Genomic DNA, 54,738 nt, shown 5'->3' with positions numbered 1-54,738 from the left:
CAGCTCGGGGCAGCCTTTCCCATTCCACCGCTGGATCAGGCGCTGGATGAGGACAACACCGCCTTTACCTCGGCAATCGAAGCGCTAGGCGTCACCACCGCTATCCAGGACGACCGCAGCGTTAACTATGACATCTATGTCAGGCTTGCTCGGGAGAAAACGCCCTAATTTCAGCAATCTCACAAAACTTAATGCTGTCCGCCTGGTTCCGCCGTCTGATATCCTTTAAAACGGATGGCGGAGTATGTAAAAGCTCGCAAGATCAGCAGTTTGGAGGATTAGGGAATGTTGGAAACCACCCTCGGGTTGGAAATTATTGAGGTTGTCGAGCAGGCCGCGATCGCATCTGCCCGCTGGATGGGTAAAGGCGAAAAGGACATTGCCGACGAAGTCGCGGTGGAAGCGATGCGCGAGCGGATGAACGAAATCCACATGCGCGGCAAAATCGTGATTGGTGAAGGCGAGCGCGACGATGCGCCAATGCTCTATATCGGTGAAGAAGTCGGTATCTGTACCCGTGAAGACGCCGATGCGGTCTGCAATCCGAATGAGCTGATCGAGATTGACATTGCCGTTGACCCCTGCGAAGGGACGAACCTCTGTGCCTACGGTCAGCCCGGGGCAATGGCGGTACTGGCCATTTCAGAAAAGGGCGGCCTGTTTGCCGCACCGGATTTTTACATGCGCAAACTGGCGGCCCCAGCAGCGGCCAGGGGCAAGGTTGACATTCGTAAATCTGCGACCGAAAACCTGAAAATCCTGGCCGAATGCCTAGAACGCTCGATCGAAGAGCTAGTCGTCATCGTGATGAAGCGAGAGCGGCACAACGAGCTGATTCAGGAGATTCGCGATGCCGGAGCGCGGGTGCGGCTAATCAGCGACGGCGACGTGTCGGCAGCCCTATCTTGCGCTTTTTCGGGAACCAACGTGCATGCCCTGATGGGGATTGGGGCGGCACCAGAAGGCGTGATTTCAGCGGCGGCGATGCGCTGCCTGGGCGGCCACTTTCAAGGACAGCTAGTTTACGACCCGGCGGTGGTCAAGACCGGTCTGATCGGCGAAAGCAAGGAGTCTAACCTGGAGCGGCTCAAGTCTATGGGCATCACCGACCCCGACAAGGTCTACAACGCCGAAGAGCTGGCCAGCGGTGAGACGGTGCTATTTGCGGCCTGTGGCATTACCCCCGGCACGCTGATGGAAGGGGTGCGCTTTTTCGGCGGTGGCTACCGCACTCAAAGTTTGGTGATCTCCAGCCAGTCACGGACGGCTCGCTTTATCGACACTGTCCACATGAAAGATCGGCCAAAATACATCCAGCTCAAGTAAGATCGCAGTAGGTTCATCGTCAGCTTCGTTTAGATTTTGGGCACTCCTGCCTGCGGCTCGACCAGAGCCAGCAGGGGAGTGCTTCTCTATTAATAAACAGTTATCAAACATCTTTTGGGAGGAAGAATGAACATTGCCGTCATCGGACTCAGCCACCGCACCGCGCCGGTCGAAGTCCGCGAGAAGCTCAGCATTTCGACCCCACAGACCGCCGACGCGATCTCGCAGGTCACCAGCTGCCCCCACATCCAGGAAGTGTCGATCCTCAGCACCTGCAATCGACTCGAGATGCACCTGGTGATCACAGAAACTGAGGCCGGCCTTCGCGAAGCCCTCCAATTCCTCTCAGACTATGCGCAGCTACCGCTGTCTGAGCTGCGGCCGCACCTGTTTATGCTGCTTCAGCAAGATGCGATTATGCACCTGATGCGCGTGTCGGCCGGGTTAGATAGCCTAGTCCTCGGTGAGGGCCAAATTCTTTCTCAAGTCAAACATGCCCACAGTTTAGGCCAGCAGCATAAGGGCGTTGGGCGAGTACTCAATCGGCTGCTGAAGGACGCGATCACAGCCGGTAAGCGGGTCCGGACGGAAACCAGCATTGGCACCGGAGCCGTTTCGATTAGCTCAGCCGCCGCCGAGCTGGCTCAGACCAAGGTCCCCGACCTGACCAACTGCCACATTGCCATTCTGGGAGCGGGCAAGATGGCCCGCCTGCTGGTGCAGCACCTGATCTCCAAGCGGGCCAACCAGATCACAATTCTCAACCGAACCCTGCGCCGGGCCGATGAGCTAGCCGCTCAGTTTGGCGACGTCAGTATTCAAACCGCGACTCTGGAAACCCTGCTAGAGACGCTAGCGGCGGCTGACGTTATCTTTACCTGTACCGCTGCGACCGATCCGATCCTGCACCGCGAGAACCTGGCCCCAGCCTGTCGGGATAAAACGCTAATGCTTTTCGACATTGCCGTGCCGCGCAACGTCCACAGCAATGCCAACGAGCTAGACCATGTACAGGCATATAACGTCGATGACCTCAAGGCCGTGGTTGCCCAAAACCAGGAAAGCCGCCGCCAGATGGCGATGGAGGCCGAAACGCTGCTGGAAGAAGAAGTCGATGCGTTTATGGACTGGTGGCGATCGCTCGATACGGTGCCAACGATCAGCAGCCTGCGCAGCAAGGTGGAAACAATTCGCGAGCAGGAGCTAGAAAAAGCCATGTCTCGCCTGGGAAGCGAATTTTCTGAGAAGCATCGGGGCGTCGTCGAAGCCCTCACCCGCGGTATCGTCAACAAAATTCTCCACGACCCGATGGTGCAGCTGCGATCCCAGCGCGATCTCGAAGCCCGAGACCAGGCGATGCAAACCCTCCAGGTGCTGTTTAACCTGGAATCGACCAGCCAGAAATATTCGTAGGGGTTTAGCAATGCCCCTACCCACCCGGGAAACAATCCCAGATCAACCCTCAGGCCCAAACTTACATTAGGGCGTAGACTTGGCCATCAATCAGCAGGCGAGTGATGCCTTTGGCCTGGAGGTAGGGGCTAGTCTTGGTCAGCAGACGGCCGTCGGGCACTTTGATGACCCGCTGATTGCGATGGGAGAAGCGGCGGGCAACGCGGTGGTTCTCAAAGACCGGCAGCGTCTGGGAGGTTTCCTCATCGCTGGGAATTTGGCCCAGCTCAGAAAAGTCGCTCAGCGGTCGGGTAATTAGCTCCGACAAACGGTCGATCACGAGATAGCAGGGCTTGGGCATCGCGGCCTGGTCTAAGGGCATGATCTGGACTAGGCCCGAGCCCTGTCGCCGTGAGAAAGCTCGGTCGTCCTCCTCACTGCTATCAAAGTCGTCGTCGTCAAGGTCGTCGTCGAGGTCGTCGTCGAGGTCGTCGTCGTCGAGGTCGTCATCATCTAAATCGCTATAGTCGATGTCCAGCGCTTCGGTCTCGCGCGCCGGTTTTCGATCTTTTTTGAGGATCGGGGCCTGGGGCGATTTCTCAGCGACGCTGGCAGGCTCGGACTCGACTGTCTCGGGGGCTGTTTCGGTTAGGGAAAGCTGAGTAGAATCGTTAGCACTATCTGAGCGGCTCCGGGCAGCGCGCTGCGTCCCCTGGGCTGGATCTGCCGCTGCGGCGCGATCGGCGGCGGACTTAAGCTTGGGCGCGGCGGCGGGTTTTTTGGCGGCGGTAGGCTCGGGCTCAGGCGCTGGCTCGGGGCTGGCGGTCGGCTGGATCTGAGGGGCTGGCGCAGCGGCCTCGGACTTGGCCGACTGGCGCGATCGCCGGGACTTGGTCTGAGTCTGGGCCGTCTGAGCGTCGCTTCTATCCGCCCCGGCTAGCCGCTTCTGGGCAATCAGGGCACCGTACTCTGCTTCAGGCAGCGTACTTTTGAGAATCCGGCTGATCGTACTATTGCTGACATCGTACTGCTCAGCAATGGTCGATGTGGTTTCGTTCGGCTGTTTATACAACTCGATAATATCGCGTTTGTCTGTGTCAGACAGTTTTCGCGGAGCCATGCTGCTGGGTCATCCTAAATATCACTCCCAGTATGACAGCTTAAAGCCCGACTTATGCTTTTCTGCGACCGCCGCGGCGAGAACGACTGGAAATACCGTATTCAACCACCGCCCCCAAAGCAAAGAAGATCGCTGAGAAAATCCAGATACTTCCCAAAGCGCGCCTTCGACATAGGCATCGCGGCTGCCATCACCACCAGAATGCAGTCGCCAATCACGTACAGCAGGCCAATCACATTCTCTAGCGGGGCCATCATCTGATCGATCGCCTCAATCACTGCCGGAGCGCTGCTGCTAGCTTCATTGGTCATCGGCTCAGCCAGATCGGCCGCCGCCACAATCTCTATCTGTAAGTCACTCTGGGCCGTCACCTCGGCGTTGGCGACCATTCCCGCAATGCCAAACTTTGCCCTGCTGGTCGGTCAGCTCTCGCCACAGGGCATGGGCTTCATTTTCCTGGTCGGCCCCAAAGGCGCTGAGCAGCCGAAAGGTTTGCCCATAGTAGCCTAGGACAGGCAGCTTACGCGCTTTGGTCGGATGCTGGATGGTGGTGATGTCAACGTCGGAACGTTTTAGAATAAACATGGCGCTGCAGTAAACTCCTGTCGGGCTGGCAAAGCTACCAGAGCAAAGCGATTACTTTCAGGGTACCCAGTTGCCTCAGGTGAAAAATCATAGATACAATCTGTATTGCTCCGCCTAATGCCTTCAGCGGGGTCTGGTCGGGGGTCCTTAGCTCAGTGGATAGAGCAACCGCCTTCTAAGCGGTCGGCCACTGGTTCGAATCCAGTAGGACCCGTTATTTCTTAACTCCAGAATCAGCCTGGTCACTAACGTGGTTTAAGCAACTTCAGCAGCTGATTGCGCGACTGCCACATCCGAACAGTTCCTGACTTGTAGACCTTGGCAATGAAGGGCTGAGGATTGCCCAAGGCAAATCGCTGCATCCTGGACAGCGCAGATACAAAGATTTCAGCCATCTCCGAACCGGTCAGATTACCTGAGGAAAGAACGAAAACCCTTGCTTCTGAAGTCGCTACCGAAATTTGCTCTAGTAATCTACGACCAATCCCACCATCCTTAGTCAAAATTAACCATCCCCGCTGCCCAACAATCGGTAGCCACTCAACATCCAGAGCTTCTGGAGGAAAATGATCATCATGGATCTCGACGGTAGCACCAGCTTTACGGAGCCCTCCTGCGATGGCTTTCCGGCCTAAGGCCCGATCGATGAAAAAAGTGGGCTGATTCTCTTGATTCACGCGGTCTTAGACAAGGCTATTTCGTATCGCAAGACTTCCTCAATTTGCCGATGACTGAACCCGTAATCCTCAGCCAATTCCTTTAAATCTTCACCCGCCCTGAACCGATCGATAATTGCCTCGACGGGAATTCCAGTGTTGACAATCACAGGCCGACCAAAAGAAATGCGAGGGTCAATGACTAGTATCCGAGGGGCGTCGGCCCGCTGTAGCTGAACCAATGGAAATAGGCGCTGCGCTAGTCCCTCTTGATCCCACTCTATGCGCTCGAGCAGATGCCGCAAGGTTTTTTGCATAGCCAGCTGACCATGTCTAGAGGCATTGAGCAGCTGGCCTACCGACTCTAGAAACAAATCCATCCCGTCTGTCTGGAATTGGATTCGAGCTAAGGGATGAGGCAGTCTAAACTTTTGCTCCACATAATCCAAGGCAGTCCGAACCTTATCCAATCGAATCTGGTGATTTTGACGAATGACTCTTAAAACATGAGCCTCTACCAAGTTCGTAAATGAGAGCTGAGGATTATTGATATCAGGCAGAAGAATTAACGGCTCGGAATACCGGGTGCCATTTGTCGTCGGATATGAGCGCCCGTGTAGCCACGACCGCAATGTACCCGCTGGAATAGCTAAGTAGCGAGCCGCATCTGCAACTGGGTAAGTCGCTACGTTACGGATATCGAGCGAATCGTGAGTGGAGGCCATTTATCGCTGCTGAGTCATGGCGATCACAGACTCTACGGTGAGAGCTGAAAAATTGCCGAGGATAGATATTGTTTCACTACTAGCATAGATGATGGACAAGTCTTGGTAGCGAATTTCGATTAGCTAGTCGGGCGGGTCTGCCAGTGGGTCAGCTTCAGCTGAGATGCAATCGCGGGCAACCATGGCAATATTGGGCCGGCTCAGGAAGCCTCTAGCAGGCTGGTCGCTATAGGCGATTGCCTATTTTTTAGGAATAGGCGAGAAAGTAGGCCAATTACCACTACAATATCAGCAAATTTTAGGGTTCTACGGTGATGCTCAGCAGTTTGCCGAGCATCGCCGCCGAAATACGGCGACTGTTTCTCCCATGACATCTACCCCACCGCAGACTCAACCCATCGACTCGACCATTCATCAGCCGGGCCGCCGGTCGCGGCTGGCGGTGTGGGGCTGGCCGCTGCTGTGGCTAAGCATTCTGGTTGGCTCTAGCACAATTGCGCTATGGGCGGTGGTCTGGCTCACTCGCATTCCGCCCCTGCCGGACTGCCAGCAGATGTCGGGCTTCAGCACCGATAACGAGCGACTCTACTGCGCCAAAGCTGAGATTGAATCGGGTTCAACCGAAGAGCTGGTAGCGGCGATCAATCTGGTGACACCCTGGACCGAAACCCATCCACTCTATGAAGAATCGCAGGCGCTGATTAACCGCTGGTCCCAGGCCCTGCTCCAGGTTTTGGAGCAGCAGGTACAGCAGGGTAATCTCAGCCGAGCGCTGGAGCTAGCGCAGCAGATTCCCGAACGCGCGGCAGTTTATCCCGAAGTGGAAAGCGCGATCGCGGCCTGGCAGGATGAGTGGAAGGCCGGTAACGACATCGCTGAGAAAGTGGAGCGAGCCATCCAAAGCCGTGACTGGGACGGCGCCAAAAAGGCGCTTCAGGGTCTCAAAATTTTGGAGAGTGACTACTGGGTGCAGACCCGACACGACGAGCTCCAAGCCGAGCTCCAGCGGGAGCGAACGGCCCGCGCCCAGCTGGACCAGGCCCAGAAACTGGCTGAGACCGGCGATATTGCCCAGCTAGGACAGGCGATCTCGCTGGCTCAAACGGTCGATTTGCAGAGTCGGGCCTGGTCAGAAGCCAAAGAAAATATCGATAGCTGGGCTGAAACCGTCCTCCAGTACAGCTTTGAAAAATGGGAGGCAGAAGATATCGAGGCGGCCCTAGCGGCGGTGCAGGCGGTACCCGCCGATCTCGCCCTTACCCCCGAGGCCCAGGATCTGCTGCGCTATGGCCATGCCCAGCGACTAGCCGTCGATCCCTACGACCAGTGGATTCCGACCTACGGTCAGATGCTCAACCTAATCGAGGCGATTCAGGCGGTGCAGCAGGTTTCGCCATCCAGCCCGTTCTATGCAGACGCCCAGGCCAGCCTCATAGAATGGCAGCAAAAGCTAGAAGATACCTCCCGGCTCCAGTTTGCCAATGCGCTGGCTCAGTTTGGCCAGGAGCCGACCTACCGCCTGGCTATCGCCAAAGCCCAGACCATACCGCCAAACCGCCTCCAGCGGGTCCGGGCTCAAACGCTGGTTTCCCACTGGCGTAAAGAAATTGAGCGACTAGAAGACCGGCCAATCCTCACCGCAGCGACAAGGCTCGCGGCCAAAGACCGAATTCCTGACTTGCAAGCAGCGATTCAGAAAGCCAGCCAGATTGCCTTAGGACGGGCCATGCGGATCGACGCCCAGACTAAAATTGCAGCCTGGGCCAACCGGATCGAAGTGATCGAAGACCAGCCAATTTTAGACCAGGCGGTGAAGCTGGCCAGCGGTGGCAAACTGCGGCAGGCAATCGCCGCAGCGAAGAAGATTGAAAAGGGCCGCGCCCTGTACGACCAGGCCCAGGCGTCGGTTCGCGACTGGACTTACCAGGTGCAGGTGGCTGAAGATCGGCCGATCCTGCGGGAAGCCGAGGCCTTGGCCGCCGAGGGCAGCCTGACGGCAGCGATCAACCTGGCCGCTCAAATTGGGGCCGGACGCGCCCTCTACCGCGAAGCCCAGAACTCAATCGCGATCTGGGATGCCGACCGAGCGTATATTCGGTCGCTGCAAGCGCCCGTCTACGATGACTATTACGACGAAGCGCCTTACGAGCAGTACGATGAGGGTTACGAAGATGACTACTACGGAGAGTGGTAACCCCTAGCCCCGCATGAGCGATCGCCCCCTGCAACTCGTGCTGGTAGACGAAGATCCGGTTTTTCGGTTGGGTCTGCGCGTCTGGCTAGAGCAGCTCAACGAGTTTCAGGTGGTGGCTGAAGCCAGCACTGGGGCAGAGACGCTAGATATTCTGCGATCGCGCCGTCAGTCCTTCGAGCGCAGCCTTGACCAGCCTGAATTGCGAGCGGTTGCGGCCCAGCCGATTGACCTAGTTATTTTAGATCTGGGGCTGGGGGCGGGCGACCCCGAGGCGATGCCGGGGCTGCGACTCTGTCAGCAGATCAAGACGGAGTTTGTCCAGCTGCCGGTGCTGGTGCTGAGCGCTCAGCTAGAACCCGTATTGCAGGCTGCCGCTGCCCAGGTTGGGGCCGATGGCTACGGGGCTCGGGGGATGCCAGTGCGGCAGCTAGCGCAGCTGATTCGGCGGGTAGCAGCGGGGGAGCCGGGACGACTACCGCTGCCCGAGCGGCAGTCGAGGTGCGACTTTTCAGCCGAGCCGCCCGCCATTCCAGGCCCGCTGACCGCAATGCGGATCAGTCTGCGGCTTTCGGCCATGCAGCAAATCGACCAAACGCTAGCCGACCTAGAGACGATTGCCCAGCCGCGCTACTGGATTAATCGCGCCATCGTAGACGGTAAGCGCCGGGAGCTGCGGGCGGCGCGCTGGCTCGTGGGTCAGCTCTGGGCCACGCCGCGGTTCGACGATCTCACCCGCCGAACCGATACCCCGGATAGCGCTGCCTGGCTGCCCCGCTCTGAGTCTGAAAGCCAATCCCGCCAGACTGGCACAGCCCTGTTGCCACTCCCATCAGCCTTAGTCGCGGCGGCTCCAGGCCGGTTCCAGGCTGACCCGGCTGACGTACAGGCCACCGTTTTTGAAGGCGTCTTTCGGAAGCTTCAGCGCCGCTTAGAAAACGTCAGCGATGTGCCCCTGGAGATCGATATTCTGCGAGTCGAAAAAAAGCGAGAGCTGCTCTACATTGTGCTGCGTCAGCTGGAGGATCGGCTCGAGGACTTACGCCATTCCCAAGTGCAGCCGGGGCAGCTGCCCGAGCGGTCGCGGCCGGTGCTAGAAGACCTGTGGGATACCGTTGTCATCGAGTTTTTTGGCAAATACTATACCGTGCAAATCAGCGGTGTCGAGGAAGCCGTGGTGTCGCTGATTCAGCAGGAAAAACCCATCGTCAAAGCCGAAATCCTCGAGCCGATTCCCCTGGTCCCCAGCCTGCTGGGGCACTGGCTGTTTCAGGAACCGCTGCTGATCGACGGAGCGCCCTACCTAGCGACGACGCCGGAGGCCATCCGCCATAGCGAAATACTGCTAGAAAATCTAATCATCCAGGTGGGCAATGCGGTCATGCAGCCGCTGCTCAATCGCCTCTCCGACGTCGAACCCATTAAAAAGAGCCTCTACAGCCGTCGCCTGATGTCTTCACGAGAGATTGAGCGATTTCGCAACGAACTGGCCTGGCGCTATCGCTGGGACCAGTGGGTGGCCCAGCCTAAGGCCATTTTTGAAAGCCGCTACCGACTCTTTATCCTGACCGCCGCGGGAATTACTGAAACCTCAGTCTACGCCCCCCGGCGAGATGAGCTCAACCAGCTTTCTGGCCTACAGTGGGCGACAACGCTGGCGTTCGAAGCCCGCGATGCGCTGGCGCCCAGGGTGCGAGCCGCGATCGCCTTTGTCGGCAGCGGTCTGGTCTATGTGCTAACCGAGGTCGTCGGACGCGGCATTGGCCTGGTCGGACGCGGCATTCTCAAAGGCGTCGGCAGCGCCTGGCAGGACAGCCGCGGCCGTCCGCGCCGACCTAGAGACCGGGAACCAGAACGCAAATTTAACGAGTGGGAATGACCCAGGCCCATGATCTGCCCCCCCGTTTTGGTCCACCAGCTTAGACGGCGGTTAATTCGGGGCGACTTTGCTATCCTGAATAACGTCCTCAACTCCCTTCCCCATGACCCGCATCTGCATTTTGGGCGGCGGCTTCGGCGGCCTCTATACGGCCCTGAGCCTGAGCAAATTAGACTGGGACACCCATCAGCCCGAGATTGTGCTGGTGGACCAGCGAGATCGCTTTCTCTTTTCACCGCTGCTCTACGAACTCGTCACCGGCGAGCTGCAAACCTGGGAAATTGCGCCCCCCTACGAAGAGATTTTGACCAATACAGGTGTCCGCTTTCACCAGAGCGGGGTTGAGCGCATTGACCTAACGGCCAATCAGGTCAGCTTAGACGATGGTGAACGCCTGGCCTATGACCGACTGGTGCTGGCGCTGGGGAGCGAAACGCCGATGGATATGGCCGCTGGCGCTGCCGAACATGCCATTCCCTTTCGGGTTTTGGAAGATGCCTACCGGCTGCAGGAGCGCCTGCGGATGCTCGAAAGCTCCGATGCCGAGAAAATTCGAGTGGCGGTCGTGGGCGGGGGCTACAGTGGGGTTGAGCTAGCCTGCAAACTGGCTGAGCGGCTGGGGTCACGGGGCCGGATTCGGATCATAGAGCGAGCCGGTGAAATTCTGCAAAACTCGCCCGCGTTTAATCAAAAAGCGGCGCAAAAGGCCCTATCTGAAAAGGGTATCTGGATCGACTACGAAACAACGGTGACTGAGGTAACGGCCGATAGCATGTCGCTCCAGTTCCAGGACAAAATCGATACGCTGCTGGTGGATATTGTTCTATGGACGGTGGGTAGCCGCGTTAACCCGGTGCTTGATGCGCTGCCGCTGCCGCGCAACGACCGGCAGCAGCTGGTGGTCGAGCCGACTCTACAGGTTGCCGGTGAGGCCAATGTGTTTGCGCTAGGGGACCTGGCTGACGGTCGTGATGCTGACGGTAAGCTTGTCCCGCCCACGGCCCAAGCCGCACTACAGCAGGCTGACTATGTCGCCTGGAATGTCTGGGCAACCCTGACCCAGCGACCGCTGCTGCCCTTCCGCTATCAGCACCTGGGTGAGATGATGACCCTCGGCAGTGACGACGCGACCCTGGCTGGACTGGGAGTCAAGCTGGACGGCGGACTGGCTCACGTGGTAAGGCGACTGACCTATCTGTATCGGATGCCGACGCTGGAGCATCAGATTCGGGTGGGGCTGAACTGGGTGGGGCAGCCGCTGAGGGATTTGCTGTCGGCTTCTTGAGGGCAGAGGGGGACGGGTTGAGGGGGAATGGAATATCCTAAGGTCATTTTTTTGGATGCAGTGGGGACGCTGTTTGGGGTGAAGGGAACGGTTGGGTTGGTCTACAGCGATCTGGCTCGGACGGCTGGGGTTGAGGTCGATCCGGCAACGCTAGACTGGGCCTTTCACAAGAGCTTTGCGGCGGCTGAGAAGATGGCTTTTCCAGATGTACCAGCGACTAACGTGCCGGGGTTGGAGTATCGCTGGTGGAGAACGATTGTCCGGCAAACGTTTGAGCGAGCCAGGGGACTCGAGCAGTTCGCTGACTTTGATACCTTTTTTGACGATGTCTATACCTATTTCACAACGGCGGCTCCCTGGCAAGTTTACCCAGACACGCTGCCGTCTCTTCAGCGCTGGCAGGGGATGGGAATTGAGCTCGGAATTATTTCTAACTTTGACTCGCGGCTCTACTCGGTTTTGGAGGCGCTAGGAATGGTGTCCTACTTTAAGTCGGTGACGCTGTCGGCCGAGGCTGGCGCGGTCAAGCCCGACCCGCTCATTTTTCAAAAGGCGATCCAGAAGCATGACTGTGGGCCTGAGCTGGCCTGGCACGTGGGCGACAGCCGCCGGGAGGACTATGAGGGGGCTAGGACGGCAGGACTGAAGGCGATTTTGCTGAAGCGACCGGCTTTGGAGACAGCCGCTACATCTCCATCGGGCAGCCGTCGATAGGGGCATCCGGGGACCTAGAGACCGACTAAAAACTTCCGAACGGATGTCATAAATATGTAAATAAATTGATGAATTGGGAACGATAGAGGGTAGCGCGTTCTCTATGCAGCTTTATTGAAGCTTCATTTTGGGTTCATTACGGACTGTTTGGGTTTATTTTATCCAGCTTGCTGTGGTTGGCTGTGGGTTTTCTGCTGCCTGGGCGCAAGCAGCGCCACCGCCTGTCAACCCCGATATCTACATTCCAACAAATAGCGGTGACCCGCCGCCCGAACTGATTCCACCGGAGGAACTGTCGCTGCCAGAGTCCCCAGCAGAGTCCCCAGCGCTACCCGCACCAGAGCTGCTGGTCCCGGCCCCCTCACCTTTGGATAGGGTAGTGCCAGCCCGGCGAGGAGGCACGGTCATTCCCGAACCGACGTTTTACGTTGAGTCCTTTCAGCTAATCGGCAGCACCGTTTTTACCGATGCCGATTTTGCTGCTGTCTTTGCCGAATATCGCGATCGCGAAATCACCTTCAGCCAGCTTTCTAACATCGCTGCGGCGATTACCCAGCGCTATATTGACCAAGGCTACCTCACCTCTAACGCATTCATTCCACCGCAGACGGTCGAGGCTGGTACGGTCACCATTCAGGTGACGGAGGGCACGCTTGAGGACATTGTGATTACGGGGACAACCCATCTCGAGCCCGCCTACATTCTCAGCCGCTTGCGATTGGTGGCCTCACCTCCCTTAAATGTCAAAGCGCTGCTGGCGGCATTGCAAAAGCTTCAGCGCGATCCGGTGATTGAGACGATTGCGGCCAATCTCCAGGCTGGAACAGAGCCGGGGAGCAGTTTGCTCCAGGTTACAGTCACCGAAGCCGATCCGGTGGAGGTCACTGTCAATTTGGACAATCAGCGCTCGCCCAATGTCGGCAGCTTTCGGCGGCAGCTGGCGGCGAGTGATATTAACCTAACTGGACTGGGCGATCGCATTTCTCTGACCTATGCCCGCACCGACGGCAGCGGCAGTCTCGACTTTCGCTACGCTGTCCCACTTAGCCCATACAACACTCGGCTACAGCTGGCCGCAGGCATATCTGAAAGTCACGTGATCGCTGATGAATTTGAAAATTTTGAAATTAATGCCGATGGCTTTTATACCGAGCTGGAAGTCAGCCAGCCGCTGCTGAGCAGGCTGACACAAGAGCTGAGACTGGAGCTAGCTTTGACCCATCAACAGAGCCAGCTCAGCCTCGGAGATGGGAGCAGTCTGCTCGGTCTCGGCCTTGAGGAGAGCGAGATTTTGCCGTTGCTCTCACCCGGAGCGAACGCGAACGGGACTACCCGGGTGACGGCACTGCGGTTTGCACAAACCTGGTCTCGACGTCAGCCCAACCAGGTGATGGCAGTGCGATCGCAGTTTAGCCTGGGGATCGGCCTGTTCGACGCGTCTCGGTCGGCGGCGGCTCCCGATAGCCAGTTTCTCGCCTGGCGCGGTCAGGCCCAGTGGGTGCGACGGCTGGCCCCCGATCTGCTGGTCTTTTTACGCGGCAGTGCCCAGCTGGCTAGCACTGACCTGCTCGCCATCGAGCAGTTTAGCCTGGGCGGGCAGTCTACCCTGCGCGGCTATCGGCAGGATGCGCTGCTGCGTGACAACGGGCTGCTGCTGTCGGCAGAAGTGCGCTTGCCGATTCTGCGCATAGAGACGATTGACGGACGATTACAGGTGACGCCGTTTGTGGACCTGGGCACGGCCTGGAACTATCGCGATCGCGCAGATACGCTGGTTGGCGTTGGGCTGGGGCTGCTCTGGCAGCAGGGAGACAACTTTAGTGCTCGCCTGGACTGGGGCCTGCCGCTGATCGATGACGACAATTCGGGCGACCGCTTACAGGACAATGGCTTCTATTTCTCGGTTCGCTATACGCCCTTTTAACTCGTTTCTGTGGGGTCAATGCATTAAACTATCGTCGCCAGTAGCGCCGCCCTTGCCAAAAGACGCCCAGGATCATGCCCATCAGACTGAAGTAGTCCAGGCTGACCCAGAGCGCCGGAATCGGCAGCAGCGACTTTACCCACAGGATGACCATCAGGCAGCCCACCAGCGCCCAGAGAATATTGCTGGTAATAAAGGTCTGCCGAAACAGCCGCTCTAGCAAAACCGTCCCCAGCGCCCCAACCCCATAGGCGGCGACCAGCGGCAGCAGGTCGGGCAGCAGAAAGATGCTGACAATCAGGCGTCCGAGGCCAAACTGCTCAATTGCGATCGCCAGCAGAATGTCAATCGCGGTCGCGATCGCAACCGTCAGGGCCGCCACCTGAAATAGCATTGACCAGGGCAAATATTTTAGCGATCGCAGCGGATTAGACATGCAGCTTCGTCACGGCTCAAGCAGATAGGTTTCCCTTCTTGTCAGTAATCGGCATTCGTGGTGTGCCAAACACTATAAACGATGCAAGTATATCAGGAGAGACTCAGAAAATTTTTGAGCGAAAGCGCTCACGAAAATTGCCGTCAGAAATTCAGCCGGTTGCCCTACGAAAACTGCGTATGCTCAATCGAGCAGCGACCCTTCAAGATCTTCGTATTCCACCGGCAAATCGGTTAGAGCGTTTAAAGGACAGCAGAGAAGGTCAATATAGCATCCGCATCAATGCTCAATAGAGTGCCAACCCGCCGGATTAATGAAATCATCCATGGCAAACGTAGAGTAACCGCCGATACAGCTCTACGCCTGGCCCGTTATTTCAACATGGCACCTCAGTTCTGGCTGGGCCTACAGATGGATTACGACTTAGACATGGCTGAAGACACCATCGGCGCTCAGCTGGACAAAGAGATAATTGTCCTGGTACGGGAATAGTTTGGGAGCGCGTTTTCCTGGAGCAACGTACCCTACAGGGAAGGTGAGATTTGCCTGCATAAGATTATTTAGTATTAGATGACTTCTAAATTTTCGAATAGACAGCGATTCAGGCCTAGAGAAGGGGTAAGTTAGGGAACAGGTGTCTCACGTAACCCCGTCTTCTCTGTAAATATGAGCCAGCAAAAGCGCCTCAGTTTGACCGAAGTCGAATGCGAGCAGCGCACCTATCGCACTTGGCTCGAGCAGATTGAGCCCTGGTGGGCACAGTCTCAGTGGCAGTGCCACTTTTTAGTCAGCGACGGTGCGCCAGCGCTGATTAAGCTGGCCGTATCGGGCTTGGGCTGCGTCAGTGGGGCCGACTTATTCCACGCCATGCGAGCGCTGGGGCAGCCCTTCGGCAGCGCTTTGGGTCAGCGGGCCAGGGCGCTCAGCAAACAGCAGCAACTCGCTGAGCCCTACTTCCCCTGCACTGATGCGCTGGCCCAGCAGCAGCGCCAACTCGAGCAAGACCAGCAGACCTACCACAGCGCCATGGAAACGATTAGCTTGGCCGTTCATCCCTTCAGCCTCGGGGCCCCTCAGTGGCAGCTCGGCGAGGCCCTCACTGCCCGCCTGGCTGTGCCCCTACAAGCCCTGGCCCAGCTAGTCCCTATCACCAAAGGCCAGAGGAGCCACCAGGCGATTGCCACCTTTGAGTCCCACCTGCCGTCCTGGGCTGAAGGCATTCATGCCTGGTGGCAATGGGCTACCCAAGCCCTCGCCGCCGAAACCTCTGACAGCGAATGTCAAAACTGGGTACTCACAGCCCTACTGCCCTGGCTCTATTGGTCGCAGCAGGCCGATAAAACCCGTCAACCCACCCTCAAGCAGCGCTATCAACAAGCCACTAGCGATGCCTTTGACCAGCTCTTTGAGCATCCCCTCACCCTCGCCTTAGACAATGCTGAACAATGCTGCTGGGTGCAGTGGGGCCGCTGGATCACTGCCAAGTATCAACGTACCTCCTCTGCGGTGGAGGGCAGAAATGGCTATCTCTCTCAGCGTCATCATGTCAGTCGGGGTTTCTCTGAGCCAGCCTTGAAGTCCCTGACGATCATTCACAACTTTGACCTCAAACGTCCCGACGGCTCTACTGCAGCTCAGCGCCTGTTTGGCCATGACTTCCCCGACCTGTTTGAATGGGTTCTCGGTAACTTTACTGACTTGCCAATGCCCAGAAGGTCTTCTCAAGCACCTCAGCTCAACGCCCCTCACTCAAAGCTTTTCCCGGCTTAAGTTGGTACCCTGCATCGGTTGACTTTGGGATAACATGAACAGCTTGAAGTGAGGCAATCCCTAGAGCTCCTATCACTATTCCACCAAACATTGAAAAGAGCACGATCCTTCTGTTCATGGCAACGCCCTTAATTAGCTGTTATGAGTGTTCAACAAAGGTTTCTGTATTGCCGTCTTCGGTAAAAGAAAAAACGGTGTAGGGTTCAACGTAGTCCCCCGATTCCATCCCAGGAGAACCGATGGGCATTCCCGGAACCGCGATTCCAGCCACGTCGGGTTTTTCGGTGAGCAATCGCTGTACATATGCTGCTGGTATATGCCCCTCGATGACGTAGCCATCCGCCACGGTCGTATGACAGGAGGCCAGGTTGGCCGGAACGCCATATTGCTGTTTAACAGCGGTCATGTCTTCTGCAATTTCGTCCTGCACCTGAAAGCCTGCTGCTTCCATATGCTCGATCCATTTTCCACAACAGCTACAGGTTGGACTCCGAAAAACCGTCAGCTCTTGAGTCATCACCCCCTGAGCTCCATCTTCGCCAGTCTCGGCCTCAGGCCCTTGGGCCAGAGTACAGCCCGTCAGCCCGACGCCAGCTGCAGCCAGTCCGACCGTTAAAAACTGAGCTGTAAACATCCGACGATTCATCTAGCTCTCTCCGTTAGAAATTAGACTGCTTTCAGTTCTAAAACTATAGCTTATACTCTCCTATCGACTAGAGAGTCAAGGGAGCCTGAGCAATCGTCAAAAAGTAGGGGGGCTGACTTATGAAGCCGTATTTAGGCTATTCTCAACTTTGTCTATGCTGCGCATCAGCTGAAAATGAAATTAGAACAGTTCTGCTGACTGCTCTGCCGACTGCGAAGACATCTGGCTGGCAGTCAAAGGTACGATGACTATTCTGGAGATAGATGGAGGGTTGAGAGTTGCGATCGCGCCTACCGATATTGCATCCATTCCCGAACCCGATGACCCTTACGAATATTAGTCAGCAGCTGAGGCGGCGGTAGCGAACTACTGAGGCTTTTTGCGGCTGCGGCTCGGGGACTGTAGCCAAATCAAGAAGCCTGTGACAATCAGGGTCAAAAGCCCCAATGCATTGAGGATGGGGTAGACATACTCCAGGTTGACCTGACCAAACTTGCCTCGATGCAAGGCAAGCAGCCAGAGGAAATCATCGGCGCGCTCGCCAGCTACAGCGAATTGGAATAGCGTTCCAGTCGTTAAAGTGAGCAGCAGCGGCAGCACCATGATCGGAACCAGCGCTTTATGCAGCTGCCTCAGGCGGGCTTGATTAAATTTCATAGTCCGGATTACTCAACCAGAATCACGATTGGAGCTGCTTTTTCAAAGAGGCTAAGAGAAACGGCCCGGCGATAACCAGCCCGAACAGAGATTCTCCTAAACCAATAGAAAATCCATCAGGCAGGCTAGCTTTGGTTGCTGCGGTTGCAGGAGATGCCTGAGTCACTGTAACCTTCTGGCCTGGGGTTTCGTCTCCCCCACTGTCTTTGACCTTGGCTGACCGCATTGGCGTCCTAGTCCTATTAGAGTCAGCTTTGTCAAAATTTGATGAGACTTCCGCAGGGGGTGATTCGGAAGCCAGATCGTGGTGCTCATCGGTCACAGGCCTGTCTGACTGAGCAGCCTCATCTCCGTGCGGGCCAGTATGGGCTGATCCGCTTTGCGCAGCTAAGAGCTGAGCCCCAACCGCTACAGTCCCGCCTGTGAGGGCTATCCGGCCCCGTTGTGTTTGCTGAGCCATACCCTCAAACTCCTTGCCTGTCGATGGATTCTGTAGACCTGTTGCTCAATCAGGAGCAGCAAGGACTTCCCTCTGCTATCCTTTATTATTACGAAGCACTTCGGAGCTAGCTTTGCAGATAAAAATGAAATAAGGATGAAATAGGAGAATGAATTCCTATGGTTTTCCCCATAGGCCGCCTGAAATGCTAGTGCGAACAGTCAGGTTTTGATGACGGCGCGGTAGGCGCAGCCGCGATTGCTGATTCTAGATGTAGAGCTGCCGGGGCTATCGGCAGTAGAGATTTACAATTGGAAGCGACTGGAGAAGCCCGGCTGGTTCAGACCGTGCGCGGAGTTGGGTTATATTCTAAAAACTTATAGCTCAGGCTGCAAAAGCCCTCATTCTATGATGCTAGCAAGACTCAATCGCTAGCAAATTTCACCTTCATTTCACAATTAGTCCGTATTGTTCAGAGCTGTATGAGTCAGTACCGGCCTAGCTAACGCCGGAGCTATTACTGTTGGGTCACCGTGCCGATGAGTCATCCATCCGAGTCAGCTGAAACGCCTGAGTCAACTAAGGAGGCGGGATTAGAAGAATCGCTATCAAAGGTTGAAATGTACGAGCCTCCAGCGCCCCCGCTCCCCTGGTGGAAAGCATCTGGCAAGGCACTACTCGGCGTGGGCGTGTTCGCAGCCCTAGCCGCAGGCATTCTAGTCACCACCAATATTTTTAGGTCGATGGCCATGTCTGGGATGGAAGGCATGTCGGGTATGGAGGGCATGGGTCACGGCGATATGATGGGGGTGGATGGAGCCTTTAACCCAACGCCGGTTACGGTAGAAGTCGTGCAGCCCACTCAGCTAGAGGCGAGCGTCAGCTACACGGGGGCAATTTATCCCTACACCGAGGTGACGGTGTATCCCCGGGTGACTGGGCAGCTTTCCCACTACGAAATTTATCCGGGTGATCGGGTCGCCGCTGGGCAGACGCTAGCTACATTGGAAGCGATTGAACGGGTTAGCCAAACCAATGAAGCTGAGGCAGCGGCGGCGGCGCTGTCATCGACGGTAGAAGCTGGCCAGCTAGAAGTCGAAGAGCAACGGCAGCAAATTGATCAGATTCAGGCCGATCTAGACTATCTGCGCCTTCAGCGCGATCGCTTTGCCCGCCTCACCGCTGAAGGGGCTACCTCGCAAGACCAGTATGATCTGCTGATCTCCCAGGTCGTTGCTAAGGAATCAATGTTGCAAGGGGCGAATGCTAAGCTCGCTCGTCTACAGGCCAGAGTTGCCAGTGACCAGGCTCAAGCCAATCGCGCTCAGGCCCAGGTGGGCACCGCTTCTGCTTTCGAGAGCTATACCCAAATTACTTCCCCAATCAGCGGCATCGTTCAAGCCCGGATGGCCGATCCGGGAGTGGTCGTACAGCCCGGCATGGGGATTTTCAAAATTGGTGACTATCAGAAAGTGCGCCTGCGTGCCAATGTGGCCCAGCAAGATGCCAACCGGATTCGGGTCGGGACGCCGATTTTGGCCAAGGTACCCGGTGCGGATACCGGAGTCATTCGCGGTGAAATTACTAGCATTTTTCCCCAAACCGAGACGACAACGCGCACAGTGACGGTTGAAGCCGTTGTCGATAACCCCGATCAGCAGCTGCTTTCGGGGCAGTTTGTGGATATGGAAATGATTATCCAGCGCCGTGATAATGCTCTATCGGTATCCCAAAAGGCGCTGGTTGAATTCAATGGCGAACCGGCGGTTTGGGTCGTGAATGGGGAAACCGCTCAGCGACGACAGGTGACCCCTGGGCTGACCAGTCGCGATCGCGTTGAAATTACCGATGGTCTAGAGCCGAACGATCGGGTGATTACCTCCGGCCACAGCCGTCTGATGGAAAACGGTCAAGTTACTATTGTCGATGCGCTAGGCAATCCAGCAGAAATTTCTGCAAGTGCTGAGTCCAGCACCCTTGAGGTCGCGCTGGTCAACCCTGCCAACCTGAAATCAGGCAGTAAAGCTGAATTTACCATTGCCCTGAAGGATTCTGAGACTGGGGAACCATTGGCTATCACCACTGACGACCTGACGGTGGATCTCACCATGCCGATGAAAAACATGGCTCCGATGACCGCCAAGGTGGCGCTTGAACCTGCTGACAGCTCCGGAGAGTTTAAGGTCAGCACTTTTCTTGGGATGAAAGGGGACTGGACGCTAGAAGCCACCGTCACCGCTGCCGAACAGGCTGGTAAAGCGCGCCTCAGCCTACTTGTCAAATAAGTTTTCGCTGCTCACACAAGTCCTACTCTTTATCCTGGATCGATCTATGAAAAAACTGTTGCTAAGCCTGATCACAGTTGGCATTATTGCCACCGGCTGTACCAATACCTCAGAGCCAGAGACGACAGCGGCAGACGCGACACCTGACGCCGCCGAGTCTGCCGATGCCACCATGCCCGAAATGGAAGGGATGGAATCGACCAGCGAAGGCAATGTTGAAATTAGTCTGGTTAGCCCTCACGATTCTGTGCCAATGGGCGATACAGAAATGATTCTAGAAGTCAAAGACGCGGCGACTGGCGAGCCTGTGACCACAGATAGCCTCAAGGTTGATGTTTCTATGGCAATGGAAGGAATGGAGCCGATGATGACGGAGACAACAGTCTCCCCTGGAGCCGAACCGGGCCTATACGAGGTGCAAACCTATTTGAGTATGGAAGGCCCCTGGGCCATCAACGCCGCTGTGGACGAAGGCGAAAAAGCAGGGACAGCCCACTTTATGCTGGAGGCCCAGTAGGTTACCTGCTCACGCTGCTATCAAGGCTTGGGGTTGGCTTCGCTAATCCCGAGCACTGTCCCATAGGTTTGGTATGAAAGAGTTTTTTACCCGCTGGTCGATCAAGAACCCGGTTGTGGTCGTAGCAGTCTATATCGCAGTGGTCATGCTATCGCTGCTGACGCTGTTTCTTCTGCCCGTGCGGATGATGCCCTACGTCGAAAGCCCGCTGGTCTCTATAGTGACGATGGCGCCGGGCTCATCCCCCGCCGAGGTAGAAGCTTATATTAGTAAGCCCATCGAACAGCGGCTCAGCGTGCTGGACGGCGTGCGGTTTATTCGCTCTAGCTCCCAGCAGGATAGCTCTCTGGTGACGATTCAGTTTGCCTGGGGCGGCGACATTGACAAAGCCGTGCAGTCTGTCCAGAGCGTCATGACGGCTGCTGAGGGTGACCTGCAGCTGGATGGCATCAATTCTCGAACCTACTGGGTGCTGCCGATTGACCCGCTCAATCGACCGGTGTTAACTCTGGCACTCAGGGGCGACGGGTGGGATCCGCTACAGCTGAGGGAGTTTGCCGACAATGTCCTGGTTGATCGACTGACCCAAGTCGAGAATGTGCAGGCCGTTTCTATCTTTGGCGGCTATCGCCGCCAGCTGCAGATAGTCGTCGATCGCCAGCAGCTCGCCGCCTATGGCTTGTCAATTTTGCAGGTGCGCGATGCGATTGATGCCAACAACGTCAGCCAGGGCGCAGGCGTACTGACCCAGGGCGACAGCGAGATTTTGGTGCGTACCGATGAGCGAGCGCTAGAGGCCGCTACCGTGATGGACTATCCAATCCTGGAACAGGAGGGACGGGTGGTGTATGTCCGCGATGTGGCTACGGTGAAAGACACCTACGAAGAGCGCCGTAGCGGCTACCGCTATAACGGTGAGTCAGCCCTGGCGGTGAACGTCATTCAAAAGCCTGACTCTAGTTCGCCTCAGGTAATCGAGCGGGTCAGGGCAGCGCTGGAAAGCCTGCAAGCAGAATATCCCGGCTTAGAATTTCAAGAAGCCTATGACAATTCTTACCTGGTCAACCTGATTCTCAGCAGCACTTTTCAAGAGCTGCTGGTCAGTGTCGTCCTGGCTGGATTCGTGATTTTGCTCTTCTTAGAAGATTTTCGCGCTACGGCCATCATCATGATTTCCATCCCCACCAGCCTGGCGCTCTCGACGCTGCCGTTTATCCCCATCGGCATGTCGCTCAACTCCTCGACGCTGATTGGCATGATGATGGCCATTGGCAAGCTAGTTGACGACTCGATTATTGTACTCGACTCGATTGACCAAAAGCTGAGGCAGGGGCTAATGCCGATGCAGGCAGCAATCAAGGGGACTGGAGAAGTCTTTTTGGCGAGTGCAGCGGCCAGCTGCGTGATGATTGCGGCACTGCTGCCCACTATCCTGGCCGGGGGGCTGACTGGGCTGATGTTTGTGGGCATTGTCTGGCCGATGGTGTTTGCCTTTATCGCCTCGCTGCTGGTGTCGATTACGCTAATTCCGCTGGTTGCGGCTTTTACTCTGAAACCCCTTGCCGCCAGGCCTCAACGTCGTACCTGGCTACAGGTGCTGACAACTCCGGTGCGCTACGGCTTCCGACGGCTAGAGCGGGGATACGCCTGGCTGCTGGATCGCTGTCTAAGAAATCGAGAGATTACGCTGGCCGTAGCGGCGGCCTCGGTGGTGCTGGCGATCGCGCTGTATAGCTTCATCCCCCAAGAGATGATGCCGCTGGGTGACTCGGGCCAGTTTATGGCTGCCTTAGAAATGGAGGCGGGCACTTCGTTTACGGCGACCGATGCCGCTGCTGCTCGGTTCGAGCAAATAATGTTAGAACAGCCTGAGGTCGAAAAAGTCTCCTCCCAGGTGGGCTTTGAACTGACTCGCAATAGTACCTACTTCAGTGGCTACAGCATGGGCGGCGTCAATACAGCGGCGATGACGGTAACGATTACCCCACTGACTGAGCGGCAGCGAGATATCTGGGAAATTATGGACGGCATTGACGCCGAAGCGAAGCGCACGATTCCTGGTATTCGTCGCCTGGCGATTAAAGAGATGGGGGTAGATGTGATGGCAACCTCTGCGGCCCCAATTCAGCTGGCCGTCTATGGCGATGACTTGGATGTGCTCTACCGTTTGGCACAAGGGGTGCAACAAATTGCCGCTGCCAATCCTGATATCGTGATGCCCTTTACGAGCTCAGCCTATTCTCAGCCGGAGTATCAGCTGCAGATCGACCGCCGCCGAGCCCAGGAGCTGGGTTTAAACATTCGAGAGGTGTCAGAACAGGCTCGCTATGCGCTCAACGGCGGGTTCACTCGTCGGTACTACAACCGCCCCAACCTGCGGCAAAATTCAATTTTAGTGCGCTACGACGAGGCCGATCGCGGTACGGTGCAAGATCTCTCTGAGACCTATATTACCAGTCGCACGGGTCAACAAGTGCCGCTGAGTACGGTGGCAACGCTGGAGCGCCAGCAGGGGCCAACGCTGATTGAGCACGTGAATGGGAAACGGGTGGTCTATGTAAATGGCTACTACCGCAAAAATGGCCCGGCCTCGATGGATTTGTCGATGGCGATCGCGATGCAGGCAGGGGCAGAACTTGACTTTCCGCCCGGCTATGGCATCGACTCAATGGGCGATATGACGGACATGATGATTGAGTTTGGGCGACTGCTGAAGGGACTGCTGGTTTCACTGGTGCTGCTTTACCTGATTTTGGTCATCCAGTTTGGCTCATTTGTGCAGCCGCTGGTGATGATGCTATCCGTACCCTTACAGCTGGTGGGCGTCTTTGGGGCACTGCTGCTGGCTAATCAAACGCTCTCGACCGTATCGATTTTGGGTATTGTGATCCTCTCAGGCATTTCGCTGTCAGCCGCGATTTTGCTACTGGAGCTGATTTTAGCGAAGCGGCAGGAAGGAGTGCCACGCGCGATCGCGATTCGTCAGGCAGGCCCAGTCCGGCTCAAAGCAATTGTCATGACCACCCTGACGACCCTGATTGTGATTGTGCGCCTGGCCTTTTTTCCTGAGACGGGCATGGACGCCTATTCGCCGATTGCGACTGTCATTTTGGGGGGGCTAGTGGTCTCTACGCTGCTAACCCTGGTGGTCGTGCCGGTGGTCTATTCTTTTGTCGATGATGCTACAGAATTTTTCAAACGGATGCGGCGGCGCTCAAAGCGGGCTGAGTTGCCTCGTCTAGATCTGCCTTAGACTGTTCCTTTAGGTATTTGTTATTCGAGAAGTTATCTTATTTACCAATGTAAGCCGCCTACCTGAGAGGAAATGGGCAAAAGATACAACTGCTGTATTCCAAGTTAATCTGCTTGATGTTTTCCAACGCGGAATCTCCTAACAATAAAGAACCTGATGTTCGAAAGCTCGGATACTCTGGGTACAAGAATATTCTCACTGAAGTCTAATAAGTACAGCACAAAGCGCTATCTTACTCAAGCGGCAGCCCGTTTTTTCGCCATGCAAAGATGTCATCCTGTAGATGAACTATGGATTCAAACCCAGCTTCGCGTAGAGTTGCCTCAGCAATATTCGCTCTGATTCCACGCTCACAATAGACGACAATAACTGATTTTTTTAGAGCTGAAATTTCATCGATACGCGCCTCAAGTTCTCCAAAATGGATGTTGACTGCACCAGCGATATGGCCTGCTTCGTTTTCCTGAGCAGTCCGCACATCTAAGCACATCTAAGATTGGAGGAGCAGTCCCTCTGACTAAATTATGCCATCCATCTAAGCTAACTTTGCCCGTCGCAGCAGCACGGCATTGATGGCCACAATCACGGTTTAAAGACTCATCAGCAAGGCTCCTATAGCAGGCGATAGCACGATCCCCCAAGCCGATAGCACCCCTGCTGCTAGAGGAATGGCGACAACGTTGTAGCCCGTCGCCCAAAGCAGGTTTTGAATGGTTTTGCTGTAAGTCTTTTTCGCCAGATTCAGGACTTTTACAGCGTCCATTGGGTCGGCTTCAATCGGCACCAGGTCGGCGGACTCAATCGCTACGTTGGTCCCCGCCCCGGTCGATTCCTTAATCACTCGTGGGAATGGCCAGGTTCCTCGGCATGACCCGGCGATGATTCAGAAGTCTGCTCAGCAGGCTGAGAAGGGCTAGTTTCTTCAGCAGCGTCATCGGTCGTTTCAGAAGACGGTTCAGCAGATTGACCATCGCTAGTTTCTTCAGAAGCACTATCGGGTGATGATTTGGAGGAGGGTTCAGCCGGTTGACCATCGCTAGCCGCTTCGGAATGGTCATGGCCGTCACCGTCCTCATGTTCAAAAGATTCTGTACTCAACATGAGAGCGTTCAGCTCGCCTCGTATTTCCGTATGGCGAATGGTGCCGCCATGTAGCCCAGCCCAGAACACTAGGGTAGTGGCCGCGATCGCAATTCCCAAAAATGTAATATTGAACCAAGCCGGAGCTAGCTTAGCCCGCCGGTATAGCAAAATTCCGGCCAGACCGAGCGCTCCCGCAATCTCGATCCCAATCAGCGACCATTCCCCAACTTCTCGATGGCGATGGATAACGGCTTCGGTGACGTTGGGTAGACCTTCGACCGCCTGAACCGCCTGGGTGCCCGAGTAGAAGACCGCGATCGCAGTTAAAGCCATCAGAAAGAAAGTCCAGTAGCTTGTCTGCTTTAGCGCGTTGCTTCGCCTAGCCAGGCCAACAATAAAAATCATCAGAGCAATGATTGCACCGACGATAGGAAAGTGATTCAGCAGTAAGTGAACATGTGCCCAGCTTAGATTCATGAGGTTTTTAAGGTTGATAACTTATTCAGGACGTGAGGAAAAGTCTGGCAGCGGTCTTGCCTCTACCTCAGCTGGTGTGCTTGCCACTCCATTTTCTCTGATATCGGCAATCAGCCACTCCATTTCATTAATCTCTCGGCGCTGTGATGCGATAATCTCATCAGCCAACTTCACGGACACGAATGTCTTTGATCTGAGCTCGCTCGCTCGTTAGGATTGCGATTGAGTGGTGAGGAATCATGCCTTCCATGTAGTCTACATCGCTCACCGTAATTTGGCTGCGCACCAGCCCTAAGGCTGCGCCAAACAGCAGGATGGCCCCAACAAAGATTGCGATGTTAGCTTTTCTGCTCTTGTACATGTTGAGCATAAACCCTAACATGATAACCATCATTGCGGCACCCATAATTAGGGCCATATAAGCCCGCGTTTCACTAAACCAAGCATGATCAAGAATTTGATAGGAATGTAGGTACATCAAGAAGAACATCGTAACGATTGAGGTCCCAATCATCGCAAAGTATCTGACGTAGCTACCCTGCATTCCTTTGTGATGCCCAGCATCTGTACGGTTGTCGATTGTATTATCTGTAATAGCCATTAATATTCAATGTAAATGTGACGTGGCAAAACGCACTTTTCTAAACAGAAAAGTTTTGTATGGAAGATAGCTTTCCCCCATGTCTAATTACATACGGGCACACTTCACCATATCGGCATTACCTATAAATGCTTCAGCACAGTGCTCACCCACCGCATAGGCCACAGCTTTCTCAAAGCTAGACTGGTACTCCTTGTGATGCAAAAACATAGTCGCTCTCCAATTTTGGCTAATAATTCAGACTTAACTAGAAACTATTCACTTCCGCACCCTTCTGAAGAGAGAACCCTAATTTACATCTTGTGAGCCAAGGCGATTTCATTCTGATTTCATCATTTAGGTCTAGGCTGACCGGGTTGATCGATGAATCAAGGCATCTTTCTAAGAATCCGCTTGACTCTACAGCCAACTGGAGAGTTTATATTAAGAGCGATGGGGAGAATGTCACTGAGTAATCCCCCGCCAAAACCATATTGTAAAGGAAGATTAACTATGGACAGCAAAGCTCTAGTGACGGGTTCAGTAGGCTTTGTCGTCGGTATTGTCGCGACCCTACTTGTGGGCTTTCTAGCAATGGCAGGAATGATGCGCGGCGGCATGATGCAGGGCAGCATGATGGGCTCTGGAGAGTGCCGCAGCTACACTTCTCCAGAGATGTCAAATGCATCGCTTGCGTTGATCGGCGAGTCAGCGACCTAAGGCTGATGCTGGAGCTGTCTGCGCCGACTCCGGAATCCGAAGGCACCTACTACCAAGAGTGCCAAAACAAAAGACGGTTCTGGAACTGAAACATGACCCGGTTTTTCATGACCCGGATCGGGCGAATGGCCGTGATGACCGCCGCTACCATCTTCGAACGTTGTATGCTCTCCAGGCGCATCAATCGATACGGCTGGATGAGTGCCCGCGAATAGGCCATCGGGATTTTCCAGTCCTAACCACATATGAGCCATGTAAAAACCTGCGTCCGCTAGCGTATTAAAAGGAGGATAAACGCTGGGATCAGAGGAAAATTCAAAAGGCGCGATCGTAACTTCAGGATCGGCTAAAGCTGCTAGAACTTCGCCAACAAAGTTTTCATTTGTCAACGACTGTCTAAACAGAACGTCGCCGGTATAAGCACCAGTAGCCGGGTCGCGATTGCCCACATTTTCAATCAAAACGTTTTCATGGGAATGCCAGTCTACATCGCCAAAAGGATCTAAAATGTCAGGCTTAGACTTGAGCGTCGCTGTTTTTACGCCTTCGTACAAAGCAGGCAAGCTAGCCGGGTCGGCAGTGGCCAAGCTATTCAAGACCTCCGCTGTAATGGCATACTTTTGTTCAGGCCAAAATACAGCGACCAATTTGCCCTGTTGGTCAAAGTTCAAACCAGTAGGCGCTAAGGGGTTTGGAGACGAATTGCTGAGAAATAGCGCTGGGTTGAACCAATGAGTCCCATGAAATCGCAGGTCCTTAGTCATCGGCACATAACCAGCGGCAGCCGCATTTTGCAAGCCAGACGCTCCCATAAAAGGGTCAGCATAGCCAAACAGGCCGTCGATAATTGCCTTAGATTCCGGTGAGAAACTGTCTGAAGGACCGTAAGCCTCGTAGAAATCTCCTACCGAAGAAACTCGCTTCAGCTCAGCCGCTTGAACGGATATGGTAAATCCGGTACTGAGCAACATACCAACACCGCCTATGCTAAAGCTCAAAATCTTGTTTTTCATAGCGTTGAATTCCCAGGAGTGGTTCTGCAATATCAGTTCTTTAAAGCAATGGATACTTATCTTTTCTTTGGATGAATTTTATGTCACAGCTTTTATAAATCCTGGGAAGATAAACCATTCTTTATCCTTTGTAAGGACTTGTTACTTACAGAAGCTAGCATCGGAGACTTTTACCGTTCACACGACCATACCTATGAGTGCTATCAAACGGCGTAAATTTTTGACCTTAAGCTCGGGGGCGACTGCGGCTATTCTGCTGTCTCAGTGTTCTAGAGAATCGCCCCAGGCGAGCTCGCCTGGCTCCACCCTGGCTCAGGCCCAAATCGTCAGCAGCGAAGGGGGGTTGCTAAAAGTCGATTTAGAAGCCAGGGCGCAGCAAGTACAGCTGGGCGATCGCAGTGCCAACCTGCTTACCTACAATGGTCGGATGCCTGGTCCCAGGCTAGAGGCTAAACACGGCGATACGATTCAGGTTCGCTTTACCAATCAGCTCAGCCAGCCTACCAATCTCCACTATCACGGGCTGCATATTCCCCCTACTGGTACCGGCGACAACGTTTTCCTAGAAATCCCCCCCGGCGAAAGCCATACTTACGAGTTCCAGCTGCCTCAAAACCACCCCGCTGGAACGTTCTGGTACCATCCGCACTATCATGGACTGGTGGCCGAGCAGCTCTTTGGCGGCCTGGCCGGACTATTCATTGTCCGGGGCGAACTCGACGAAATTCCCGAAGTCAAAGCGGCTCAGGAAAAATTTCTCGTTCTCAAAGATTTTGCTCTCGATCGCAGCGGCAACATTCCCTCACCGGGGCATATGGCTCAAATGACTGGACGCATGGGCGACCTGCTCACGGTCAACGGGCAGTTTAATCCAGGTTTGCAAATTCCTCAGGGCGGCCTGTTGCGGCTGCGGCTGCTAAATGCCTCCTCTTCGCGATTTTTTCGGCTGTTTTTAGAAGGCCACCCGTTTTATCTAATTGCAACGGACGGCGGCGCTATCTCAGCCCCAGTTGAGCTTAGGGATCTGGTTTTAGTGCCTGGCGAACGAGTCGAAGTACTCGTACAGGGAAACCGCGAACCCGGGCAGTACCGCTTATTCAATCAGCCCTTTAACCCGGCTCAGGGAAGGGGCGGTGGCATGATGGGCGGCAACACGATGGGCGGTGCTTCAAGTCAGGAGAATGCAGAACCGATTGCCACGCTGACCTACAGCGGCTCAGTCGATCAGATTCCACTACCTACCCAGCTGATTTCCGTTGAGCCGCTGCCAGAGCCGCAGACCGTGCGCCAGTTCACCCTAAATCACGGGATGGGCATGGGCATGGCGTTTCTAATCAACGGACAGGCATTTGACCCCAGCCGCATCGATATTCAGGTGGCCCTCGATACAGTCGAAGATTGGGAAATTATCAATACCGGCACGATGACCCATCCTTTTCATGTTCATGTCAACAAGTTTCAGGTGGTGAGCCAAAATGGTCAGGCTTCGCCCTACCTGGCCTGGAAAGATGTCGTGTCGGTGAGTCCCGGAGAGAACGTTCGCATCCGCATCCCGTTTCAGGACTACATTGGTAAAACTGTTTACCACTGCCATGTTTTAGACCATGAAGATCGCGGCATGATGGGAATTCTGGAGATTCAGCAGGCTTAGATCATGGCCCCTAGATGGCGGCGACGGCTGCGGCTACTATTTCGGCAGCAAAATTTGATTGTTCTAGGCGTGCTAGCGCTTTCGCTAGCGGTTTATGGCTGGGTGTCTACCCAGGCCGAAATTAATCTGCTAACGCCCCAGGGCTTGAAGCAGGAGATTACCAATACTGGCATTTGGGGTGTCTTGGTTTACATCGCCGTGATTGCCCTAGCAATCGTTTCAGCACCCAATCGCGGACCCTATATAGACTTTACCATTACAATGGAGCAAGGCATAGATGGAGTCACTCATGGTTGATCAGCTAGCTATTCCTACCGATGAGGTCACTTTTCCAGATGCGAGCCAGCTGATCACGGAGGATGACGCCCCGGTGGATAATTTTCCATCTGCTAAGCAGCAAAGGCTCTTGGTCAGTTCTCTCTACAGTTCCTTATCCAATCAAGTTTTTCTAGCCGAAGCCAACGTCGGCGTTTATCACACCGTTAGCCAGCCCGCCATCGTTCCAGACGTATTTGTCAGCTTCGACGTACAGGTCCCTGATGAGTGGTGGGAAAAGCCAAATCGCTGCTACCTGGTCTGGAACTTTGGCAAGCCGCCGGAGATCGCGATCGAGGTCGTTTCTAACAAGATCGGCAAGGAGCTCACCGATAAGTTCGAAATCTACGAGCATATGCGGGTGAGCTACTATGCGGTATACGACCCTAGCTTACAGCTGGGAGGGGCTGCGCTGCGGCTCTATGAACTACGAGGGATGCACTACGCTGAGATGGAAGAATCCTGGCTGGAGCAGGTCAGTCTGGGCTTGACCATTTGGCAGGGGGAATTTGAAGGGCGGCAGGATAGCTGGCTGCGCTGGCGAAACGGCGATGGTAGCATTCTACTCACGGGTGACGAGCGGGCTGACCAAGCACAGCAGCGGGCTGATCAGGCACAGCAGCGGGCTGACCGTCTAGCAGAGTATCTCAGGTCGCAGGGCATTGATCCTGACCAGCTGCCAGAATAGCCCATTCAGGCAGCGGCCTATGCGCATTTTACTGGTTGAAGACGAACCTGATCTGGGTAAAGCCATCAAGCGTACCCTGACCCAAGAGGCCTACGTGGTGGACTGGGTACAGTCAGGAGATGAGGCCCTGGCCTACCTAGAAAGCGACGTTACGCTATACACGGTCGGGATATTCGACTGGATGCTGCCCGGCCTGTCGGGAGTCGCGCTGTGTCAATGGCTGAGGTCACGTAGCTACGTTCTGCCGGTCCTCATCCTGACGGCCAAAGACCGAATTGAAGATCGCATTACCGGGCTCGATGCGGGGGCCGATGACTACTTGGTCAAGCCCTTCAGCATGGCTGAGCTGCTGGCGCGACTGCGGGCACTGCGACGGCGATCGCCCGACCTCAAGCCGGCCCAAATTCAGATTGGGCCGCTGCTGCTGGACTGCGATCGCAGAGTCGCGTTCCTCCGACCTGGCAAAACTTCAGAACAGTCCATTGAACTCACCCAAAAAGAGTTTCAGCTGCTGCAATATTTGATGGAGCACCCCAACCAAATTCTCACCCGCGATCAGGTGTTAAACCAGCTTTGGGAAATTGGAGCGGAACCCAATAGCAACGTCGTGGCAGCCCAGATGCGATTGTTACGCCGTAAGCTGGGACAGTATGGCTGTGATCACCTGATTGAAACCGTCTATGGGATGGGATACCGCTTCAAAGCCGAATAAGCTCTTTCGCCGCAGCCGCTGGCAGCTCACCGCCTGGTATACCAGCGTCATGGCGGCGGTACTGGGGCTGAGCGGGATTGGCGTTTACCAGGCGATCGCCCATGCCCATCAGGTAACCGCCGATCGAGAACTCAGAGCTGTGGCTGAACCGATCCATGATGCGCTAGAGACGACCCTGACCGCAAACCGTTCAATCGATGCGATTACGCCCCGCCGGCTACTCACGCTATGCGCAGCCGGGCGCTGCTTACCTGTTGAGCCCTTGCCCAGCCATCACGACCGAGACCTGTATCGGAGCAGCTATTATGTTCGGGTGCTCTCTGCCAATGAGGATTTGATTGCCATAGCGGGTATCTCTGCAAAGGAGTTGCCGGTAGCCTATAGCGCATCATCCTGGCAAACCCTGCGGGACAGCCAGGGTAACCTATATCGCCAGGTTGCTCTGCCGCTGTATGCTTTAGATGACCAAGCTCGGCTAGGAACCTTGCTCGTCGGGCGTTCCTATAACGACTTTGCCGCCTACTTAAGAGCGGTTCGCTGGATTATCTGGCTGAGCTTGCCCATCACGATGGCATTGATTGCGATCGCCAGCTGGTGGCTGGCAGGGGTAGCGCTGAGGCCGGTACAGACGTCGTATAGTAAAATCCAGCAGTTTACCGCCGATGCTGCCCACGAGCTGCGGACGCCTCTTACAGCAGTGCGAGCAACAGTAGAGTCGGTAATCCGACTTCCCCAAATTTCCGATTCCGAAGCGCGCGAGACGCTCCAGGTCATCGCCCGTCAAAATCAACGCCTGACCACGTTAGTGAGCGACCTCTTACTGCTGTCCCGGCTGGATACCCAGAGCCCGTCTCAGATTGCCTGCTGTGACCTGCGCGATATTCTCAGCGACATTCAAGAAGAGCTGGCCGCTCTGGCGCTGAAGAAGCACATTCATCTGATGCTTGAGCAGCCCGATATCCCAATTCCGGCTATGGGAAATGAAGCCCATCTCTACCGGCTGGTGCTAAACGTCGTGAGCAATGCCCTGCAGCATACTCCGCCTGAGGGGAAAGTCATGATTCAGCTTCAGCAATCCGAACGACAAGCCCTGATTACCGTAGAAGATACTGGCACTGGGATTGCTCCAGCAGACCAGGACCGTATTTTTGGTCGGTTCTATCGGGTGGGTCAGGATCGATCTCGTCAGAGCGGCGGATCGGGATTGGGATTATCGATTGCAATCGCGATCGCGCATTCCTACGGCGGCAACATCCAAGTACAGAGCCAGCTCGGCAAAGGCAGTAGCTTTACAATCCGGCTGCCGATTGGCCCATAATCCTGCTGTTCTCGCTACTTGTCGCCCCCCGCCTGACCTCATTGCGATTATCTATACCGTTAGGCCAGTCAGCAAAATCGCAGTTAACGATAATCTTCAACAGAGGCCTCATAGTCCTAGATTCCTTTCAGAACAGATACGAGACTGCAACAAAAGATTTCAGAATGTAGGACTGAGAGAAAGTTCTCCTAGCCTCAAGCATTTGGCCGTCAACATCGAAACTGCAACAGCTCGGCTAATCGGCTGTACAGACTAATGTTCAAATATGTTGTCGTACTGCATCAGGTCCAGCTCAACCAGCGTGGGCAGACATTGTAGACACTGTTGGGCCAATGCCCAGCGATCCTCGCGCTTGAGCATGGTGATCAGCTGCTGCCGCAGCTTGTGCAGATAGCGGACATCGTTTGCCGCATAGCTGAGCTGTTCTTCACTGAGCTGGGTGGCGTTGCCCCAGTCGGAACTCTGGGCCGATTTGTCTAACTCCACGTCGGCAATTTCTTTGACCAGCTCCTTTAGCCCGTGGCGTGGGCTGTAAGTGCGGGCCAGCTTACTGGCAATCTTGGTACAGAAGACCGGCGCGACGACAATGCCCAGATGGTGCTGAAGCATGGCCAGATCGAAGCGGGCAAAGTGAAAAATCTTAGTAATTCGAGGCGCTTCTAAAAGCTGCTTGAGGCGAGGGGCTTCGGTCTGCCCCCGGGCAATCCGGAGCACCGAGACGTAGCCCTCCGGGTCGCTGAGCTGGACCAGGCAGAGGCGATCGCGATGCGGATTTAGCCCCATAGTCTCGGTATCAGCTGCGATCGCCTCTGCGGCCAGGTAGCGCTCTAGCAGGTCAGGGGGAAGGTCGCGATCGCACACCTGAAAGTTATCCATTGTTTCTCCGTTCAACCAAAAATCGCACCAGGGCTTAGTCCAGCTTAAGCACCTTTGCCACCGTCTGCACGTCCTTATCCCCGCGACCCGAGCAGTTAATCACAATGCGCGGCTGACCTGAAAGCTTTGGACACAGCGTTTCTAAATAGGCAAAGGCGTGGGCCGTTTCTAGGGCAGGGATAATTCCCTCTAGGCGAGAGATCAGCTGAAACGCCTCCAGCGCTTCGGCATCGGTAACGCTGTAATATTCAGCGCGGCCCAGCTCCATCAGATAGCTGTGTTCTGGCCCGACGCCAGGATAGTCTAGTCCAGCGCTGACGGAGTGGGCCTCAACCACCTGCCCATCGCCGTCCTGTAGCAAATAGCTCATCGCCCCATGCAGCACGCCAATCCGGCCCTGAGTCAGCGTTGCCGCATGTTTATCTGTTGTCACACCTTCTCCAGCCGCCTCAATCCCAATCATGCGCACATCGGCATCGTTGACAAATTCGTGAAACAGGCCCATGGCATTGGAGCCCCCGCCCACGCAAGCCATCAAAATATCCGGCTGGCCGTTCCACTTCTCCAAGCATTGGGCTCGGGTTTCCTGCCCAATAATGGCGTGAAAGTCCCGCACGATCATTGGGTAGGGATGGGGACCCGCCACCGAACCCAAAATGTAATGGGTCGTTTCTACGTTCGTTACCCAGTCGCGAATTGCTTCTGAGGTTGCGTCCTTCAGCGTGCCCGTCCCGGCTTCGACCGGACGTACCGCTGCCCCCATCAGCCGCATCCGAAAGACATTCAGCGCCTGCCGCTGCATGTCCTGAACGCCCATATAGATCACGCAGTCGAGGCCAAACCGGGCGCAGACGGTCGCCGTCGCGACCCCATGCTGCCCGGCTCCGGTCTCGGCAATCACCCGCTGCTTACCCATGCGCTTGGCCAGCAGGACCTGTCCCAGGGCATTATTAATCTTGTGAGCACCCGTGTGGTTGAGGTCCTCACGCTTGAGATAAATCTGCGGCCCGCTGCCGTCGGGCCGAGCGTAGTGCTGGGTCAGCCGCTCAGCAAAATAAAGTGGATTCGCCCGACCCACATAGTCCCTGAGTAGGCCGTCCAGCTCTGCCTTAAACCCATCCTCCTGCCGGTAGCGCTGATAGGCTGCTTCGAGCTCGCTCAGGGCGGGCATCAGCGTCTCGGGGACATACTTGCCGCCAAAGCGACCAAAGCGGCCCAGCCGATCGGGCCGAGCGTTAAGGGAAAGTGGTTGAGCAGTCGGAGAAATTGGGGTCTTGGTCACGGGTCAGGCCTATGGGAATCAGTTCCCCATTATAGAAAGTGCTGGGGAATTACGGAAAGTACATTCGCTAAGGGTTCTAAAAATAATAATGAGGAGACAGATTTAAAACTCTGCCTCCTCATTATCGATTAAGCAACTTGGTTGCCAGCGGCAGCGCTAAGGGAATGGCAATTAAATAGCGTAGCGGTTCGCCCTCACCCTAAATCCCTCTCCCGGGGAGAGGGACTTTGAATCCGGCTCCCTTCTCCCCTCGGGAGAAGGGCTGGGGATGTAGAGCTCCGGTGCTGATGGCTGGTACGTTATTAACATGCACGTCCCTAATAGGCATCCTGGAGTTCAAAGAAATCAGGCGAGATATAGTCCTTCCGCAGCGGCCAGCCCACCCAGTCTTCAGGCATCAGCAGCCGCTTCAGGTTGGGATGCCCTTCGTAGACGATGCCGTACATATCATAGCTTTCGCGCTCCTGCCAGTCGGCAGCCTGCCAAATCCAGTAGACGGAGGGGACTTTAGGATTGTCTCGGGGTAGAAAAACCTTAATCCGCACTTCGGCCGGGCGGTCGGCATTATCGCTCAGCTTCGTGAGATGATAGAAGCTCACCAAACTTTTGCCGGGACCCGCATCGTAAGCGCCCTGGCAGGCAAGGTAGTTGAACCCATAGGCCTGCAGCGCGGTACAGAACGGCAGAAGAAAGTCGGGCTCAACCTTAAGCACCTCGATCCCGGAATGGTCGCGCTCCATGACCTCATGGTCAAACCCCTGCTCGGTCAGCCAGGTCGAGATCTCACCCGCTTGGACAAGCTCCCCTGCTTCTTCGGCGGAAGCTTCTGCTTCGGCCGGGGCCTTGGTTTCTTCCTCTGCCATTAGTTCGTCTCCTCTTCAGCTTTTTCGGGGGCGGCTTCCAGGGCCTCTGGCACCGGCATACCCAGATCGGCCATCAGCTCTTTTGGCGGCGCTTCGCGGGTCGCAGAGCGCAGATAGTGGCCGGTGAGAATGGGCGCAACGGCTTCCATCTCATGGCTAACGGTATGGAAGCGGTGCGTTTCTTGCAGATAGCCGCGCTCCTGCATCGACTCGTTGGCGATCTTCTTGCGCAGCTTGATAATGGCGTCAAAGATTGCCTCCGGTCGCGGTGGGCAGCCGGGAATATAGACATCAACGGGAATCAGCTTATCAACCCCACGCACCGCTGTCGGCGAATCGACGCTAAACATACCGCCGGTAATCGTGCAGGCTCCCATCGCCATGACATATTTGGGTTCGGGCATCTGCTCGTATAGGCGCAGCAGAGCCGGGGCCATCTTCATGGTGATAGTCCCCGCAGTAATAATCAGGTCGGCCTGTCGGGGGCTAGAGCGGGGCAGCAGGCCAAACCGATCGAAGTCAAATCGCGAACCGATCAGCGCCGCAAATTCAATGAAGCAGCAGGCGGTGCCATACAGCAGCGGAAACAGGCTCGAGAGCCGAGTCCAGTTATACAAATCATCTACCGTCGTCAAAATGACGTTTTCAGAAAGGTCCTGGGTGACCTGAGGAGGGGCAGCCGGGTTCATCATCCGCTCATCGGGATTGAGAAGGCTGCTAGGGGGTTGAGTTTTGGAATTTATGACCATTCTAGGGCTCCTTTGCGCCAGGCGTAGACTAGACCGACAACCAGTATTCCAATAAAGATCAGGGCTTCCACAAAAGCCAATAGCCCCAGCTGACTGAAGGCAACGGCCCAGGGATAGAGGAAGACGGTTTCAACATCAAAGATGACGAACACCAGCGCAAACATGTAGTAGCGAATGTTGAACTGGATCCAGGCTCCACCGATGGGTTCCATGCCCGACTCGTAGGTGGTTCGCCCAGCCGGGCCGCCGCTGGCCGGTCTGAGCAGCTTGGAAGCAACGAGCGCGATCACAGGCACAAGACTACTGATCAGTAGAAAGCCTAGAAAATATTCGTATCCGCTGAGGACAAAGTTAGATTCCGGCACGGTTGGGTTTACCTAAATAACCTTCGTAAAAACTGACATCGGGGCTGACTTCATTCAGCTCAATCTGAATTTGGCTGAACGGAGTCGGCCTTACCTATCTTAACGAGTTTGGCTAATCTGGCGAGCTCGCCGCGCAAATCTTACCTCAGTACTGGGACAGTACTGTCCCCATTATTGTCTTGGAGGACGGTTCCAAAGCAGTGATTGGTTCAGCGACTGCCGAAAATGGAAAACCCGATTGAATGGACAAACGGTTAGATAGGTCACTCTATGCAATAATTGTTGACAGATGCTCTCATTTTACAAATTACTGGCGTTCTCAAACGTCGGCGATTGATAGAGATTCCCAATCGATTTCTACTGCTGGGCTAATTGCCCGCCTACCCTAGATGAGTACCGATTCAGATCCAAATGGGGCTGCGAATTCGGAGCGTCCGGCGACTTCTGAGTCTGCTCCCGAAGCTCATGAAGCTGCGGCTGAGAAAGGGCTGACACCCGCCGAGATGGATCAGTATGAATGCCGCGCCTGTGGCTATACCTATGAGCCGAGCAAAGGTGATAACCGGGCTAATATTGCGGCAGGCACGCCCTTCGAGGCGCTGCCAGCAGACTGGCGCTGTCCGGTCTGTGGGGCTGGCAAGCGGCAGTTTAGCAATGTGGGGCCGGTCGGTCAGGCGTCTGGATTCAAAGCAAACTTAGACTATGGCTTTGGCGTCAATCGGCTGACGCCGGGGCAGAAAAATCTGCTGATCTTTGGCGCGCTGGCGCTGGGCGTGCTGTTTTTTCTAAGTCTTTACGGGCTGCGGTAGTCCAGTCCCTTGACGAACGGCGATCGCTCAATCAGCCAAGTGTTTAGGATTATTTTTTGTTGTGTCTGAGTTGCTATGCTGACGGTTTTAAAATCATTTTTAAAGGCTTCCCTAAGGACCTTTCAGAGGGCTCGGCGGGCAAGAATAGGACTCGTATTGGCGATCGCGCTTTTTACCCTGGGCTGCTCTCAAGTTTACCTGCCTGCAATGGACACCAATCCCTGGCAGACAGTGGCCGTACCGGGGGAGGCGACCCTCTCTGACATTGCCTTCACCGCCGACCGGAATCATGGTTGGCTGGTGGGCAGCCGCTCCACCCTGCTTGAAACGACGGACGGGGGCCAGAGCTGGACTCCTCGCAGGCTGGAGCTCGACAACCCACGCTACACCTTTACCTCCATAAGCTTTGACGGCGATGAAGGCTGGATTGCCGGTCAGCCGACGCTGCTCTTGCATACGACGGACGGGGGCCAGAGCTGGTCTTCGATTGAGCTCGATCCGAAGCTGCCGGGCGATCCGTTTTTAGTCACCGCCCTGGGTTCAGCTAAGGCTGAGCTAGCAACCGACATTGGCGCAATTTATCTCACCGAGAACGGCGGGCGTAACTGGCGAGCGCTGGTGCAGGGCGCAGTCGGCGTAGTGCGCAATATGAACCGAAATGAAGATGGCCGCTATATCGCGGTGTCTTCACGGGGCAACTTTTACTCCACCTGGGACCCCGGACAGCAGGTCTGGCAGCCCCACAACCGCGAAAATTCCAAACGGCTGCAAAATGCTGGATTTACTAAGGACGGCCTGCTTTGGCTGATCGCTCGGGGCGGACAGCTGCAGTTTGGCCAGCCCGACGCGGATTATGAAACCTGGAGCGACCCGATTGCGCCGGAACCGGCGACCAGCTGGGGCCTGCTCGATATGGCCTACCGCACGGCTGACGAAGTTTGGGTATCCGGCGGCAGCGGCAATCTGCTGATGAGCCCAGACGGCGGTGAGACCTGGGTCAAAGATCGCGATGTGGAAGATGTGCCGACAAACTTCTACCGAATTAAGTTCTTGGCTCCCGAGCGCGGCTTTATTCTGGGTGAGCGCGGCTATCTGCTGCGGTACGCCGGCCGCCCGGAGGCGGCTGAGAGCAGCTGATTCTCCCCGGCTCTAGCATCTTAAAGTTTTTGGACGCGCTTGTTTGGGAGTAGCTCGGTTCCGTATGATAGAGAAAAGACAACATTTACCGTAAGTTTACAGGAGATTTTAAACATGGCAGGGAGTACTGGCGAAAGACCCTTTGGCGATATTGTCACCAGCGTTCGCTACTGGATCATCCACAGCATCACCATCCCAGCTTTATTTATTGCGGGCTGGCTGTTTGTCCAGACGGGCCTGGCCTACGATGCCTTTGGCACACCGCGCCCGAATGAATACTATCCGACCAACCAGATGGAGCTGCCGATTGTTAGCGATCGCTTTGAAGCTAACAATCAAATTAAAGACTACAACGACCAGGCTAAGTAGCCCGTTTTGCTTTTGAAAACCGTCGATTTATTGAGAGCCGACCCATGACCAGTCGCAATCCCAACGAACCTGTTACCTATCCCATCTTTACCGTACGCTGGCTGTCCGTTCACGCCCTGGCGGTACCCTCCGTCTTTTTTCTAGGCGCGATCGCGGCCATGCAGTTTATTCAACGCTAGGAGCCCGATATGCCCGAAAGAACTCCAAATCCCAACAAACAGCCGGTCGAACTGAATCGGACCTCGCTTTTTCTCGGTCTGCTGCTGATTTTCGTCCTCGGTCTGCTATTCTCGAGCTACTTCTTTAACTAAACCCCCACTGCTGCTGGTAGGAGCGATTGCCCATGTTTCAAAATGGTAAGATTCCCCTTTGGATCGTCGCTACGGTTGCCGGGACTGGCATCCTTGTCGTCGTTGGTCTGTTTTTCTACGGATCCTATGCCGGGGTTGGTTCCGCCATGTAGGTGGGTCAACCAACTTTAGTATTCCGTTTCTCAAATACCAAATACCAAATACAAAGCGCGGCCCATACCTAAGTGGGGGCCGCGCTTTATGGAATGTTTTTAAATGATCTAAGCCAAAGGGTCTAAGCCTCTTGGCCGCGCTCAACATACAGGAATAAAAATGCCATCGCGACCGCCGGAAAAACCAGGCCAACCAAGGGGACCAAAATAGAGGGTAAAAAAGAAGCTGCCATGGGAGGTTTCCTAATTACTAACGTCAGTATTACACCAGTGCGCTGCTGCACTTCCCCTAAGCCTACTCCGAATTGGGACTCAGGAGCCGGTTTCTTTGCGGTTCTTTGCGAATTGACTGCTTTAAATCAGGTCGTCTAAGGTTTGGGTCGGCAGCCCAGGCGGCACAATATGCCGATTGACGACGGCCTTATCACTTTCCTGATGGGTCTCTACGGCAATCGCGATCGCGGCAAACTGAATCTCTAGGCAGTCCGGTGGAATCAGCATCGACATCTGGGCTTCTAGCTCGCCCAGGTCATTGGGTGTAAGGTCCATCAGCAAATGAGGCTCGCCGACCAGGGTGCGGGTTTGGCGATCGCTGGCCCACAGCTTGATATAGAGTGGCCACTGCTGTGGCCGCAGCCGGACCGTCAGCGCAATTGTTTCCCCGGCGATGAGCTCCCGATTGGGAATGGCAATCACTGGCGACATAATTTCGACGACCGCAGTGCCAGCGTCGGGTACGGTCAGGTCAGCTGGCGGCGAAGGCTCCGGCGATATGCCGGAGAGCTCGGGCGGGAGCGTAACCGGCGATGGCGGCTCCTCCTCATATATCACCACCTCGTTGGGCAGAGCGGCGACCGGCTCTGGGGGCAGCGAGGGCTCTGGATCGACCAGCTCTGGACTTTGGACACCAGCGGCCTGCATCAGGCTGCGCAGCTCAGCGGTGGCCTGCCGGCTGGCATAGGTGAGATCCGAGAGTCGATTCATAAACCGACTGCTCAAACCGTTTGGGGAGGTTGCCGATGCGGATTTCGAGTCAGCTTCTGGGTCAGCTTCTGCTTCGGTCCATAAAGCGTTAGAGCCGGGGTTAGAGCCGGTCGTCAGGCCAAGCTGGGTTGGGCGCTGCCCCGGCTCGTCAATCTCAGCCAGGGTGGAGGCGACCCAGTCGGCATCAAGGTCGCTATCTGCAATACTGTCGCTGTCAAAAATAGCCGGCTGCTGACGCACCGCTGGAGAAAATTTAGGCAGATGGGGTTCAGGTCGAGCGGGCGTTGGGCTAGGCTGAGGCGTCCCGGCGGGTTTCCTGCGGTCTTTTGCGGCGGTCTCGGTAGCCGGTTCTCCCGTCGAGTTGGACCAAAGGTCGGCTGTGAGATCGTCAGGCCCAGGATGAGGCTCAGGATGAGGCTGGGGGCGAGACTCAGGAGAAGCGGCTGAGCTGTTTGCCGTCGGTGCCTTAGCGCTTTGCCGGCGATCCGTTACCGGGGTAAATCCCGGTAGTTTAGGGGCGTGATCGCCGGTTGCATCAGGTTCGGGAAAATCGAGCTGGGGCGGCAAAATCTGGCCGACCGCCGGTACCAAGCTTTTGGACGGCGGCGGCGACAGGGGCAGGTTGGGGGAAACCAGGGTGGCTGGGCTTGGCTTGGGCTGGCTGAAAGGCACCGTCGTGCCGGGAAAGACTGAGACCTCTTCGTCAAAGTCCAACTCGGTGTGGTTAGCCAAGATCTCCAACAGGCTATCGAGCCCCACTGTAATGGTAAAGGCCGCTGCGGCTAGGGCGGGCTGCTGCGGCTCGGCGGCTCCTAGCCGCAGCAGCACTTCGCCCAGGATAACCCGAGTTTCAGCTATTTCCGGTAGCTGCACCTGCACTTTAAAGTCTACCGGCAGCGTTGCCGCCTGTAGCCGGCGGTGGGTTTCCAAAATCGGTCGGCCTGTCTGCGGATCGCGCAGCCGAATCCACAGCTGACCGTCGAGTAGCGCTGGGGCCTGGACGTTGGTATCGAGATAGACCTGGCCAGCAATCATCAGCGGTTTCTGTCGCTGGGCCACGTAGGCCTGCTGCCGGAGGCTGACAAGATAGCCAGAGTTAGGGGTAATCGCGGTCGGCTGCGATCGCGCCTGAGCTAGGGGCGAACTATCGGCTTCAAGAGGCTCAATCGAATCAAAAAGCGAGTTAACGATTTGCTCAGTTAGCGCTTCAGCATCCGGGTAGCCCCCCGGTGATAGGTCATCTTCTGGATGAGCCGGGCTACCGTTATGGTCTGGGTCGGCTTCTGGACTGGCTTCTGTCTCGGTTTCTGGATTAGGCAGCACTGCCGTTTCATCGACAGCGTTTTCCTCCGACCAGTCTGACGCCGGCGTCCAGTCCTGGCTAGCTTCAGTCAGGGGCAGCACCTGTAGCTGAATGGAATGCTGCCAGCCCTGACCCAGCAGCTCGTCGGCGACGTTAGTATTGCTACAGCTCAGCTCCCAGCGTCCCGGCTGTAGCCACATAAACGGGATGATCAGAATTAATCCGTCGGCGTCGGTCTGGCCCAGGCGCTTGCGCACCCGTCGCCGGGGCGGCATTTCATCTAGCACCATCTGGCTGACGCGGACCTCAACAGCCGTATCGCTGCGGTTGGTATGGGCAACCACCCGGTAGCGTCCGGCCAAAATCTCGACCTGCTGCGATAGGGGCAGCCAAGCCTGATCGCCTTCCTTCTGAATCAGAAACTCCCAATGGTTCATACGGGTTAAAAGCTGCGGTGGCTGAGAGGCCTCCATCGATGTTTGGCGATGTTTGGCGATGTTTGGCCCGATTGTATAGGGGCAATCGTAGCAAACCCTGCGATGATTCACACAGAAATGTCGCTAGTAGGCGTATTGGGCCGGCTCTAGCACATCAAACTCAAAGCAGTGCTCTCCTACCGGATGCTGCCAGCGTTGATTAGCGCCGTTGGGAGTCGGCTGGAGTGAATAGCTGCTGGTGTCGGTGGCAAAGGTTGCGCAAAGTTCGTACGTGGTGTCGCTTAGGCGGCGATAGGTATAGGCCTGATTAGTGATTGGATCGGTCTGGACCGCCTGGTCAATGCGGCTAACCTGGTCTAGGCTGGCTGGTAGCTCAAAGGGCTGATTGCGCGATTGCGCACTGCTGGCCTGCTGATAGAGCTGATTCGAAATGTTGATCAGGTCGCGGATGCGCTCTCGGTCGGCGGCAATTAGCCGCTGCCGCTGGGGCGTACCTAAAATCCAAAAGCCGGAGATGATACCAAGGACGACGGCGAGGGTGGCCGCGATCGCGAAATTACGGTCAAGTTGAGTCATGTGGGATTCTGCCTCTGGACCGGCCGCCGCCGTAGCCAGGCCCCATAGTAAGCTAGTACTCCGCCGTCTAAAGCCAGCACAATGATGACCTTGAGCAAAAATCGCAGCGTTAGTTCTCCGCGCAAAAAGGAGGTGAGAAAGGTAATCAGCGTTCCCACACCGATCAGGACGGTAATCAGCAGGGTCAGATAGGTCAGCCACTTGCGCACGCCAGAATAGTGCTTTTCGCGGTAGAGCCGCAGTTCCTTAATGAGCTGACGCATTAACAGCAGATAGACCGGGTAGGCCACGATCAGCCGCGCCAAGGAAAAAGCCACGTCGAAGGCCGGATCACCGTAGCTGGGCGAAACCGGGTCGGGAATGAACTGATTGACATAGATAAAGCCCAGCTGCCCCAGCGCCTGAGTCCAAATTCCTAGGGTAGAAAACGCCAGCAGGTAGACAAAAGCATCTCTAGCCGATTCGCCAGCGCCGCCGCTCGGAGCCGGAATCGGCTGCTCAGTCAGCCGTTCATACAGCTCAAAAAAAGCCCGTTCGATCTCCCGCTGGGGCCAGCCGTAGCTGCGCAAAAGCTGGCTGAGAAATTCGTCAGAAGCGCCTTGCTGGCGAGCAGCTTCAATAAACCGGAGTAGGTCAGCGCGGTCGGATGGCATAGGGCAGTAAAAGACTGGAACAGCCAGCAGCGGCGACTCCTTTCTAACTAATTTGGGACTTTACTGCCAACCGGGCCAGGGGCCGGGGGGCTGCTCGGGCAGCGAGTGCTGGGTTCGAGTTTGTTTGTAAATTTTCAACCCCCTGGCCTGATAGTTGCCCAGGGCATGGGCTCCATCCAGGTTACAGGTATGCAGCCAGACCCGGGCTGCGCCCCAGTCCCAAGCCTTTTGCAGGGCGCAGGTGAGCAAATGCCCGCCATGCCCCTGTCCAATAAACTGCGGCAGCAGACCCAAGGAAACGATTTCGACATCGCCAGCCTCAGCTCGCGAGAGCTCAAAAAAGCCCGCTGGGTTGCCGCCAACGTAACCCACCCAGGTTCGCATACTTTCCTGGCTCAAATAGTCGAGCCAGCGCTGGTAGGTCCAGTCAAGCCGGCCCAGCCAGTACCACTGACCGCCAACGGCGCTGTAGAGAAAGCGGCTGAACTCGGGGCAGGCGATCTGCGCTTCTAGCACGGTCAGCGGGCTCGGTTTTGCCGCCACCAGCTGACTGCGGGAATGCATTTCTAAGTAAGTCGTCACAATCTCAGCTGATCGCATCGGCTCGAAGCGGGTGAATAGTGGCTAGCAGGTCTGGAACTTGAGCATATAGCTCGGCCTGGGACAGTTCGGTTTGCTCACCGGAAGCCAGCCACTTGAGCTGCACCAGACCGCTCTCGGCTTCGGCCTCGCCCAGGATCAGACAGGCCACCGCACCGCTGCGGTCGGCCCGCTTGAACTGTTTGCCAAAGGCGCTGCCGCTGAGGTCCAATTCCACCGAGCAGCCGCTCTGCCGCAGCGTCTGCGCCAGGACGGTAGATTGAGCCTCGGCTTTCCCCCCCCGGGCGACCAGGTAAAAATCTAGGGCCGGTGGCGGCTGACGCTGGAGCTGTTCCAATAGGATAATCAGGCGCTCTAGCCCAATCGCAAAGCCGATTGCAGGCGTATCGGGGCCGCCCAGCTGAGCCACCAGCCCGTCGTAGCGACCACCGCCGCAGACCGTCGCCTGCGCCCCCAGGTCGTCGGACTGTATCTCAAAGGCAGTATGGGTGTAATAGTCTAGCCCCCGTACCAGACGCGGATTCACCTGAAAGGAAATACCCAGGGCGGTGAGCTGCTGCTGCACCTGGTCAAAGTGCCGCTGCGCATCTGACCCTAAATAGTCGAGCAGGCTAGGGGCAGATTGAACAATTTCCTGCGTTCGGGGGGCTTTGCTATCAAGAATCCGCAGCGGGTTGCGCGTTAGCCGATCGCGGGAGTCCGGGTCGAGCTCGTCCTGATACGGCGTGAGGTAGCTGACTAACGCCTCACGGTAGCGCTGGCGGTCTTCGCCCTGACCCACCGAGTTTAGATCCAGGCGTAGTGACTTCAGCCCCAGCGCCTGGAGAATGTCAGTCGCGATCGCGATCACCTCCACATCGGCCCGGGGATTGCGGCTGCCGATCACTTCCACATCGAGCTGATGAAACTGCCGCTGCCGCCCCTGCTGTGGCTGCTCGTAGCGGAAGGCCGGGCCAATGTGCCACAGGCGCTGTACCGACCCTTCTGCAAACAGCTTATTTTGAATAAAAGCCCGTACTAGCCCAGCGGTAATTTCGGGCCGTAGGGTCAGCGATCGCTGCTTCTTAGACTGGTCGGGAAAGGTATACATTTCCTTGCTCACCACGTCTGTGGCTTCGCCAATGCCGCGGGCAAACAGCTCGGTAAACTCCATTACCGGCGGCCGAATTTCGCGATAGGCGGCCCGCTCCAAAATGGCTTTGGCGATTGCTTCGACCTGCTGCCAGCGGATTACTTCGCCCGGCAAGATGTCGCGGGTGCCCTTAATCGCCTGAATGGTGCTCATGGTCAATGTCTCTAATATCTAGCTCTGAAATCGATATGGTAGGAAATTTCGGTCACCAGGCACCGTTACGGTAGGTCTTGCCAGGGGCCGAAGCGATCGCGGTAGTAGTCCAGCACGGCGTTAACGAGATCGCGGGCCGGAGCCGGGTAGCGAATTTCTAATCCTCCCACCTGGCTTTGCAAATAGTCAAAGGCCTGAGCAGTTTGCGGCAGCAGCGCCACCTGAACGCCGTCAAACTGGCGCAGGTGGGCCGCGACCTCGCGGTAGACGGCGAGCGGCAGCCGCTGACAAGATAGCCGCTGGGTTACGAACTCAGCTCGGGTGCTCATGATTTGCCTCCTCACCGATCTCTACGGTAGGGAGAACGCAGCAGTTTACCTGATCCAGACAGACCTTGCCCCACTGGAGGGCCCAGCGCACCAGGGCGACCCGGTTACCGGTAGAGGTCTTGGTTAAGATATTGCTGATGTGGTTATCCACCGTTCGCTTGCTGATGTCCAGCTTTTTCGAGATTTCTTGATTCGTCAGTCCCGAAGCAACCAGTTCCACAATTTGTAATTCTCGGTCGGAAAGACTCTGCTCCTTCGCCGAAAGATTTGTCTGAGAAGATTCGCTGCCTGACATGGTTTTACGCGCTGATGTGCATTTATGCTTACGCCTGTATTCAATATAGTGGGGTTTTTAAACCGAGTGAGAAAATATAACCCGCTGGGGTGGCTGATCCCTATCCTAAGCTGCCTGAAGTCCATAACAGCCGGGGGGCAGACTGGGCCAGGATTCAGTCGGGGGCTGAGCTGGGGGCTGAGCTGGGGGCTGGCTGTCATTTTAGGACTGGGGACGATTGGGTTGCCGTTGCCAGCACTGGCGATCACGCTCCCATCCCCGCTCCTGGCCGATGTCGCCTCTGAAAAAATCAGCCAGTTCGCCCAGGCCTATCTCCAGGTGATCGACCTGATCGACCGGCGAGAAAGCGAGCTTCAGCAGGCCGAAACCGAGACCGAATCGCAGCAAATTCAGGCCGCCATCCAGACTGAGGCGTTTCACCTGATCGGCGAAAACCAGCTGACGCTATCGGAATACTTGCAGCTCTTGGGCCTGGCTAATCGGGACCCCGACTTTCGGGAGCAGATTTTGGTTCAGATTGAGGAAGTGGAGAGTGAAGAGTGAGAGAGGGAGGAGGGAAGAGTGGGGGGATGGAAGAGTGGGGGGAGTAGGGGAGTAATGGGGTGATTGAGTGATGGGGTTAGGAATTTTCTATTTTGCCAAAGCGGCGGTGGCGCTGCTGGTAGGCGATCAGGGCCTGGTGGAACTCGGCCTGGTCGAAGTCGGGCCAGAGGGTGTCGGTGATGTAGAACTCAGAATAGGCCAGCTGCCAGAGCAGAAAATTGCTGATTCGCATTTCGCCGCTGGTGCGGATCAGCAGGTCGGGATCGCTGATATTAGAGGTGTATAGATAGCGGCTGAATAGCGACTCGTCAATCTCGTGGGGGGCTAGATGACCCTGCTGCACCTGATCCGCGATCGCCCGGCAGGCCTGCAAGATCTCCTGCCGACCGCCGTAGTTGGTCGCAACAGAGAAGCGAATGCCCTGATTTACCTGGGTATCGGCAACGGCGCGATCGATTTCCCGCTGGAGCGTGTCGGGTAGGGCCGACAGGTCGCCGACGAACTGAATGCGGACGTCTTCTTCCATCATTTCTTTCAGCTCTTTGCGCAGCACCCGCTCGAACAGGGTCATTAAAAAATCAACCTCGCCAATCGGGCGACCCCAGTTTTCCGTCGAAAAGGCGTAGGCAGTGAGGGCACCGATTCCCCAGTCGCGGCAGCAGCGCAGTAGTTTCTTGAGGGTATCGACACCTCGGCGGTGGCCCATAATTCGGGGCAGCCCGCGCTGCTTAGCCCAGCGGCCATTGCCGTCCATAATCACCGCAATGTGCCGCGGCAGCAGGTCTGGCTTGAGATCGTGAGGAAGAGCGGTCAGAGCCGTTGGCTTAGCTGTCATTTTTTTTTCGAGTAGTCGATGGCAGACGCAGGACACGTTTCAGGGCGCTGAAAAAGCTGATTCCCTGTAGGCTCAGCCGTCGTCCCAGGCTGCGAAGCTGGGGCGCGACGGGGTCACCATCGGCAGATGGAGCAAACTTATCACGCAATAGGTCTCTCAGTTTGCTGCTCGTCAGGGGTCGATTCAGCATTCCCCCGTCTGCTACAGAAATTGATCCGGTCTCTTCGGAAACCACTACGCAAATGCAGTTTTCCACCCGTTCGGTAATGCCCATCGCGGCTCGATGCCGGGTACCAAGCTGACGCGAGGCATCTTTTTCTGAAATCGGCAGAATCACACCGGCCGAAACGATCCGCGAGGCCCGAATAAGAACGGCCCCATCGTGCAATAGCGTCGTCGTTTGAAAAATCGTTTGCAGCAGCTCTTTGGAAAGCTCGGCATTCAGCCGGACGCCCGGTACCGAAAAGTTGCTCTCATCTAGCGGCTTGCTGGTTTCCAAAATCATCAGCGCCCCGGTCCGGTTTTGAGACAGTTCTTTGACAGCATCGACCAGCTCGTCGATCACACTGTTGGGCTTGGGGGGAGTGCGATCGCGCGGCAGAAAAAGCTGAATCACCTCTCCCCGGCCGAGCTGCTCTAGCAGCCGCCGAAACTCGGCCTGCAAAATCAGCGCCATCGCCACGGCCGACCCGATCACGAGCTTGTCTAGCACAAAGGCCAGCAGCTCCAGCTGAGCGGCTCGGCTGAGGGCCGCCACCAGCATCAGCACAATCAGTCCCCGCACCATCCACAGCGTACGGCGCTCGCCGATCACGACGAGCACCGCGTAGATCGATACGAGGACTAGACCAATATCGATGAGGCGAAGCAAAAGTCGGCTCCTATCCCGGTTTCATCCTGATTGCAACCCATCTTTGACAGGGCCTCTCAACCCCATCAGCCCGTCGAGTATGCCGTGACCTTACCTCAACTTCGATGGATTGAGCGCAGCAGGTAGACAGTCTTGCCGAACTAAGTCTGCGAGCGTTTCTCGACGCAAAATCAGCTGGGCCTCACCCCGATTGACCAAAACGGCAGCCGGGCGTGGCACTCGGTTATAGTTCGAAGCCATGCTGTAATTGTAAGCACCTGTTGCCGCGACTACCACCACAGCCCCCGCTTCCAGTTCCGGTAGCGCTGCCGATGGAATAATCACATCTCCTGATTCGCAGTGCTTGCCGGCTAAGGTGACGGTCTGGCTTAGGGCTGCCGACATCCGATCGGCGGCCAGCACTCGGTAAGAAGACTGATAGGTAATCGGGCGAGGATTGTCCGACATGCCCCCATCTACGGCCAGGTAGTCGCGAATACCGGGAACGGTTTTCTGGCTGCCGACAGTGTAGGCCGTCACACAGGCCGAGCCGATTAGCGATCGCCCCGGCTCGCACAGCAGCCGCGGCAGCGCCAGATCCGCAGCAGCGCAGGCGTCAGCGATACCCCGAGCAACCGTCTGCACCCAGGCTTCGATGCTGGGCGGGTCGTCTGCTTCGGTATAGCAAATGCCCAGGCCGCCGCCAATATCGAGCTCGGTTATGGGCAGGCCGTGGCGGATCGCCTGCTGAAACCATTGGATCATCACTGCGCCCAGGTCCTGATGGGGCTGGAGTTCAAAGATCTGAGAGCCAATGTGGGCATGCAGGCCGATACAGCGCAGCCCCGACTGCTGACTGACGTAGGCAAATACCGGCTCAAGCTGCTCGGGGTCAAACCCAAACTTGCTATCAATATGGCCGGTGCGGATATATTCATGGGTGTGGCACTCGATGCCGGGGGTGAGGCGCAGCAGAATCGTCGCCGTCTGGTTCATTTGCGCCGTCAGCTGGGTCAGCGATCGCAGTTCGTACCAGTTATCGACGACGATCCGACAGCCCGCTTCCAGCCCCATCTGCAGCTCATCCAAAGACTTGTTATTGCCGTGGAAGTAAATCTGCTCGGCAGCCGCCCCCGCCTGTAGCGCCGTATGCAATTCGCCACCGGAGACGACGTCGATGCCCAATCCCTCCTGGGTCGCGATCGCGCAGACGGCCAGGCAGCTCCAGGCCTTTGAGGCGTAGACCGTTAGCGCCTCACCCGGATAGTATCGCTTGAACGCTTGCCGATACTGACGGCAGGCCGTCCGCAGCGTCGATTCATCTAATATATAGAGCGGTGATCCAAACTGCTGCACCAGCTCAGGCACGTCGCAGCCGCCAATCACCAAGTGATCCTGAGCGTTAACCGCCGCCGTCAGCGGCAGCAAGGTTTGATTGGGGGCGCGATCGCCGGCAGGCAGATAGTGGCGGCTGGACAGTATCTGGTCAGCTGGATGGTCGGTTGGGAGAATAGATACCATGGGCACGATGCGATAAGACGGGCGGAGCCAGAGCTCCAAAAGTCCAGTGTACAATTGGCCGCTGTGTTGTTTAGCTTTTTCTCGAAACTGCTTGACTTTTTTAGCCTGTTTACCCCTGATATCTGCCGACCTGCCCGCCGTGCTAGCGCTGGACCAGCGCTGCCTGGGCGGCCTATGGACCGCAGCGGGCTATCAGCGGGAGATCGAGAGCCCCAACAGTACGCTGCTCGTACTCGCCGCCGCTGAAACTGCGGCACCGCTGCTCCAGCGGCGGAAAGGCGCGGCGGCAGGCGACGCGCTAACCCTGGTCGGCACCGGCTGCCTTTGGGCCATCCTAGAAGAGGCCCATCTGACGATTTTGCTGATCGACCCAGCCTATCGCCGCCAGCGACTGGGTCAGCTGCTGCTCAGCCTGCTCCTGCGCGACGGCCAGCGCCGGCAGCTACAGCGGGCCACCTTAGAAGTCCGGGTTTCGAACTGTGCAGCCCGGCAGCTCTACGAGAAATTTGGCTTTCAAACGGCCGGTCGGCGACGGCGCTACTATGCCGACGGAGAAGACGCGCTCATTCTTTGGCGCAGCGGCCTCCAGAGTGACGCCTTTATCCAGCAGCGGCAGCAGTTGCAGACAGAGGCCCTGCGAGCTTTGGGCCAGCATCGGTGGCAGTGGCTAGAGACCTAATCTCAAATACGGCCCGGCAAAAAAAATGCGAAATAGCATAACCCGCAACAGAATTTTGACCCGTGACTTAAACCGGGGGACAGCTGAGCAAAAACTTTATCGGAATTGTCACAAAAGTCGTGAATACCGCCCCCGGCCTACCAAATTTGCCTGTGTTAGAATCAGCGTACCAGCCCACAGCAGGTGATGGATAACCGCCATGTTTGAACGCTTTACAGAAAAAGCCATTAAAGTAATTATGCTCGCCCAGGAGGAAGCCCGTAGACTTGGGCACAACTTTGTAGGCACCGAGCAGATTCTTCTCGGCCTGATTGGAGAGGGCACCGGCGTTGCTGCCAAAGTGCTCAAATCAATGGGAGTCAACCTTAAAGACGCTCGCATTGAAGTCGAAAAAATTATTGGTCGAGGTTCCGGCTTCGTCGCGGTTGAGATTCCCTTTACTCCCCGTGCCAAGCGCGTCCTAGAGCTATCGTTGGAAGAGGCCCGTCAGCTCGGCCACAACTATATTGGAACGGAGCATTTGCTGCTCGGCCTAATTCGCGAGGGCGAAGGCGTCGCTGCCCGGGTGCTCGAAAACCTGGGCGTCGATCTCTCCAAGGTGCGGACGCAGGTGATTCGGATGCTGGGTGAAACCGCTGAGGTCTCAACTGGTGGCAGCCAGGGTCGGACGAAGACGCCGACGCTCGATGAGTTTGGCTCCAACCTGACCCAGATGGCTGCTGAGGGCAAGCTCGATCCGGTGGTTGGCAGACAGAAGGAAATTGAGCGGGTGATTCAGATTCTGGGTCGGCGCACCAAAAACAATCCCGTGCTGATTGGTGAGCCAGGCGTCGGTAAAACCGCGATCGCGGAGGGCCTGGCCCAGCGCATTGGCAACAACGACGTGCCCGACATTCTCGAAGAAAAGCGCGTGGTTACTTTAGATATTGGCCTGCTCGTTGCCGGGACGAAGTATCGGGGCGAATTTGAAGAACGGCTGAAGAAAATCATGGATGAGATTCGCTCGGCGGCGAATGTGATTCTGGTGATTGATGAGGTCCACACCCTGATTGGGGCCGGGGCTGCCGAGGGCGCTATTGACGCGGCGAATATTCTTAAACCAGCGCTAGCCCGCGGTGAGCTTCAGTGTATCGGGGCGACGACGCTCGACGAATACCGCAAGCACATCGAGCGCGATGCCGCCTTAGAGCGACGCTTCCAGCCGGTGATGGTGGGCGAGCCTTCGGTCGAAGAGACGATCGAAATTCTCCACGGTTTGCGCGATCGCTACGAGCAGCACCACAAGCTCAAAATTACCGATGAGTCCCTCGACGCTGCCGCCAAGCTCTCTGACCGCTACATCTCTGACCGCTACCTGCCTGACAAGGCTATCGATCTAATTGATGAAGCCGGGTCGCGGGTGCGCCTGATCAACTCCCAGCTGCCGCCGGCGGCCAAGGAGCTCGATAAAGAGCTGCGTCAGGTGCTGAAGGATAAGGACAATGCGGTGCGCTCTCAGGACTTCGACAAGGCTGGCGAGCTGCGCGATCGCGAGATGGAAATCAAATCAGAGATCCGCGCGATCGCCCAGAATCGCAAATCTGAAGGAGAAGACGGTGACGTCTCGCCAATGGTAACCGAGGAGGACATTGCCTATATTGTCGCCTCCTGGACCGGTGTCCCCGTCAGCAAGCTGACTGAGTCTGAGTCTGAGAAGCTGCTGCATATGGAAGACACCCTGCATCAGCGGCTAATTGGTCAAGACGAAGCTGTCAAAGCCATTTCCCGCGCTATCCGGCGGGCTAGGGTGGGGCTGAAGAATCCCAATCGACCGATCGCCAGCTTTGTCTTTTCTGGCCCAACCGGTGTGGGTAAGACCGAGCTGGCCAAGTCTCTCGCGGCCTACTTTTTCGGGTCTGAAGAAGCGATGGTGCGGCTGGACATGTCTGAATTTATGGAGCGCCACACGGTCTCCAAGCTGATCGGCTCGCCTCCAGGCTATGTCGGCTATAACGAAGGCGGTCAGCTGACCGAAGCCGTTCGCCGTCGTCCCTATACCGTCATCCTGTTCGACGAGATTGAAAAGGCGCACCCCGACGTTTTCAACATGCTGCTGCAAATCTTGGAAGACGGTCGTCTGACCGATGCCAAGGGCCGCACGGTCGATTTCAAAAATACGCTGCTGATCCTGACCTCTAACATCGGCTCAAAGGTGATTGAGAAGGGGGCCAGCGGTCTGGGCTTTGAGCTCGAAGTGGATCAGGCCGAGTCGCAGTACAACCGAATCCGCTCGCTGGTGAACGAAGAGTTGAAGCAGTACTTCCGCCCAGAGTTCCTCAACCGGCTAGATGAGATTATCGTCTTCCGTCAGCTGACGAAGGAAGAGGTGAAAGAAATTTCTACCATCCTGCTGAAAGAGGTGTTCGTTCGCCTGACCGAGCAGGGCATCACCTTAGAGGTGACGGAGAAATTCAAGGATCGCTTAGTCGAAGAGGGCTATAACCCCAGCTACGGGGCTAGGCCGCTGCGTCGAGCCATTATGCGTTTGCTGGAGGATAGTCTGGCTGAGGAAATCCTTTCGGGTCGGGTGAAGGAAGGCGATACGGCCGTTGTCGATGTCGATGAAGACGGCAAGATCCAAGTCCAGATCAAGGAGCGCCGCGAACTGCTGCCCCAGGTCGCTGAGTAGCAGACTGGCTGAGTCGCGAAAGAGGGCTTGGCGTTTCTAAGCCCTCTTTCGCTTGACTACCACGAACGCCGTGAACGTATGTGAACAGACGTAACGCTGTCTTGCATTGGGGCCGGGCCAAATTTGATAATTTAGATCAAAGAACTCAATTTTTTAACCTTATTCATCAGCTTGGGAGCGATCAACTGCAATGGGCCTGATTAAAAAGATTTTTGGTGGCATTTCTGCCTTCTTCGGCAGTTTATTTGGGGTTGCCGGTAAGCTTTTCGGCATCGGTAAGTCTGAATATTACCTGGAACTTGAAGAATCCAAAACCGACAGCCTGCCAGAGACGGCTAAATCTGTGGCGAAGGCGACTGCCGCTTCAGCGGGTGCGGTCGTAGACGCGATCGCGTCTGATGGTCAAGAACCTGCCCGAGCAACGGCAGGCGGCGACCCGGCAAACCGGTCCGCAAAGCATCAGTCGTCTAAGAACGGTAAGCAGGCGCAGCCTTCAAAGGACCAGAAGGGGGGGCAGAAGGGTCAGGCCTCTCAGACTGAGGCTGAAGCTAAGCCTCAGCGGCCTCTCTCGACTGAGGAAATCATTGCTCAGGCGATTGCTCGGGCACCTAAATCGACCTATCAAGACAATAGCCATGTGGCTGAGCAAACCTTCGCTACCGACTACCTGGTCACGCCCTCTAGCAATCAGCGCCGTCGCCCAGGGCCTAGCCTTTCTTCGTTTAAGCAAATGGCTAAAGAGGTCGGTAAGGAGGCATAGTCTAGCGCCGATTCAGCTGAGCCCGCCGTTGCTGGTGATTTTCCGCAGCGGCGGGTTTGCTGTAGGTGATCGCTAGGTCGATGGGCTGACGTAGGCAGCGATAGGTTCCTTAATCAGTCGGATATAGAGATGCTTAAAGGTTGAGCGAGCCACCCGAGGCAGTCCAAAGTCAATCGGCATCAGCTCTGTAGGCAGCTTCCAGTCCGCTATTCGGAGGTCAGCCGGGGACAGCAGTGGATAGTCAATTTGATCTAGCTCGGGACAAAGCCCTAGTCGCTGTGACTGGGTAATGGTCGGGATGTCCGCTGGCGGCACGCCTAAAACTTCTACTAGGCCGCGATCCAGTGCAAAAACATCGGCAGATGCTCCCAGCAATCCCAGCTGACGGGGTTCGCCACCGCTGGGGCCATTGCCTTCGTGCCCGATAATGCCGTCGATAATAGTCAGCTCAGGCGCGATCGCGCGAGCCGTTTCAACCAGCATTGTGCCAAAGCGCTGGCGGTCTTTTCCCGCTTCCATATGCCACCAGGCCTTCATTTTGCCAGGAACGCAGCCAAACAGGTTTTTCACCCCTAGGGTCAGCGTCAGCTGCACATGGGATTTGACCTTCGGCAGGTTGATCACGACATCTGCCGCCATCGTTTCCTTAGAGAGCAGTAGATGGTCGAATTCTTCTCCTTCGCTCGGATAGCGCTGCCCGTGCAGTTCGACAATGGGCAGCCCCAGCTGTTCAGTCCAGGGCAGATAGCCATTGGCCTTGGCCACCCCGCGAGCGCTGCCAAAGGCGGGACTGTCGGCTAAAAAAGGCTTTCCACCCGCTGCCATCACCATCTGTGCAACGCAGTGGACTAGCTCGGGGCGGGTCGTGCATTCTTGGGTCGGCTTAGAGCCCGTCAGCAGGTTGGGTTTGAGTAAGACGCGATCGCCCGGGTGCACAAACTGTCTGATGCCGCCTAAGGGGGTGAGGAGGCCTTCTAAGCTTTGATGCAGGGCTTCCGTTTTGTAGGTAGCGGCGCGAATCAGGCTGACAGACGGCATCTGAGTTTCCTATTGGCTAATCGTTTCCTTAGTTTAATCGGTGGGGTGAGCGGGGTGGGAAGAATTAGCGGGGTGGATAGTATGAACCACGAAGGCATGGAGGGGATGGAGG

The 54,738-nt window shown here is 56.1% G+C and carries 57 protein-coding genes, 1 tRNA gene and 3 pseudogenes (1 of these 61 only partly in view); 31 read left to right on the top strand and 30 right to left on the bottom strand.

Annotation, left to right across the window (positions count from 1 at the left end; genetic code table 11):
* The 3 genes from IQ241_RS12615 to IQ241_RS12605 form a co-directional block, all read left to right on the top strand.
* Positions 1-168 carry the end of a DUF3352 domain-containing protein gene (locus IQ241_RS12615; protein WP_193907624.1) on the top strand. Its footprint begins 1,566 nt before the window's first position, so 168 of the gene's 1,734 nt are visible here — the last part of the coding sequence; the start codon falls outside the window, past its left edge; its stop codon occupies positions 166-168.
* Between the two features lie 120 nt (positions 169-288).
* Positions 289-1,326: a class II fructose-bisphosphatase gene (glpX, locus tag IQ241_RS12610; protein ID WP_193907638.1), complete on the top strand. Its 1,038-nt coding sequence runs from the start codon at positions 289-291 to the stop codon at positions 1,324-1,326.
* Between the two features lie 126 nt (positions 1,327-1,452).
* Positions 1,453-2,739 carry a glutamyl-tRNA reductase gene (locus IQ241_RS12605; RefSeq protein WP_193907622.1) on the top strand — a complete coding sequence of 429 codons (1,287 nt, stop codon included), beginning with the start codon at positions 1,453-1,455 and terminating at the stop codon, positions 2,737-2,739.
* A gap of 61 nt (positions 2,740-2,800) precedes the next feature.
* On the opposite strand, the gene IQ241_RS12600 is transcribed toward IQ241_RS12605, so the two are convergent.
* The 3 genes from IQ241_RS12600 to IQ241_RS12590 form a co-directional block, all read right to left on the bottom strand.
* Positions 2,801-3,838: a hypothetical protein gene (locus tag IQ241_RS12600; RefSeq protein WP_193907620.1), complete on the bottom strand. Its 1,038-nt coding sequence runs from the start codon at positions 3,836-3,838 to the stop codon at positions 2,801-2,803.
* A gap of 101 nt (positions 3,839-3,939) precedes the next feature.
* Positions 3,940-4,227 (bottom strand): hypothetical protein, encoded by a 288-nt coding sequence (locus IQ241_RS12595; protein ID WP_193907618.1) that lies wholly within the window; start codon positions 4,225-4,227, stop codon positions 3,940-3,942.
* Positions 4,193-4,423 carry an Npun_F0813 family protein gene (locus IQ241_RS12590; RefSeq protein WP_193907616.1) on the bottom strand — a complete coding sequence of 77 codons (231 nt, stop codon included), beginning with the start codon at positions 4,421-4,423 and terminating at the stop codon, positions 4,193-4,195. Before IQ241_RS12590 ends, IQ241_RS12595 begins: the two co-directional genes overlap by 35 nt.
* Positions 4,424-4,564: 141 nt before the next feature.
* On the opposite strand from IQ241_RS12590, the gene IQ241_RS12585 reads away from it, so the two are divergent.
* Positions 4,565-4,637 (top strand) — tRNA-Arg (locus tag IQ241_RS12585).
* Between the two features lie 31 nt (positions 4,638-4,668).
* On the opposite strand, the gene IQ241_RS12580 is transcribed toward IQ241_RS12585, so the two are convergent.
* Both IQ241_RS12580 and IQ241_RS26540 read right to left on the bottom strand, forming a co-directional pair.
* Entirely contained in the window at positions 4,669-5,100 is a 432-nt protein-coding gene (locus IQ241_RS12580) for a PIN-like domain-containing protein (RefSeq protein WP_193907614.1), read from the bottom strand.
* Positions 5,097-5,804, bottom strand: coding sequence for a DUF433 domain-containing protein (locus IQ241_RS26540; RefSeq protein ID WP_193907612.1), 708 nt, complete (start codon positions 5,802-5,804; stop codon positions 5,097-5,099). Before IQ241_RS26540 ends, IQ241_RS12580 begins: the two co-directional genes overlap by 4 nt.
* Before the next feature lie 367 nt (positions 5,805-6,171).
* Between IQ241_RS26540 and IQ241_RS12570 the strand changes: the two genes are divergently transcribed.
* The 5 genes from IQ241_RS12570 (at position 6,172) to IQ241_RS12550 (ending at position 13,797) form a co-directional block, all read left to right on the top strand.
* Complete coding sequence (locus IQ241_RS12570; RefSeq protein WP_193907610.1) at positions 6,172-7,998, top strand: coiled-coil domain-containing protein; 1,827 nt, start codon at positions 6,172-6,174, stop codon at positions 7,996-7,998.
* Positions 7,999-8,011: 13 nt separating this feature from the next.
* Positions 8,012-9,874: a DUF3685 domain-containing protein gene (locus tag IQ241_RS12565; RefSeq protein WP_193907608.1), complete on the top strand. Its 1,863-nt coding sequence runs from the start codon at positions 8,012-8,014 to the stop codon at positions 9,872-9,874.
* 103 nt (positions 9,875-9,977) lie between these two features.
* Positions 9,978-11,159: an NAD(P)/FAD-dependent oxidoreductase gene (locus tag IQ241_RS12560; protein ID WP_193907606.1), complete on the top strand. Its 1,182-nt coding sequence runs from the start codon at positions 9,978-9,980 to the stop codon at positions 11,157-11,159.
* Positions 11,160-11,186: 27 nt separating this feature from the next.
* Positions 11,187-11,873, top strand: coding sequence for an HAD-IA family hydrolase (locus IQ241_RS12555; RefSeq protein WP_193907604.1), 687 nt, complete (start codon positions 11,187-11,189; stop codon positions 11,871-11,873).
* 127 nt (positions 11,874-12,000) lie between these two features.
* Positions 12,001-13,797 (top strand): ShlB/FhaC/HecB family hemolysin secretion/activation protein, encoded by a 1,797-nt coding sequence (locus IQ241_RS12550; protein WP_228021640.1) that lies wholly within the window; start codon positions 12,001-12,003, stop codon positions 13,795-13,797.
* A 28-nt stretch (positions 13,798-13,825) separates the two neighbouring features.
* Here the strand turns inward: IQ241_RS12550 and IQ241_RS12545 are convergent, their stop codons facing one another.
* The gene (locus IQ241_RS12545) at positions 13,826-14,233 is read right to left on the bottom strand and encodes a peptide chain release factor 1 (RefSeq protein WP_193907600.1); all 408 of its coding nucleotides are present in this window, start codon (positions 14,231-14,233) and stop codon (positions 13,826-13,828) included.
* 74 nt (positions 14,234-14,307) lie between these two features.
* Between IQ241_RS12545 and IQ241_RS25980 the strand changes: the two are divergent.
* From IQ241_RS25980 to IQ241_RS25535, 3 genes and pseudogenes are all read left to right on the top strand, one after another.
* Positions 14,308-14,523: pseudogene (locus IQ241_RS25980) on the top strand (type II toxin-antitoxin system RelE/ParE family toxin); the annotation flags it as partial.
* Positions 14,516-14,725 (top strand): HigA family addiction module antitoxin, encoded by a 210-nt coding sequence (locus tag IQ241_RS12535; RefSeq protein WP_193907598.1) that lies wholly within the window; start codon positions 14,516-14,518, stop codon positions 14,723-14,725. The pseudogene IQ241_RS25980 and the gene IQ241_RS12535, both read left to right, overlap by 8 nt.
* 174 nt (positions 14,726-14,899) lie before the next feature.
* Complete coding sequence (locus IQ241_RS25535; protein ID WP_228021638.1) at positions 14,900-16,003, top strand: DUF6399 domain-containing protein; 1,104 nt, start codon at positions 14,900-14,902, stop codon at positions 16,001-16,003.
* A gap of 139 nt (positions 16,004-16,142) precedes the next feature.
* On the opposite strand, the gene IQ241_RS12525 is transcribed toward IQ241_RS25535, so the two are convergent.
* Positions 16,143-16,649 (bottom strand): DUF411 domain-containing protein, encoded by a 507-nt coding sequence (locus IQ241_RS12525; protein ID WP_193907596.1) that lies wholly within the window; start codon positions 16,647-16,649, stop codon positions 16,143-16,145.
* Positions 16,650-17,015: 366 nt separating this feature from the next.
* Positions 17,016-17,306 carry a PepSY domain-containing protein gene (locus IQ241_RS12520; protein WP_193907594.1) on the bottom strand — a complete coding sequence of 97 codons (291 nt, stop codon included), beginning with the start codon at positions 17,304-17,306 and terminating at the stop codon, positions 17,016-17,018.
* A 978-nt stretch (positions 17,307-18,284) separates the two neighbouring features.
* Here IQ241_RS12520 and IQ241_RS12515 point away from each other — a divergent pair.
* From IQ241_RS12515 to IQ241_RS12505, 3 genes are all read left to right on the top strand, one after another.
* Positions 18,285-20,030 carry an efflux RND transporter periplasmic adaptor subunit gene (locus tag IQ241_RS12515; protein ID WP_193907592.1) on the top strand — a complete coding sequence of 582 codons (1,746 nt, stop codon included), beginning with the start codon at positions 18,285-18,287 and terminating at the stop codon, positions 20,028-20,030.
* A gap of 46 nt (positions 20,031-20,076) precedes the next feature.
* Positions 20,077-20,547, top strand: coding sequence for a FixH family protein (locus IQ241_RS12510; protein ID WP_193907590.1), 471 nt, complete (start codon positions 20,077-20,079; stop codon positions 20,545-20,547).
* 73 nt (positions 20,548-20,620) lie between these two features.
* Positions 20,621-23,800 (top strand): efflux RND transporter permease subunit, encoded by a 3,180-nt coding sequence (locus tag IQ241_RS12505; RefSeq protein WP_193907589.1) that lies wholly within the window; start codon positions 20,621-20,623, stop codon positions 23,798-23,800.
* A 232-nt stretch (positions 23,801-24,032) separates the two neighbouring features.
* Here IQ241_RS12505 and IQ241_RS12500 read toward each other — a convergent pair whose 3' ends face one another.
* The 4 genes and pseudogenes from IQ241_RS12500 to IQ241_RS12485 form a co-directional block, all read right to left on the bottom strand.
* Positions 24,033-24,278: a rhodanese-like domain-containing protein gene (locus tag IQ241_RS12500; protein WP_193907587.1), complete on the bottom strand. Its 246-nt coding sequence runs from the start codon at positions 24,276-24,278 to the stop codon at positions 24,033-24,035.
* Between the two features lie 111 nt (positions 24,279-24,389).
* Positions 24,390-24,623, bottom strand: a pseudogene (locus tag IQ241_RS12495) (heavy metal translocating P-type ATPase); the annotation flags it as partial.
* Positions 24,624-24,637: 14 nt separating this feature from the next.
* Entirely contained in the window at positions 24,638-25,216 is a 579-nt protein-coding gene (locus tag IQ241_RS12490; RefSeq protein ID WP_193907585.1) for a hypothetical protein, read from the bottom strand.
* Between the two features lie 165 nt (positions 25,217-25,381).
* Positions 25,382-25,904: pseudogene (locus tag IQ241_RS12485) on the bottom strand (DUF305 domain-containing protein).
* 549 nt (positions 25,905-26,453) lie between these two features.
* On the opposite strand from IQ241_RS12485, the gene IQ241_RS12480 reads away from it, so the two are divergent.
* Positions 26,454-26,660, top strand: coding sequence for a hypothetical protein (locus IQ241_RS12480; protein ID WP_193907583.1), 207 nt, complete (start codon positions 26,454-26,456; stop codon positions 26,658-26,660).
* Here IQ241_RS12480 and IQ241_RS12475 read toward each other — a convergent pair.
* Positions 26,657-27,673, bottom strand: coding sequence for a PEP-CTERM sorting domain-containing protein (locus IQ241_RS12475; RefSeq protein ID WP_193907581.1), 1,017 nt, complete (start codon positions 27,671-27,673; stop codon positions 26,657-26,659). The two genes, IQ241_RS12480 and IQ241_RS12475, sit on opposite strands and share 4 nt — an antisense overlap.
* A 193-nt stretch (positions 27,674-27,866) precedes the next feature.
* Between IQ241_RS12475 and IQ241_RS12470 the strand changes: the two genes are divergently transcribed.
* The 5 genes from IQ241_RS12470 to rppB are packed head-to-tail and all read left to right on the top strand — an operon-like array spanning position 27,867 to position 32,357.
* Positions 27,867-29,324 (top strand): multicopper oxidase family protein, encoded by a 1,458-nt coding sequence (locus IQ241_RS12470; protein ID WP_193907578.1) that lies wholly within the window; start codon positions 27,867-27,869, stop codon positions 29,322-29,324.
* Positions 29,325-29,327: 3 nt separating this feature from the next.
* The gene (locus IQ241_RS12465) at positions 29,328-29,621 is read left to right on the top strand and encodes a hypothetical protein (RefSeq protein ID WP_193907576.1); all 294 of its coding nucleotides are present in this window, start codon (positions 29,328-29,330) and stop codon (positions 29,619-29,621) included.
* Entirely contained in the window at positions 29,614-30,327 is a 714-nt protein-coding gene (locus IQ241_RS12460) for a Uma2 family endonuclease (RefSeq protein ID WP_193907574.1), read from the top strand. Before IQ241_RS12465 ends, IQ241_RS12460 begins: the two co-directional genes overlap by 8 nt.
* A 19-nt stretch (positions 30,328-30,346) precedes the next feature.
* On the top strand, positions 30,347-31,039 hold the full coding sequence (rppA, locus tag IQ241_RS12455; RefSeq protein WP_193907573.1) for a two-component system response regulator RppA: 693 nt from the start codon (positions 30,347-30,349) through the stop codon (positions 31,037-31,039).
* Positions 31,008-32,357: a two-component system sensor histidine kinase RppB gene (gene rppB, locus IQ241_RS12450; RefSeq protein WP_193907571.1), complete on the top strand. Its 1,350-nt coding sequence runs from the start codon at positions 31,008-31,010 to the stop codon at positions 32,355-32,357. Before rppA ends, rppB begins: the two co-directional genes overlap by 32 nt.
* A 252-nt stretch (positions 32,358-32,609) precedes the next feature.
* Here rppB and IQ241_RS12445 read toward each other — a convergent pair whose 3' ends face one another.
* The 5 genes from IQ241_RS12445 to ndhC form a co-directional block, all read right to left on the bottom strand.
* Positions 32,610-33,233, bottom strand: a complete 624-nt coding sequence (locus tag IQ241_RS12445; protein ID WP_193907569.1) for a ribonuclease D — start codon at positions 33,231-33,233, stop codon at positions 32,610-32,612.
* Between the two features lie 34 nt (positions 33,234-33,267).
* Complete coding sequence (gene trpB, locus IQ241_RS12440; RefSeq protein ID WP_193907567.1) at positions 33,268-34,515, bottom strand: tryptophan synthase subunit beta; 1,248 nt, start codon at positions 34,513-34,515, stop codon at positions 33,268-33,270.
* Between the two features lie 317 nt (positions 34,516-34,832).
* Positions 34,833-35,378, bottom strand: coding sequence for an NAD(P)H-quinone oxidoreductase subunit J (locus IQ241_RS12435; RefSeq protein WP_193907565.1), 546 nt, complete (start codon positions 35,376-35,378; stop codon positions 34,833-34,835).
* Complete coding sequence (nuoB, locus tag IQ241_RS12430) at positions 35,378-36,127, bottom strand: NADH-quinone oxidoreductase subunit NuoB (RefSeq protein WP_193907563.1); 750 nt, start codon at positions 36,125-36,127, stop codon at positions 35,378-35,380. The genes IQ241_RS12435 and nuoB overlap by 1 nt, the downstream gene beginning before the upstream one ends.
* A complete protein-coding gene (gene ndhC / locus IQ241_RS12425) occupies positions 36,118-36,492 on the bottom strand; it encodes a photosynthetic/respiratory NAD(P)H-quinone oxidoreductase subunit C (protein ID WP_193907561.1) in 375 nt (124 codons plus the stop codon). Before ndhC ends, nuoB begins: the two co-directional genes overlap by 10 nt.
* 389 nt (positions 36,493-36,881) lie before the next feature.
* Between ndhC and IQ241_RS12420 the strand changes: the two genes are divergently transcribed.
* From IQ241_RS12420 to IQ241_RS12395, 6 genes are all read left to right on the top strand, one after another.
* On the top strand, positions 36,882-37,301 hold the full coding sequence (locus IQ241_RS12420) for a rubredoxin (RefSeq protein ID WP_193907559.1): 420 nt from the start codon (positions 36,882-36,884) through the stop codon (positions 37,299-37,301).
* Positions 37,302-37,376: 75 nt separating this feature from the next.
* On the top strand, positions 37,377-38,438 hold the full coding sequence (locus tag IQ241_RS12415) for a photosynthesis system II assembly factor Ycf48 (protein WP_193907557.1): 1,062 nt from the start codon (positions 37,377-37,379) through the stop codon (positions 38,436-38,438).
* A gap of 114 nt (positions 38,439-38,552) precedes the next feature.
* A complete protein-coding gene (psbE, locus tag IQ241_RS12410; protein WP_193907555.1) occupies positions 38,553-38,807 on the top strand; it encodes a cytochrome b559 subunit alpha in 255 nt (84 codons plus the stop codon).
* Between the two features lie 44 nt (positions 38,808-38,851).
* Complete coding sequence (gene psbF / locus IQ241_RS12405) at positions 38,852-38,986, top strand: cytochrome b559 subunit beta (protein ID WP_193907553.1); 135 nt, start codon at positions 38,852-38,854, stop codon at positions 38,984-38,986.
* Between the two features lie 9 nt (positions 38,987-38,995).
* Positions 38,996-39,118 carry a photosystem II reaction center protein L gene (locus IQ241_RS12400; RefSeq protein WP_193907551.1) on the top strand — a complete coding sequence of 41 codons (123 nt, stop codon included), beginning with the start codon at positions 38,996-38,998 and terminating at the stop codon, positions 39,116-39,118.
* A gap of 32 nt (positions 39,119-39,150) precedes the next feature.
* Positions 39,151-39,270: a photosystem II reaction center protein J gene (locus IQ241_RS12395; protein ID WP_193907549.1), complete on the top strand. Its 120-nt coding sequence runs from the start codon at positions 39,151-39,153 to the stop codon at positions 39,268-39,270.
* 122 nt (positions 39,271-39,392) lie between these two features.
* Here IQ241_RS12395 and psaI read toward each other — a convergent pair whose 3' ends face one another.
* The 8 genes from psaI to pedR all read right to left on the bottom strand — a co-directional run bounded on the left by psaI (position 39,393) and on the right by pedR (position 45,732).
* Positions 39,393-39,503 carry a photosystem I reaction center subunit VIII gene (psaI, locus tag IQ241_RS12390; protein ID WP_193907547.1) on the bottom strand — a complete coding sequence of 37 codons (111 nt, stop codon included), beginning with the start codon at positions 39,501-39,503 and terminating at the stop codon, positions 39,393-39,395.
* A gap of 121 nt (positions 39,504-39,624) precedes the next feature.
* Positions 39,625-41,994, bottom strand: a complete 2,370-nt coding sequence (locus tag IQ241_RS12385) for a hypothetical protein (protein WP_193907545.1) — start codon at positions 41,992-41,994, stop codon at positions 39,625-39,627.
* 123 nt (positions 41,995-42,117) lie between these two features.
* Positions 42,118-42,570, bottom strand: coding sequence for a hypothetical protein (locus IQ241_RS12380; protein WP_193907543.1), 453 nt, complete (start codon positions 42,568-42,570; stop codon positions 42,118-42,120).
* Positions 42,567-43,223, bottom strand: coding sequence for a DUF5671 domain-containing protein (locus tag IQ241_RS12375; RefSeq protein ID WP_193907541.1), 657 nt, complete (start codon positions 43,221-43,223; stop codon positions 42,567-42,569). Before IQ241_RS12375 ends, IQ241_RS12380 begins: the two co-directional genes overlap by 4 nt.
* 60 nt (positions 43,224-43,283) lie before the next feature.
* Positions 43,284-43,823, bottom strand: coding sequence for a GNAT family N-acetyltransferase (locus IQ241_RS12370; RefSeq protein WP_193907539.1), 540 nt, complete (start codon positions 43,821-43,823; stop codon positions 43,284-43,286).
* On the bottom strand, positions 43,810-45,108 hold the full coding sequence (gene hisS, locus IQ241_RS12365) for a histidine--tRNA ligase (protein WP_193907537.1): 1,299 nt from the start codon (positions 45,106-45,108) through the stop codon (positions 43,810-43,812). The genes IQ241_RS12370 and hisS overlap by 14 nt, the downstream gene beginning before the upstream one ends.
* Before the next feature lie 65 nt (positions 45,109-45,173).
* The gene (locus IQ241_RS12360) at positions 45,174-45,437 is read right to left on the bottom strand and encodes a hypothetical protein (RefSeq protein WP_193907535.1); all 264 of its coding nucleotides are present in this window, start codon (positions 45,435-45,437) and stop codon (positions 45,174-45,176) included.
* Complete coding sequence (gene pedR / locus IQ241_RS12355) at positions 45,421-45,732, bottom strand: photosynthetic electron transport-dependent transcriptional regulator PedR (RefSeq protein WP_193907533.1); 312 nt, start codon at positions 45,730-45,732, stop codon at positions 45,421-45,423. Before pedR ends, IQ241_RS12360 begins: the two co-directional genes overlap by 17 nt.
* A 66-nt stretch (positions 45,733-45,798) precedes the next feature.
* Between pedR and IQ241_RS12350 the strand changes: the two genes are divergently transcribed.
* Entirely contained in the window at positions 45,799-46,275 is a 477-nt protein-coding gene (locus IQ241_RS12350) for a DUF4168 domain-containing protein (protein ID WP_322743639.1), read from the top strand.
* Positions 46,276-46,351: 76 nt separating this feature from the next.
* Here IQ241_RS12350 and IQ241_RS12345 read toward each other — a convergent pair whose 3' ends face one another.
* From IQ241_RS12345 to lysA, 3 genes are all read right to left on the bottom strand, one after another.
* Complete coding sequence (locus tag IQ241_RS12345) at positions 46,352-47,110, bottom strand: isoprenyl transferase (RefSeq protein WP_193907529.1); 759 nt, start codon at positions 47,108-47,110, stop codon at positions 46,352-46,354.
* Positions 47,100-47,981 (bottom strand): diadenylate cyclase CdaA, encoded by an 882-nt coding sequence (gene cdaA, locus IQ241_RS12340; RefSeq protein WP_193907527.1) that lies wholly within the window; start codon positions 47,979-47,981, stop codon positions 47,100-47,102. The genes IQ241_RS12345 and cdaA overlap by 11 nt, the downstream gene beginning before the upstream one ends.
* Positions 47,982-48,071: 90 nt before the next feature.
* Positions 48,072-49,481: a diaminopimelate decarboxylase gene (lysA, locus tag IQ241_RS12335; protein ID WP_193907525.1), complete on the bottom strand. Its 1,410-nt coding sequence runs from the start codon at positions 49,479-49,481 to the stop codon at positions 48,072-48,074.
* A 91-nt stretch (positions 49,482-49,572) separates the two neighbouring features.
* On the opposite strand from lysA, the gene IQ241_RS12330 reads away from it, so the two are divergent.
* From IQ241_RS12330 to IQ241_RS12320, 3 genes are all read left to right on the top strand, one after another.
* Complete coding sequence (locus IQ241_RS12330) at positions 49,573-50,160, top strand: GNAT family N-acetyltransferase (protein ID WP_193907523.1); 588 nt, start codon at positions 49,573-49,575, stop codon at positions 50,158-50,160.
* A gap of 199 nt (positions 50,161-50,359) precedes the next feature.
* Positions 50,360-52,828, top strand: a complete 2,469-nt coding sequence (locus tag IQ241_RS12325; RefSeq protein ID WP_193907521.1) for an ATP-dependent Clp protease ATP-binding subunit — start codon at positions 50,360-50,362, stop codon at positions 52,826-52,828.
* A gap of 190 nt (positions 52,829-53,018) precedes the next feature.
* Entirely contained in the window at positions 53,019-53,588 is a 570-nt protein-coding gene (locus IQ241_RS12320) for a hypothetical protein (RefSeq protein WP_193907520.1), read from the top strand.
* A 72-nt stretch (positions 53,589-53,660) separates the two neighbouring features.
* Here IQ241_RS12320 and IQ241_RS12315 read toward each other — a convergent pair whose 3' ends face one another.
* Positions 53,661-54,626, bottom strand: coding sequence for a DUF362 domain-containing protein (locus IQ241_RS12315; protein ID WP_193907518.1), 966 nt, complete (start codon positions 54,624-54,626; stop codon positions 53,661-53,663).
* Positions 54,627-54,738: the final 112 nt, after the last annotated feature.

Source organism: Vasconcelosia minhoensis LEGE 07310, assembly GCF_015207255.1.
Lineage (GTDB): Bacteria > Cyanobacteriota > Cyanobacteriia > Phormidesmidales > Phormidesmidaceae > Vasconcelosia > Vasconcelosia minhoensis.
Note: the sequence above shows the minus strand (reverse complement) of the source record. Positions and strands in the feature narration are given on the sequence as shown.

What these genes read in the sequence shown, in the direction of transcription:
- IQ241_RS12590 (WP_193907616.1), bottom strand. Translation starts at nt 4,423, where the DNA reads ATGTTTATTCTAAAACGTTCCGACGTTGACATCACCACCATCCAGCAT.
- pedR (WP_193907533.1), bottom strand. Translation starts at nt 45,732, where the DNA reads ATGTCAGGCAGCGAATCTTCTCAGACAAATCTTTCGGCGAAGGAGCAG.
- IQ241_RS12445 (WP_193907569.1), bottom strand. Translation starts at nt 33,233, where the DNA reads ATGGATAACTTTCAGGTGTGCGATCGCGACCTTCCCCCTGACCTGCTA.
- IQ241_RS12470 (WP_193907578.1), top strand. Translation starts at nt 27,867, where the DNA reads ATGAGTGCTATCAAACGGCGTAAATTTTTGACCTTAAGCTCGGGGGCG.
- IQ241_RS12605 (WP_193907622.1), top strand. Translation starts at nt 1,453, where the DNA reads ATGAACATTGCCGTCATCGGACTCAGCCACCGCACCGCGCCGGTCGAA.
- IQ241_RS12395 (WP_193907549.1), top strand. Translation starts at nt 39,151, where the DNA reads ATGTTTCAAAATGGTAAGATTCCCCTTTGGATCGTCGCTACGGTTGCC.
- IQ241_RS12460 (WP_193907574.1), top strand. Translation starts at nt 29,614, where the DNA reads ATGGTTGATCAGCTAGCTATTCCTACCGATGAGGTCACTTTTCCAGAT.
- IQ241_RS12535 (WP_193907598.1), top strand. Translation starts at nt 14,516, where the DNA reads ATGCTCAATAGAGTGCCAACCCGCCGGATTAATGAAATCATCCATGGC.
- hisS (WP_193907537.1), bottom strand. Translation starts at nt 45,108, where the DNA reads ATGAGCACCATTCAGGCGATTAAGGGCACCCGCGACATCTTGCCGGGC.
- IQ241_RS12420 (WP_193907559.1), top strand. Translation starts at nt 36,882, where the DNA reads ATGAGTACCGATTCAGATCCAAATGGGGCTGCGAATTCGGAGCGTCCG.
- IQ241_RS12565 (WP_193907608.1), top strand. Translation starts at nt 8,012, where the DNA reads ATGAGCGATCGCCCCCTGCAACTCGTGCTGGTAGACGAAGATCCGGTT.
- psbE (WP_193907555.1), top strand. Translation starts at nt 38,553, where the DNA reads ATGGCAGGGAGTACTGGCGAAAGACCCTTTGGCGATATTGTCACCAGC.
- lysA (WP_193907525.1), bottom strand. Translation starts at nt 49,481, where the DNA reads ATGGTATCTATTCTCCCAACCGACCATCCAGCTGACCAGATACTGTCC.
- IQ241_RS12570 (WP_193907610.1), top strand. Translation starts at nt 6,172, where the DNA reads ATGACATCTACCCCACCGCAGACTCAACCCATCGACTCGACCATTCAT.
- IQ241_RS12490 (WP_193907585.1), bottom strand. Translation starts at nt 25,216, where the DNA reads ATGGCTTTAACTGCGATCGCGGTCTTCTACTCGGGCACCCAGGCGGTT.
- nuoB (WP_193907563.1), bottom strand. Translation starts at nt 36,127, where the DNA reads ATGGTCATAAATTCCAAAACTCAACCCCCTAGCAGCCTTCTCAATCCC.
- IQ241_RS12560 (WP_193907606.1), top strand. Translation starts at nt 9,978, where the DNA reads ATGACCCGCATCTGCATTTTGGGCGGCGGCTTCGGCGGCCTCTATACG.
- IQ241_RS12545 (WP_193907600.1), bottom strand. Translation starts at nt 14,233, where the DNA reads ATGTCTAATCCGCTGCGATCGCTAAAATATTTGCCCTGGTCAATGCTA.
- IQ241_RS12600 (WP_193907620.1), bottom strand. Translation starts at nt 3,838, where the DNA reads ATGGCTCCGCGAAAACTGTCTGACACAGACAAACGCGATATTATCGAG.
- IQ241_RS12385 (WP_193907545.1), bottom strand. Translation starts at nt 41,994, where the DNA reads ATGAACCATTGGGAGTTTCTGATTCAGAAGGAAGGCGATCAGGCTTGG.
- IQ241_RS12465 (WP_193907576.1), top strand. Translation starts at nt 29,328, where the DNA reads ATGGCCCCTAGATGGCGGCGACGGCTGCGGCTACTATTTCGGCAGCAA.
- IQ241_RS26540 (WP_193907612.1), bottom strand. Translation starts at nt 5,804, where the DNA reads ATGGCCTCCACTCACGATTCGCTCGATATCCGTAACGTAGCGACTTAC.
- IQ241_RS12480 (WP_193907583.1), top strand. Translation starts at nt 26,454, where the DNA reads ATGGACAGCAAAGCTCTAGTGACGGGTTCAGTAGGCTTTGTCGTCGGT.
- rppB (WP_193907571.1), top strand. Translation starts at nt 31,008, where the DNA reads ATGGGATGGGATACCGCTTCAAAGCCGAATAAGCTCTTTCGCCGCAGC.
- IQ241_RS12360 (WP_193907535.1), bottom strand. Translation starts at nt 45,437, where the DNA reads ATGAGCACCCGAGCTGAGTTCGTAACCCAGCGGCTATCTTGTCAGCGG.
- psaI (WP_193907547.1), bottom strand. Translation starts at nt 39,503, where the DNA reads ATGGCAGCTTCTTTTTTACCCTCTATTTTGGTCCCCTTGGTTGGCCTG.
- IQ241_RS12475 (WP_193907581.1), bottom strand. Translation starts at nt 27,673, where the DNA reads ATGAAAAACAAGATTTTGAGCTTTAGCATAGGCGGTGTTGGTATGTTG.
- psbF (WP_193907553.1), top strand. Translation starts at nt 38,852, where the DNA reads ATGACCAGTCGCAATCCCAACGAACCTGTTACCTATCCCATCTTTACC.
- IQ241_RS12380 (WP_193907543.1), bottom strand. Translation starts at nt 42,570, where the DNA reads ATGACTCAACTTGACCGTAATTTCGCGATCGCGGCCACCCTCGCCGTC.
- IQ241_RS12520 (WP_193907594.1), bottom strand. Translation starts at nt 17,306, where the DNA reads ATGAAATTTAATCAAGCCCGCCTGAGGCAGCTGCATAAAGCGCTGGTT.
- IQ241_RS25535 (WP_228021638.1), top strand. Translation starts at nt 14,900, where the DNA reads ATGAGCCAGCAAAAGCGCCTCAGTTTGACCGAAGTCGAATGCGAGCAG.
- IQ241_RS12525 (WP_193907596.1), bottom strand. Translation starts at nt 16,649, where the DNA reads ATGAATCGTCGGATGTTTACAGCTCAGTTTTTAACGGTCGGACTGGCT.
- IQ241_RS12325 (WP_193907521.1), top strand. Translation starts at nt 50,360, where the DNA reads ATGTTTGAACGCTTTACAGAAAAAGCCATTAAAGTAATTATGCTCGCC.
- rppA (WP_193907573.1), top strand. Translation starts at nt 30,347, where the DNA reads ATGCGCATTTTACTGGTTGAAGACGAACCTGATCTGGGTAAAGCCATC.
- IQ241_RS12320 (WP_193907520.1), top strand. Translation starts at nt 53,019, where the DNA reads ATGGGCCTGATTAAAAAGATTTTTGGTGGCATTTCTGCCTTCTTCGGC.
- IQ241_RS12435 (WP_193907565.1), bottom strand. Translation starts at nt 35,378, where the DNA reads ATGGCAGAGGAAGAAACCAAGGCCCCGGCCGAAGCAGAAGCTTCCGCC.
- IQ241_RS12505 (WP_193907589.1), top strand. Translation starts at nt 20,621, where the DNA reads ATGAAAGAGTTTTTTACCCGCTGGTCGATCAAGAACCCGGTTGTGGTC.
- IQ241_RS12595 (WP_193907618.1), bottom strand. Translation starts at nt 4,227, where the DNA reads ATGGTCGCCAACGCCGAGGTGACGGCCCAGAGTGACTTACAGATAGAG.
- IQ241_RS12555 (WP_193907604.1), top strand. Translation starts at nt 11,187, where the DNA reads ATGGAATATCCTAAGGTCATTTTTTTGGATGCAGTGGGGACGCTGTTT.
- IQ241_RS12510 (WP_193907590.1), top strand. Translation starts at nt 20,077, where the DNA reads ATGAAAAAACTGTTGCTAAGCCTGATCACAGTTGGCATTATTGCCACC.
- IQ241_RS12400 (WP_193907551.1), top strand. Translation starts at nt 38,996, where the DNA reads ATGCCCGAAAGAACTCCAAATCCCAACAAACAGCCGGTCGAACTGAAT.
- IQ241_RS12415 (WP_193907557.1), top strand. Translation starts at nt 37,377, where the DNA reads ATGCTGACGGTTTTAAAATCATTTTTAAAGGCTTCCCTAAGGACCTTT.
- IQ241_RS12515 (WP_193907592.1), top strand. Translation starts at nt 18,285, where the DNA reads ATGAGTCATCCATCCGAGTCAGCTGAAACGCCTGAGTCAACTAAGGAG.
- IQ241_RS12315 (WP_193907518.1), bottom strand. Translation starts at nt 54,626, where the DNA reads ATGCCGTCTGTCAGCCTGATTCGCGCCGCTACCTACAAAACGGAAGCC.
- IQ241_RS12345 (WP_193907529.1), bottom strand. Translation starts at nt 47,110, where the DNA reads ATGACAGCTAAGCCAACGGCTCTGACCGCTCTTCCTCACGATCTCAAG.
- IQ241_RS12375 (WP_193907541.1), bottom strand. Translation starts at nt 43,223, where the DNA reads ATGCCATCCGACCGCGCTGACCTACTCCGGTTTATTGAAGCTGCTCGC.
- IQ241_RS12370 (WP_193907539.1), bottom strand. Translation starts at nt 43,823, where the DNA reads ATGCGATCAGCTGAGATTGTGACGACTTACTTAGAAATGCATTCCCGC.